The sequence below is a fragment of the Microcoleus sp. CAWBG27 genome, from assembly GCF_020883145.1.
GTDB lineage: Bacteria > Cyanobacteriota > Cyanobacteriia > Cyanobacteriales > Microcoleaceae > Microcoleus.
Map to the genome: position 1 here is coordinate 1 of NZ_JAHREU010000012.1, position 42,342 is coordinate 42,342.

Sequence of the window (42,342 nt, forward strand, 5' to 3'; positions counted from 1 at the left end):
TTGTTGTGTGAGAATGGACGCACGATTTGGCATAATGGAAACAGATATTTTGGTTTGTAAGGCAATTATCTATGTATATCTTGCCTTACAGATTTTTTTTGGCCACTTTTTCAGTGCCATTTGACTAAAGTCCTTACTACAAACTAATGTTATTCTATTCCCTCAGGCGTTAGTGTATTCTAACAGATATTGTCAGGCTAAAATTATGATTGATGTTGGTTCATTAGTTCGATCGCCCAAAAACGATATGGGAATCGGAAAAGTTGTCGAGGTATCCCACCCAGACGCCATAGTTGAATATTTTTGCTCAGTAAAAAACCGCATCCGCAAAACTGTACCCCTCGGTTTGCTACAAGAAGCCCGACTTCAGCGTCAAACCCGCTGCTACCTCTGGAGCACAAGTCACGAAAGGTGGATAATTGGTCGAGTTTATGACTGGGATGAAGATAAATTAGAGTACGAAATTGACCTCCCCGACAGCCAAAGTTTGCAAGCTGTCGAAGCCGAGCTTTACGTTCGCTGCAATATCCCGATCGCCGATCCGATCGACATTTTAGCAGTCAAAGGCCAAGAAACCCCGTATTTTCACGATCGCCGTTTGGCTTTTGTGCAATCTGCGATCGAACAGCGCGCCGTCAGTCGCGGCATGACGGGCTTAATTTCTGCCAACATAGACCTGTACCCGCACCAAGTTGAAGTCGTGCGGCGCGTCCTAGAAGACCCAATCGTGCGCTATTTGTTGGCAGATGAAGCAGGACTGGGGAAAACAGTAGAAGCGGGAACAATTCTCCGCCAATTCTTGCTAGACGATGCTAACGGGCGCGCTGTGGTAATCGTTCCCAAATACCTGCTCGAACAGTGGCGGCAAGAGTTAGAAAATAAATTCTATTTGTCTCATTTTGCCGATCGAGTGCAGCTTGTTTCTTTGAGCGAAATCAATCAAATTAGCCGCAATGCTAACCTAGATTTTTTGATTGTTGATGAAGCGCAAGAACTCGCAGCCATGGCTAATTCGAGCGATCGCAATCAACAACAATCCTTTGAACTCTGCCAGAAACTAGCTCACAAAAGCAAAAATTTATTGTTATTATCTGCAACGCCAGTCATCGGCCGCGAGCAAGATTTTCTCACGATGCTGCACTTGCTAGACCCCACAACCTACCGTGTTGACGATTTAGAAAGTTTCAAATCACAGGTGCAGAACCGTCAAGAAATCGGTCAAACTTTACTCGATTTCCGAGAGACAACACAGCCTGCTGTTTTGCAAACAAAACTTGCTCAACTTCGCACTCTTTTTGCTAAAGATGATTATCTGATCGGATTGGCAAAGGAATTAGAAAAATGCTTAAAAACCAAAGAAGCCGAAGAAAAATCTCGCCTGATCCGAACAATTCGCGCCCACGTTAGAGACACCTACCGCCTGCACCGCCGCATTCTCCGCAACCGCCGGGATGCGGTGGAAGATGTGATTTTCGATCGCGATACTGTACCTAAAGCTGAGTACGATCTCAATGACGAACAGTGGTCTGAAATTCAAACTGTACTCGATAAATGGCGCGCTGCGGCTCCCAAATCTAGCGAATATCAGAGAATTTTTCTGCTGTTTTTCCGCGCTTCCGGTACTTGGTTGAATGTTTTGGAACGGGTTGTCAAAGCTCGCTTGCAGAAAAAATCCAGTCCCGAGCTCGATCGCGAATTCGGACAAAGCGACACCGCAATTTTGACCAAAACAGCGCCGTTTCCCGAAGAAAGGGAACTGCTAGAAACCTTGCTCAACACCGTGTCAAAGGTCGAGGAAGGGTTCGATCGACTGGGTTTGTTACGAATCGCTATTTTGCGATTTTTGGCAGTTGCATTGAAGGTTCCGCGCGAATATCACAGCAATCCTCGCGATTTGCTATCCAGAATTCAACAGCAAATTAAACGGCCGATTCCGGGCGAACGTTTCCCGAAAATTGCGATCTTCACCAGTTTTACGACGACTTGTCAAGAGATTGCGGAAAATTTAGCTAAAATCTTTGGTAAAAAGGCGATCGCCAGCCATGACATGACCAAATCAGCGGATGATGTGGAGGCGAATCTCCATCGGTTTAAGACTGAACCGCATTGTTTTGTCTTGGTGTGCGATCGATCGGCAGAAACAGGCGTCAACCTGCAATTTATAGATTGGTTAGTCCACTTCGATTTACCGTGGTTTCCCAACCAGCTAGAACAAAGACTCAGCAGAGTCGATCGCATTGGTAGCAAAATGGGAGTGCAATTTTGTTTGTTTGCAGGCCCGGATATGCCCGATAGCCCCCACGAAGCTTGGTTTCAAGTCTTAAAAAACGGGTTTGACATCTTCAACAAATCTATTTCCAGCCTTCAGTTTTATGCCGAAACCAAACTGATTGCACTGGAAGAAAAGTTGTTTACTGAAGGAGCGAAGGGCTTATCAAGCGAAATAGAATCGATTAAAACTGAAATCGAACAAGAGAAAATCAAAATCGACGAACAATACGCCCTCGATGAAATTGATATTCTTGATGACAGCGCATCTCAGTATTTTGAAGCCCTCGATAACTGCGACGCACGCCATAAAGAAATGCAGCGGGCGGCGGAAGGTTGGTTGTGTCAAGCCCTCCACTTCAAACAAATCGAACATTCCAGTATATCCGGGTTGGTGCGCTATCAACCTACTCAAAAAACCTTAATTCCCTCCAAGGATTTGACAACTCGATTAGTTCCCTATTGTCAGCAGTACGGTAGCTACAATCGGCGCATTGCTTATCAAAATACCGATGTCGTTCTTTATCGAACTGGCGAGGGATTAATTGATGCACTGGGCGCTTATGTTCGCTGGGACGATCGGGGTCAAGCTTTTGCGATGTGGCGTCACGATGAAAGTTGGGATGCTGCGGAAGGAAAGGAATGGTTTGGCTTTCAGTTTAATTATTCAATTCAGACTGATGTGCAGCCTGCTGCTCAAGTTTTGCAAGCACAAAATATCGAGAATTACAACTTAAAAGCTTTGCAACGGCGCGCTGATGCTCTGTTTTTACCAATTTTTGAAACTGTGTATGTAGATGCTCGCAGCGAACAAATGTCTCTGGTAGAAGATGCGGAAGTTTTGGTAATTTTGCAGCGGGGTTATAAGGGGAAAGGCGGCCCGAATCGGGATTACAATTTGTCTAAAAATCGCACGTCGCTGATTGACAATTTTGTAGATTCCCTGGATTGGGATGATTTTTGTCAGAAGGGGCGGGTGGTATCGGAGGAATTGTTGCGCGGACGTGAGGCTTTTGTCGAAATGTGCAATAATTCTGCTACCAGTGCTGCAATTCAACTCGAAAATCGGGTGAATCAATTGCAATTACGTTTGAATCGACTTTCTAAATCGGAACAGCTTTTAGAATCGGTTTTGGCTGATGAAATTAGTACCGAAAGTTTGTTGAGTCAAGCGGTTTTAGCCGGAATTCGCCAACCGCACCTGACTCTTGAGTCGGTGGGATTTATTGTGATTTCTGGGCGTGTTCCTGTGAAATCGGAGGATGAGGGATAATTTGTTTTGGTGAAGTGCGTAGGCCGGGGCCGGGGCGTAGCCATCGCTCTTTTTGAGGGCGATTCCCTACCCTTCACCGAACCCTTGCGGGAAGATAGCTTCGCTTCACGCTCTTTTTTGAACCGATTCACCACGGGCTTTTGGGCCCGTGCCACGATGGATGCTGATGGATGAAAGGGATTTCGGTATGATTGTGAACTGCTTCGGATGTTGATCGATTACACTATGGTATGTTGAATTTTTATTGCAATAACTTATTTTAGGGGTGTAAATATGGCTGATTTACCATCAAGAACTACTGAAATTATAAATCAATTAAAACAGCAGGCTTTAGATATTGTTAATGAAGCTTCTGCCTTGGAATTAACCATTTTTGAACTATTTGGAGAGACCGAGGCAACGATTGCGGCACTAGATGAAATGAAAAGTGCAGCCGATGATGCTGAATCTTCCTACTCTCAACTATCTACTATCCAGCTTCAAATTGCCCAAGCTCAACCTGTTGCCTCTGGTGATATGCTACAATTACTAGAACGAGCTATAGCACGAACCCAAGCAAGGATTCCGGCACTGGAGCGTAGTATTGAAGAAGTTAAGATGGAATACAACTTGCCATGAATAAACAACCGCGCATCCCCGATCCAGAAACATCTAAACGTTTGCTAGCTAACCTCCGCCGAACTCGTATGGAGGTTCAAGAAGTCAATTTAGAATTAGGAGAAATTAATACGCTACTGGCAGAACAGCTTCGCCTGCAAAGATTGAATCGAGTCAGGCGATCGCTCAATAGCTCTACAGCAGAATTGTAAATTTATTAGCCAAAGCCACAAAAAGTTTAAGGAACGCGAGCGATATTTTTTGAACCGATCTATCGCACAGGCTTTTGGGCCCGTGCCACGATGGATGCGGATGGATGAACGGGATCTGGCACTTACGGGCTAAACCTCCTCAAAAATTGCTCCCCGCTGCTGTAAATTCAGCTTGACATCTTCCGCAAGTCCCGAGTTATTCCCAAACCTGGCCGACTTGACATTCGCACCGCTGAAATTAGCATTTGTTAAGTTAACTTCGAGCAGATTTGCGCGGCTCAAATCGGCACCGCTGAGGTTTGCTAAAGCCAGACTGGCGCGGTACAAATCTGCACCGCTCAAATCGGCATTTCCGAGGAAAGCGCCGCTCAAATCTGCACCGCCGAATTTGGTGTTTTGCAGGTTGGCGTCGCTGAAATCGGCATCGTTTAAGTTTGCACCCCGGAAATTTGCCGCCGGGAGATTTGCACTACTAAAATCCACTGCACTTAAACTCGTCCCGCGCAAGCTACCGCCCGCGAAATCCAGTGCGGGATTGAGATTGGCGATTGTTGCCAGTTCTACAAAATCATCGGTTTCAGCAGCTATAATGCGATCGACCATTTCCTGCAATTCATCTTCAGCCTGCGCGATAATTTCCACCTCAGGCTGTTCCACCGCAGGCAAATTGTAGGACAATAGCGCCCAACTGAGAGCCGGTTGGAGCTTATTTACTAAATATACAGTCAGAATTCTTTCTAAAACCGAATGTTGATTTGGCGTAATATCGTGCGGCCACAAACCCTCCGCATCTGTGAGATAAATATCTTCTTTTACAACTTCAAAAGCCGCTGCAATCCGCAATGGTTTGGCGGGAAATTCTCCCAGTTTAACACTTTTTAGCAAACCTTTTAATACTGGTTTGCCCCGTTTTAATGAAAAAATCCAAGCGGGTTTTGTATCGTCGCCGATTGTGGAAACATGACAAAACGTGCAGTCAGTTTCCTGGATTTTTTCCGCCTTCTCGTTATCTCGGACTTCCGGCTGACTTTCGGTTGACAAAACCTCTGTGCTGCTGTCGATAGGCGACAGCTCAAAATCACCGACTAACTGACGCGATGCTACCGGAATTTCGCAGTTTTCCAGATTTAGTTTGAGCGTTCCGCCTTGCAGACCAAATTTAACGCGGCCGCCCAGCAGCGGTTCCCAATGCTCGTTAAAATTGAGGCTCAAGTGAATGTCAAGCTGCTGGGTTTGGTCTGCAACTGATGGCACTGGAATTGCTTCTAGTTGCATCCACAAGCAATCTGGGTATTTGTTGTGAGACTCTAGCGATCGCATATCGGTAGAAGTGCTGGCTCTGCCAGACTGTGATGGAGATTTTGACGAGTGCTTTATTTTATTTTATCACTATTAAGCAAAACTATTTAGCAAAATTTTATCTTTGATGATTTTGATAATTTATAGCTTTTGTCAAAAAAATGAGGTATAATTGACTGCTCGTATAACCAAAGATAAGAGGGCTGAAGCCCAACAACGTACCTAATTTTTCTGACCCGCGATCGCTTTAGCTTAATCGGTTGGTAGTATTTGGTTTTTTACCCAATTCCGAAATGCTTGAACTAATTCTAAATAATCCATTGTTTCCGCCTGTTGCAAAAACCCGACAATTTCTAAAATATGTACAGTGGGAAATGCTAAACTGCGATCGCACAAAACGTATGCTCTGTTTTCTAATATATTGATAATCAAGCGTTCGCCGTTATAAATCCAAACTTCCGGCACGCCGACATCAGCATAAACTTGCAAGCTATTTTCCGAACAACTCGTGAGATCGAGTTCCACTACTAAATCCGGGGGCGGACTTTGATTCGTGTCAATTCTTTTTATTCCTTTAATTGCAGAGAAATTCTGGATGTAAAAACATTCATTGGGTTCTGCACTGCTGAGCTCTGGACGCTTAAAAGTTGTGGAACCGACGGCTGCAATGTTCAGTCCGAATTCTTCAGCTAGGGTTTCCACAAATCTGGCGATTATTGTTTTGTAAAATTGGTGTTCTGGTGAAGGTTCCAAAATCTCTAGATTGCCACCATTGTATTTCAGCCGAAGCGGCCGGTCAATGTATTCGGCAAGCAAGGTTTCGTAGGTTTGCCAACTGATGCCAGATAACTGGATATTTTGGGCTGGCGAGGTGAGATTTTCAGCGGTCATAGCGGTATTTTGCTGAGTAGTTAGATCGCACTTTTGGATTATACCATCAATCCGGGCGATGGCTGCGCCCCGGCTTATGCCTACATACTCCTCACCTTCACTCATCGATCTGTGCGGGAAATACCGCAGATAAATCGAGAGACAAATCTGGGAAACCTGGAATTACCACAAACTCATTCGGCAAAACCACTCGTTTGACTCGATAATCGAAACCACCTCTTTGTTTTTGATAAGGTTCGCTGTGCATTTCCAGTTGAATATCTACCAAATTCAATATCCAATAATCACAAATTCCCGATTCAGCATAGAGAGATAATTTGGTTTCCCTGTCGTATTTCAAAGTAGAATCGGAAACTTCAATAACCAACAAAATATCAGCAGATTGAGGGTGAGGAGATAAAGAATTGTCAGAACGGCGGGCAATAACTAGATCGGGTTCTGGTTCGCTCTCATCACACAAAATAATTGGTTCCTGTACGCGCAGGCGAGCACGTCTTGCCAGTAAAATGATTAACTCCTCAACTAAAAGAGTATTGCAAATAGAGTGAAGCCTACCTTTAGCAGCCATTTTGATAATTTCTCCGCGAATCAATTCAAATCGGTTATCGGACTCAAAAAAACCAAGTTCTGCCAAACGGTGATATTCGGCGATCGAGAATCGTTTTGCTGTTACGGCAGTCATATCTTTTATTCCCCTCTACAATTACCAACATTCCCATTTTACTCGAAAATCCCGCCCCGCGCCGTCAACTCAACTTTGACCGCTTCTGAAATCCCCAAACAACCAACAAACCTGGCATTCTCCACCACCACATTTTTTAAATCAGCGCGACTCAAATCTGCACCGTTTAAATTGGCTCCGCTCAAATCAACACCGCTCAAATCAGCATTTTTGAAATCAGTGTTTGTCAAATTCGCATTAACTAAAATTGCATTCGGTAAATAAGCACTGCTCAAATTAGCCCCAGTTAAATTTGCACCGGTTAAATTTGCCCTCGGCAACTTGGTTCGCAAATCTGCACCGCTCAAATTGGCGCTGCTGAGTTCAGCATCCCGCAAATTAGCATTGCACAAAGTAGCATCAATTAAAATAGCAGAACTCAGCAAAGCACCGCTGAGATCCGCCAAGGTCAAATCTGCACCTTGGAGGTTGGTTTCGCGCAAATCTGCACCGTTTAAATCAGCGTAGTTCAAGTCAAAATTCCTTAAATCAGCTCCGGCAAAATCTTCGATGGGATTCAAACCAACTGTTTCTGCAAGTTGGACAAAATCCTGATGTTTATCGGTTAAAAATAGTTCCCGCACGATCGCCAATTGCTGCTGTCGGTACTCGTCGGCTTTCTCGTAATCGGCTAAATATTTGTAAGCCAGCTTCAAACTCTTGAGAGCACTGCGCTCAACGCGATCGTCCTTCTGGGCGCGCGCGATCGACAATTGCTGCTGATAACAGTCGATCGCACCGGGCAAATTTCCATTAGCATCGCAAGCCAGGGCCAAATTGCCCAAAGCTTCCAACTCTCCGCGAAAATCGTCAGTCTCTCGCGCGATCGCCAAACGCTGCTGCTGGTAATCCATAGCACCCGCAAAATCCTCAAGGGCACAGCAAGCATTGCCCAGATTTCCCAAAGCATTTGCCTCGCCCCGGCGATCGCCAATTTCCCGCGCTAACACCAAATGCTGCTGATAACAGTCGATCGCGCGATCGTAATTCAACAGCGCCTCGTAAGCCACGCCCATATTACCCAATGCCGCACCCGATCGGCGCTTATCGTCCATTGAGCGGTACAGCGTCAGGGCTTCCTGCCAAGAATCCAGCGCCGCCTCAAATTGGTGCGCCTGATATTGCAAAATCCCTTGCTTGATTAGCTCGCTAGCTTCTTCGCTCATACTATGCAAATTACTTAATAACTCAAATTGATAGTAATCGACTTCCAGCGGTAATTGCTAATGGGTAATTGCTAATTGCTAATGGGTAATTGCTAATCGGCAATCGGCAATCAGTAATCAGTATGACCAACTCTCGCCATTCTCCCCCTCTCCCATTCTCCCCCTCTCCCCCTCTCCCATTCTCCCCATTCAGACAAAAAAAAGGAGAGTCACCTCAGTAACTCTCCCGACCATCAGGGTGCATCTTGTTAACATGATATAACATCTTGAGAATGAGGGGCGAAGCCCAGTTTGTCAGGCTTTGATGAAAAAGTATAGCTGGCGCAACGATTTAAACCTTGCGGGCTGAAGATTGGCAGTTGCTTCAGGTATCTTCCTTCGTGACAAGCGTCCTCCCGGTTCCACAATTCGGGATTCTTCCAAGCAGAAACCGCTCATCAGTATTTTCACGTCCGTGTCCCACAAAAAAAAGACAAAAAAAAGAGAGAGCTACGGAAGTAACTCTCCTTGCCATCAGGGTGCATCTACATAACAGACTATAACACATTAGGCATGAGGGGTGACACCATCTTATGTAAAATTTTAATGAAGAAGTATAGCTAGCCCAAGCGCCTCAAACCTTTACAGCTTGAGATTGCCAGCTTCTTATTGTCTATTTCTGACTGTCTTTAGCATTTTCCTGGTGCGATTATTCGGTATTGGTGCAGCCAGAATCTTGCGATCCGTATTTTTACGACCGTAGTCACAAAAAAAAGACAAAAAAAGAGAGAGCTACGAAAGTAACTCTCTTTGCCATCAGGGTGCATCTACATAACACAATATAACACGACAGGACTGAGGGGTGATACCCCAAATGTGAAGATATTGTCAAGAAATGTATACTTAATTGTAAAGTTACCATGAAGCGGGAAGAACGGGATCAGGAAAAACCGATTGCCCGCCACTCTATCGGCTACACATCATGATTTAAACCTTCCAGAAACCGCTCATCCGTATTTTCACGTCCGTGTCCCACAAAAAAAAGACAAAAAAAGAGAGAGCTACGAAAGTAACTCTCTTTGCCATCAGGGTGCATCTACATAACACAATATAACACGACAGGACTGAGGGGTGATACCCCCAAATGTGAAGATATTGTCAAGAAATGTATACTTAATTGTAAAGTTACCATGAAGCGGGAAGGACGGGATCAGGAAAAACCGATCGCCCGCCACTCTATCCGCTACACGACACCCTTAATGGCTGCTTAGGCTGGGCTGTTAAGCTTGGCTGCCAGCAACTCATTGGTCAATTTGGGATCGGCCCGGCCGCCTGTCTCTTTCATCACCTTGCCGACGAAAAAGCCCAGCAGCTTAGTTTTGCCAGCCCGGTACTGTTCGAGCTCCTTGGGATTGGCGGCCAACACGGCATCGATCGCGCGATCGATCGCCCCTGTATCAGAAATTTGAATCAAACCCTTGCTTTCAACCAACTTCTGAGGCGAACCGCCGTTTGCTAGTAACTCCGGCAAAATATCCTTAGCGATTTTGCCGCTGATCGTGCCAGCATCAATTAGCCCCAGCAATTCGGCCAAATCCTGCGGTTGGAAAGGAATTTCTGCGATCGCCAGTTTTTCATTTTTCAGATAAGCAGTGATATCGCCCATCACCCAATTCGCAGCTTGTTTGGCCACAGCACCGGCGGCGATCGACTTTTCAAAATACTCAGCCACCGCTTTGTCGTCAGTCAAAACCCGCGCGTCGTAGGGAGAAAGACCTACTTGAGTTTCGTAGCGGTATCGTTTTTCTGCTGGCAATTCCGGCAGTTGAGCTTTCCAATCGTGCAATTGATCTGCCGAAACCTCGATCGGAGGCAAATCCGGTTCCGGGAAATAGCGGTAATCGCTCGCACCTTCCTTAATCCGCATACTGAAAGTACACTGCTTGTTTTCGTCCCAAAGCCGCGTTTCTTGGATGATGGTTTCGCCATTTTCGATCGCTTGAATTTGCCGATCGATCTCGTAATCGATCGCCCGTTCGATCGCATTAAAAGAGTTCATATTTTTAATTTCCACCTTCGTGCCGAACTCTTTTCTGCCAACGGGGCGCACCGAAATATTCACGTCGCACCGCAGGGAACCTTCCTGCATATTCCCGTCGCCGACACCGATATAACGCACGATCCGGCGCAATTCTTGACCGTACTCGGCAGCTTCCGCGCCCGTTCGCAAATCCGGTTCCGAAACAATTTCGATTAAAGGCACGCCGGCGCGGTTGTAATCTACCATTGAATAAGTAGAACCGCTGAGGCGATCGCTACCGCCGTGAACCAATTTGCCTGCATCTTCCTCCATGTGCAAGCGAGTGATGCCGATTTTTTTTCTATTAGAATTGCCCGTCTCGTCCACCAGTTCAATTTCTAGCCAACCGTTAGTAGCGATCGGCAAATCGAACTGAGAAATTTGATAATTTTTGGGCAAATCGGGATAGAAATATTGCTTGCGGTCAAACTTACTGTAAGGTGCGATTTCGCAGTTAAGAGCTAGCCCTGCTTTTACTGCATACTCCAGCACTTTTTGATTTAATACTGGCAACACTCCAGGCATTCCCATACAAATGGGGTCAATGTTAGTATTTGGAGCATTGCCAAATTCGGTAGAAGAACTGGAGAAAATTTTAGTATTCGTACTCAATTGACAGTGAGTTTCGAGACCGATAACAGCTTCGTACTGAGTTTGGTTTTTTATCGAAGAGGGTGAAGCAGCAGTCATAAGCTATCTATAAAGACTGAATAAGTTTAAGATTATATTTTAGCTGTTTATTGACGAAACCGACTTGAGATTATTTGTCGGGTGGGTACGGTTTGTACTTCACACCGGCAGAGTTCGCAAACAAGATCGATCGACCATTTGGGCCACTGGTGGCTAATAATGCACTTCCCGGGGTTAGTTTTCGCCCGCCGGACTCGTCTTGCTGGCGATCGGCACACCCAATGCTCTACTACGGATGCGCGATCGGCTCGCGCACAGCTCTGCCTCAGTATTATTTCGATCGCCTAAAACCACAATCCTGTGCAAAAATATACAGAGCAGAGTGCGCCCGTACTTGGGTGAAGAGAGTTTTGGGGCGATCGATCGCAAGTGCCGATCTGCACGCTAAACCTATACCTGCCGTCTTTAATAGCACCGCCGCCACTCAAAATCGGCGCCACGCACAAATTAAAAATGAAAAGTGTATAATTTAAACAATAAACTACACATTTTAAATTTTTAAATTTTAATTTAAAAGTCTCAACGTAACACTTGCTTAACTGTCAAAAATATGGCTGAAATTCCAGTGGAAAGTGCCTCACTATTTCAGAACAGAATCACTGAGCTAGAGCAGGCGGAATCAGCCCTCGAACTCGCTTGGAACGAACTCGAAAAACAAACAGCAGAAACCATTGCTCAGATAGCCAAAGCCGGCGTAGCAAATGCACAGGAAATCAGCGAGCGCTTTGTCGCAGCCAAGGAACTCCGCCAGCAACTTCAAACCAAAATAAAACAAGCCAACTCGCAGCGGGAATTTCACCTAGAAAACTCGCCAATGGCAGTTATAGAGTGGGATAGCGAACTGCGGGCAGTGCGGTGGTCGCCAATGGCCGAACAAATATTTGGCTGGAGTGCACCAGAAATAATCGGCCAATACTGGCACGAATGCTCAATAATTTATCCAGAAGACTTCGAGCAAGTCAGCGCTGCGGCAAATCAAATGTTTTACAGCAGAGAACCCCGCAACGTTTGCCGCAAACGCAACTCTACCAAAGATGGCTCGGTAATTTACTGCGAGTGGTACAATTCTGCACTGCTCGATGCAGAAGGAAAATTAGTTTCAATTCTGTCTTTTGCCAGAGACATCACCGAACAGCACCGCACTCAAGAACAACTTCGCCAGCGCCAACAGGCCTTCAGCGCCCTAGCGGAAAATGCTACCGATATCATAGCGCGGTTCGATCGAAAATTCCGCCACATTTACATCAACCACGCAGTAGAATCAGCAACCGGAAAACCCCCCGCAGAATTTATTGGCAAAAGCAACATAGAATTAGGAATGTCCCCCCACATTTGCAACCTGTGGGACGAAGCGTGTGTCAAAGTTTGTCGCACCGGCAAACAAGAAACCATCGAATTTGACTTTCCCACTCCCGATGGGACAAAATACTATCAAAGTCTAGTAATTCCCGAATTTGCTGAGGACAATTCAGTAGAAACAGTTTTAAGCATCACCCGGGACATCACAGAAATCAAACAAGTCGAAGCTCAGTTGCGTCAAAGCGAAGCTAGGTTTAGGCGCGTAGTTGACTCTAATATTATCGGCATATTTTTTTGGGAAATTAACGGTCAGATTACCGACGCAAATCAGGCTTTTTTAAACCTAGTAAAATACACAAGACACGATTTGCTTGAAAAAAAAATTAGCTGGCTAAAAATGACACCGCCAAAGTACCGCAGCCTAGACGAACAAAAACTTGCAGAAATGACAGTTACCACCACAGCTATTCCCTATGAAAAAGAATACATCTGCTCGGACGGCAGCCGCGTTCCGGTGCTGCTAGGCGCTGCATTTTTAGAAGGAAGCCAGGAAGTTGGGGTGAGTTTTGTGCTGGATTTGACACAGCGCAAACAAGCTGAATTAGATCTGCAAAAACAGCAACAACTTTTAGAAAGCATTGTTACAACCCTCCCGAACTTTCTGTACATTTACGACACAGAAGCACAGGAAAATATCTATGCCAATGCAGCCGTCACAGCCATCCTGGGCTACACTCCCCAAGAAATGCAAGAGTTGGGTACAGAAGCTATTTCTACCTTAGTTCACCCCGAGGATCTGCACAAGTTAAGTGCAAGTATGCAGTTGCTGACAAACAGCACCAACCCTCACGCTACAAGTGACACTGACTACAGAATCAAACACAAAAATGGGGAATGGCGCTGGGTGCACGATCGATCGACAATTTTCAAAAGAACCCCAGGGGGACAAATTCAGCAAATTATCGGTTCGATACTCGACATCAGCGATGCCGTGGTGGCAGCTACGCAACGCAAACAAGCCGAAGAATCCTTAAAAGAGCAAAACGAAGTGCTGCAAACAATCTTCGACAACGTGCCAGTCATGCTATCATTCTTGGGACATAGCGGTGAAATAGAGTGGGTAAACCGCTACTGGGAAAAAGTGCTGGGCTGGAGTTTTGCAGAACTCAAAAACTACGATATCTTTGCCGAATGCTACCCGCAGGCAGAATACCGCCAATACGTTTTGGATGAAATCCAAGCAGCAACTGAGAACTGGAAAGACTTCAAAACAACAGTTAGAGACGGGCGAATAATTGACACTACTTGGGCAAATATTCGTCTCTCCGACGGCCGACACATCGGCATCGGTCAAGATATCAGCGATCGCAAACGAGCCGAAGCAGAACTCAAACAGCTCTACGAAACTTTAGAAGCTCAAGTCGCCCAGCGTACCGCCGAACTTGAGACTTTTTTTGATGCTTTACCCGATCGCATTTTTGTTGTAGAAAGCGAAGAGATGCGTCAGGTTTTTGTCAATAAATCTTTGGCAAAAATGGCAGGGTTCAACAGCCGAAAAGAAATGCAAGGAAAAACCGTGTCTGAGTGTTTTTCCCCTGAAGTTGCCACAAAATTTGTGCGTGAAAACTTGCTGGTATTTGAATCAGGTGAAACTCTACACTTGCAAGAAAAATTTGTATTGTCCGGCGATACTGTTTACTTCGACACTTTTAAAATTCCTCTCAGGAATCTCGATGGCGAGGTTTATGCTTTAATTGGCACTTCTCGCGATATTACTGAGTTGGTTGAGACAAAACAAGCTTTGTCGCAACGCACTGAGCAATTAGAGGCTGCCAATCAAGAATTAGAATCTTTTTGCTATTCTGTTTCCCACGATCTCCGCGCTCCTTTACGCCATATTTCAGGTTTTGTTAATGCTTTGAAACAACGCTTAGAATCAACTGAAATCTTGAACGATCCTAAAATCGTTCACTACCTGGAAGTGATTGATGACAGCAGCCAAAAAATGAGTTTGTTGATTGACGGTTTACTCGCTCTTTCGCGGGTGGGCCGCACCGAGTTAGTGCAAATTCCGATCGATCTCACCCGCCTGGTGCAAACTGCGATTAAATTGACTAAACCCCGAACAGCCGGAGATCTGGGCCCAACTCCCGACAGCGTTGAATTTGCCGTCGGAGATTTGCCGACGGTGATGGGAGATCCCACCTTGCTGCAACAGGTGTTCAGCAACTTGATTAGCAACGCCGTCAAGTTCAGCCGCGGACGCACTCCGGCTACAATAGTTATTGATTCCTTACCTGATGGAACAATTTTTGTCAAGGATAACGGCGTGGGTTTTCCGATGGAATATGCCGATCGACTTTTTGGAGCCTTTGTGAGGCTGCATTCCCAGAGAGAATTTGAAGGTACGGGGATCGGTTTGGCGATCGTCCAGCGGATTATTCACCGCCACGGCGGGACGATTTGGGGCATGAGCCCACCTAGTCAAGGAGCCACGTTTTACTTTAAACTAGGGCAAACAATCTCAAACAGTAATCTAGATTCTTAAATTATCCTCTTTGTCAGGTAAATTAGGTGATCCTGGGCATTGGCCTGCACAGGGCATTGGTGCTTCCTTTTCTTCCTCCGAACTCCTAAGCGCGTAGCTCCCTTCAAAAGAAAACCGCCATAGTAGTTTTGAATTCAGAATTTAAAACTATTATACAGTTTAATAACTCACAGTCCGTGCGACTACCCCTCGCTTACAAGTTCTAAATAATGTTTCAAGAATATAGCTATTTATGCTAAAAATCCCGAGTTAAAATCAAGGAAACTAAATCTAAAAGTGACATTTATCAAAACACGAACAACAAATTTAATACTCCACAATACCGTATGTTAGATAGAACTCAAACAAACTATTTACTAAAAATAGTATCAGAATCAACGTTAAAATTGTTGATAGTCGAAGACATGGCAGAAGATCTGGAATTAATAGTGCTCGCGTTAGAAGCGGGGGGAGTAAATTTTAACTACGATACTGCCGAAACAGCAACAGAGTGCAGACAACTGCTCCACGATTGCAAGTACGACGCTGTGCTGTCAGATTACCGCCTCCCTGGGTTTAACGGTTTAGAAGTGTTGAAATTAATGCAGGAATTAGGGCAAGAAATACCATTTATTTTAGTAACGGGAAGTTTGGGAGAAGAAGCGGCAGTTGAGTGCATCAAAGCCGGCATGAACGATTTTGTATTAAAAGGGCGGCTGTTTAGGCTGCCAACAGTATTAGAACGATCGCTCCAAGAATACAAAATGCGCCGCCAGCAACAATTCGCGATCGCCCAAATTCAGCGGCAAGCGACTCGTGAGGCGATCGTCAACCGCATCATCCAAGCCATGCGCGAAACCCTGGTACTCGACGAAGTGCTGCAAACTACCGCAGATCAACTGCACGAATCTCTCGAAATCAGCGGCTGCGCGATCTTGCAGCCAGATGCTGAAGGCAGAATTATAGTTCGCTATATCAGCAAAGCGGCAGAGAAACAAGGACTCATCGGAATAAATTGCGTATTTGCCCAACACTACCAAACCTCCCTCGCGTCAGGAGAAGCCGTCGTCATCGAAGAGTTATCGGGCCTGTGCCCGTCCCTGCAAGCATCAGCAGAGTTTGTAGGGTTTCGCACCGTCACGATCGCACCGCTGCTTTACCATCAGTCATTTTTGGGAGGAATTAGTATCTATCAGTGCGATCGCGATCGCTATTGGAGCGCCGAAGAACTGTCGCTACTAAAAGCGATCGCAGATCAATGTGCGATCGCGATCCACCAAGCCGAACTCTACCAACAAGCCCAAACCGAACTCGCAGAGCGCAAACGCGCTGAAGCCGAAGTCCGCGGCATCCAGCAACAGCTAGCCACAATGGCAGCCAACATTCCCGGTTCAGTCTACCGCGCCGTGCTGCATCCAGACGGCACAACCTCCATGCCCTACATTAGTCCGGGGGTGCGCGAACTTACTGGGATCGGGCCAGAAGAAGCAATGGCGTACCCTGAACTGTTGACCAAAATCATCCATCCCGATGACAAAAGTTCCTTTGACAGCAGCGTAGCAGCATCGAGTGCCAGTCTGTTGCCCTGCGATCGCCAGTACCGGATCCTGTTGAATTCAGGCCAAGTCAAGTGGGTGCAAGACAGCGCCAGATTTTCCAAAAACAAAAACGGGGACATCATTATAGACGGAGTAGTCCTCGATATCAGCGATCGGAAACAGGCAGAATCAGCCCTCAGACAAAGCGAACAGCGATTTCGATCGCTGATTGAAAACGCCACAGACATCACGATCATTCTCGACGCCGAGGGCATATTTCGCTACATCAGCCCTTCCGTCAAGCGAATTTTAGGCTACGCGCCCCACCAGGCGATCGGGCGCAGCGCCCTAGGGACTGTTCATCCCGACGACTGCGCGGCGATCGCCCAAACCCTCCACAAAGCCATTGAAAACCCCAAAACAAGCCAGTGTCCCCTGGAGTATAGAGTGCTCCACCGCAACGGTTCCTGGTGTTATGTAGAAGCTGTAGCCACCAATTTACTCCACGATCCGGCAGTCAAGGGCATCGTGATCAACTGCCACGACATCACTCAGCGCAAACTCGCCGAAGCGCAATTGCTGCACGACGCTTTTCACGATGCCCTTACCGGATTGCCCAACCGATCGCTATTTACCGATCGGCTGGAACACTCTTTGATGCTGGCAAAACGGCGCAAAGACTATATGTTTGCAGTGCTATTTCTCGATTTAGATCGATTTAAAGTAGTCAACGATTCCCTCGGCCATGCGATCGGCGATCAACTGCTAGTGGCGATCGCGCAGCGTCTCACAGCTTGTCTCAGAGTCGGAGATACAGTGGCCCGCCTCGGAGGAGACGAATTTGTGCTGTTGCTAGAAGACATCGACGGCGTAAATGAAGCTACCAACATAGTCAATCGATTGCAAAAGACAATCACCTCCCCCATCATGCTAGACGGACACGAAGTCTTTATCACCGCCAGCATCGGCATTGCATTGAGCTCCGGCGAATACGAGGAACCGACAAGCCTGCTGCGCGATGCTGACACGGCCATGTACCGCGCCAAAGAACTCGGCAGAGCCCGACACGAAGTTTTCAATAGTTCCATGCACGCCCACGCTTTGAAGCTGTTGCAGCTAGAAAATGACCTGCGACGGGCGATCGAATCAATTAGAGACCCCGCTAGAGAAGAAGACTCTGTGCAATCAGCCCGATCGGGCTTACCTCCCTTATCCCTAACACCCCAGTTTATCATTCACTACCAGCCGATTATGTCGATCGCCAATAACATAATTATCGGTTTTGAGGCCCTGGTGCGGTGGCAGCATCCAGAACGAGGCTTAGTTTCGCCCAACGAATTTATTCCCATAGCCGAAGAAACAGGAGTGATCGTACCGCTGGGCCGCTGGGTACTCCGCACAGCTTGCCAGCAAATCCGCCAGTGGCAGCAGCTATTTCAAAGCAACCCGCCCTTAAGCGTCAGCGTCAACCTGTCAGTCAAACAGTTTTCTCAGCCAGATTTAATCGAATATATCGATCGAGTTCTCGAAGAAAGTCACCTCGACGGCAACAGTTTAAAGCTAGAAATTACCGAAAGCGTACTCATAGAAAATTCCGAATCAGTCACAGCCATGCTGGTGCAGCTTAGAGCCCGAAACATACACCTGTGCATCGACGACTTCGGCACCGGCTATTCATCACTCTCCTACCTGCACCGCTTCCCCACCAATACCTTAAAAATAGACCGATCCTTTGTCAGCAGGATGGGAGGCGACTTCGACCTCGCCAAAGGAGGCATCGACCCTACTGAAATTGTGCGATCGATCGTGACTTTATCCCACAATTTAGGAATGGATGTAGTAGCAGAAGGAGTCGAAGAAGCCTCCCAACTATCGATACTCAAAGGATTAAAATGCGAGTTCGCCCAAGGATTCTTTTTCTCAAAGCCAGTAGACTCTCAAACAGCAGCAGTCTTAATCCAGCAGCAAGCACAAAATTAGAATTTAGTAAGATTTATACCATGTCTGCTTGATTACCATAAAAAACCGTTTGTAGTGCGGACTTCAGTCCGCTCGCTCCGTTTGTAGTGCCGACTTCAGTCCGCTCGCTCTTGTCTGTAAAAAAAACACAGCACTTTGTGCGTCTCATTTCAGATTGACACTCCCGAGTCATTCATACACGAGGATTCTTGTTTCAGCGAATTGACTTGCCGATCGAGAATTACTTCTAAATCAGTAGCGGTCAATTCTCCACAAGCGTTATGGGTATTACCCCAAGTTCCGGTATGCCCTACCGTACTCAATCCTCTCCTGAGGATATTTCTAGCTGCATTATCGTCGCGGTCTAAAACACACCCACACCTACAAACATGAGTTCGTGTTGATAGACTTTTCTTGACAATCGTTCCGCAACTAGAGCATTCTTGGCTTGTTCCGTTTGGTGGAACGGCAATCGTTATTCTTCCGAACACCTTGCCGAAATATTCCAACCAAACTCGGAACACATACCAAGAAACATCGTTAATACATTTCGCCAAACAGTGATTCTTCACCATATTCTTGATTCTCAAATCCTCGTAGGCTACACAGTCGTTTGACTGGATTACGCATCTTGCTAATTTAATCGCAAAATCTTTACGTTGCCTACTTATCTTGAGATGGCACTTACCCAGAATCCCTCTAGCTTTCATCCGATTCTTCGACCCTTTGACTCGTTTTGATACTTGTCTTTGGGCTTTCTTTAACCTACGCTCTCCCTTCCCCAGAAATCGTGGATTTTCGACGGCAACGCCACTAGAATCAGTGTAGAACTCTTTCAGTCCGACATCTAATCCAATAGTATTCCCAGTAATTTCACTCACTTCTGAGCGGTCAACTTGAATACAAAATTGAGCGTAATACCCGTCTGCACGTTTAACCAATCTGACTCGTTTAATTTGAGTCAACGAGTAAAAATGCAAATCGCGCGTTCCTTTTAGTTTCAGTTTTCCAATTCCTTTCTTATCAGTGAAAGTGATAGACTTTCTGTCTGATGCTAGTTTCCATCCCGATGTCTTGTATTCAACGGAACGGTTGTCTTTTTGGAACTCGGGAAAACCTTTTTTACCGGGAGTCTTCTTTTTGCAGTTATCGTAAAACCGTGAGATCGCAGACCAGGCTCTTTCTGCACTGGACTGTCTAGCCATGCTATTTAATTCGTCGCAAAACGGAAACTCTTTCGCTAAGACAGCACTATATTTATTGAGGTCAAACTTGTTGACTTTTTCGTTATCCATCCAAAAGCGAATTGCTTTGTTACGGATGAATTGTACAGTCTTTATTGCTGCATCGACAGCATTAAATTGTTCTAGTTTACCGTAAGTTTTGAACTCAAAAATTAGCATGACTTCGACCTCATCACGATTTTCTTATGCTACCAGTGGTAGACTAATATTGTTGCTTGTGTTGCAAATCTTTACAAGGAACCACGCTTTAACCGTAGGCTTGAAGAGAAAGCCGTCCTTCTAGAACGGGGTTTTAAACCCGTTTTCTTGATAAAATCTTAAAATATTTTAAAGCTGTCCCTAACTACAGGCGTCATCCAAATCATTATGGCTATTGGCTACCTCGCCCTCGTTCTCCACGCCCACCTGCCCTTTGTCCGCCACCCCGAAAGCGACTACGTTTTAGAAGAAGAATGGCTGTTTGAGGCGATCGCCGAAACCTACATTCCCCTGCTGCAAGTCTTTGAAGGACTAAAACGCGACGGCATCGACTTTAAAATTACCATGAGCATGACACCGCCCTTGGTAGCCATGCTGCGCGACCCCTTGCTGCAAGACCGTTTCGACGACCACTTAGCAAAACTCGAAGAACTAGCCGAACTCGAAATTGAACACAACAGCGACAACGGTCACGTTCGGTACTTAGCCGAACATTACACCGCCCACTTCTCCCAAGTTCGGAATTATTGGGAAAAGTTCGATCGAGATTTAGTCAAAGCCTTCAAACAATTTCAAGACAGCAACAACCTTGAAATCATGACCTGCGGGGCCACCCACGGCTACCTACCGCTGATGAAAATGTACCCCGAAGCAGTTTGGGCGCAAATACAAGTAGCCTGCGAAAGCTACGAACAAAACTTCGGCCGCCGCCCAAAAGGCATTTGGCTGCCCGAATGCGCCTACTACGAAGGCTTAGAGAGGATGTTAGCCGACGCAGGCCTCCGCTACTTCCTCACAGACGGTCACGGCATCCTTTACGCCCGCCCGCGTCCCCGCTACGGTAGCTACGCCCCAATTTTCACCGAATGCGGAGTAGCAGCATTCGGTCGGGATCACGAATCATCCCAGCAAGTTTGGTCATCCGAAGTCGGCTATCCGGGCGCCGCCGAATACCGCGAATTTTACAAAGACTTAGGTTGGGAAGCCGAATACGACTACATCAAACCCTACATCATGCCCAACGGCCAGCGCAAAAACACCGGGATTAAATATCACAAAATCACCGGTCGCGGATTGGGTTTAGGCGACAAACAGTTATACGATCCGTATTGGGCGCGGGAAAAAGCAGCCGAACACGCCAGCAACTTTGCCTTCAATCGCGAACGCCAAGTCGAGCACCTCAACGGCATCATGCAGCGTCCTCCGATTATCGTTTCACCTTACGACGCCGAACTTTTCGGTCACTGGTGGTACGAAGGGCCTTGGTTCTTAGACTACCTGTTCCGCAAGAGTTGGTACGACCAAAATACCTACGACATGACGCACCTAGCCGATTATTTGCGGGGAAATCCCACTCAACAAGTATGCCGTCCGTCCCAGTCTAGCTGGGGTTTCCGGGGTTTCCACGAATATTGGCTCAACGATACCAATGCTTGGATTTACCCGCACTTGCACAAAGCCGCGGAACGGATGATTGAATTGGGAAATATGGAAGCAGAGGATGAGTTGCAGTTGCGGGCTTTGAACCAAGCTGCGCGGGAAGTGTTGTTAGCTCAATCGTCTGACTGGGCGTTTATCATGCGTACAGGGACGATGGTTCCCTATGCGGTGCGGCGGACGCGATCGCACTTAATGCGTTTCCACAAGCTGTACGATGAAGTCAAAGAAGGCAAAGTCGATTCCGGCTGGTTGGAGAAGGTTCAGGAGATCGACAACATCTTCCCCGAAATCAATTATCGCGTTTATCGATCGCTTTAAGCCAACTTCGAGCTAATTTCCCGCATAAAAAAACCCGCCAGCGCGGGTTTTTTTTATCAGAGAAATGGGTCTAAAACCCCGTCTTTCTAGGACGGCTTTTTGAGATGTATCATAAAATCACAAAGGTCACGCTACCCACTGTCCGTCAATGGAGACATAAACCCTAACACCAAAGTTTGCGATGCTTCGCAACGGGGACGAAAAATCGGTAGACCGGGAAAAGAGAACGGGGAAATGGCGAACATCCCTAGAATCAAAACAGTACAAAAGAATTCCTATTTGGAATTCGACACATAAAACCGCGCTCGCTAGCGGGGGTTAGTCTGGGGAGCGAACACAAGACAATAAAACTCCTTGGTATATAATATTTTTGATATTTTTTTGATAGCCTCACTTTTTCAGCCTAAAATATGTAAGTATTTTTTACTTAGTCATACAAAGGTGGCAATATACTATATTCTGTAGTGCTATTGAAGTGGGGGAATGTGGGTTTAAATGAGTCTGGTAGAATGTTCTTCAACAGTTGACAGTTGACAGTTGACTGTTTGAGAGCAACCTCTACCTAGAAGGAAGAGGATTGGAGTAATGAATAGTCTGATTTTAATTTCTCCCGATCGGGATTGGGGCTTTCAACCAATTCTTTCTGGTAAGCTGACTGGGTGACAACCCCGTTAAAACCTATAACTAACAATGGTTAGACAGATTCACAATACAAAAAGATGGTAAGTATTATCAAAAAATCCCTGTCTAAAAAAGTTGCCTCATATTACCAAATCTCTTTCCAAAGAGGTACTCATAGTTATCACCAGCATCTGGCATTCAAGAGTATTGTTGTTATAGTGGCAGATATCATGTAAACGATGCTGGGGAAATATTAGCAAGTATAAAAAATAATTACCTTTGCCTTCTGCCTCCCCAAAAATATAATTTTGTTTGGGTGCAGCGGCTTGTGCAAGAAAATATATCGCTCCGGGGCGAAGCATGACCGCAGTGAATATGAGATTATAACTAATAACTTATATGCGGTCATGCTATAGCCATATTCAAAAACCAGATGCACCCTTTTGTTCTCTAATTATACCGCGAATTTAGGAATACCAATTTGCTTACTTGTTCAGACGAAAAGAACATCAGGTTTGAGCGAACCAACTATACAATAAACAATCCTAATTTTTTATTGGTATTTAGAGGGTGGCAAAACTTGCGATCGCTTTTGGTAGTAGCAATAAAATGAAAATCATGTGGAAATTACGGATTCTAATCAGACCCCAAGTACGTTAAGATAGTTTGTATGACAAACATAGTCAAGCAAAAAACTCCCAAAAAGCTCTCAAAAAAAGCTCTCAGATATTGTGTATAAAAGCACACTTTTAGCTTGACTGTGGTATATTATAACATAATTCACTCACTAGATTTAATTTAACTAAATACTTATGAGTATTAAGATTAACTACCAATTAATAGAAAAAATTAACGAAGGTTTGAATACAGTAGTTTATCGGGCTCAGAGGAAGCAAGATCGACAAGCTGTAATCATCAAAATTTTGAGAGCAGAATATCCTAATCTCGAAGAGATTATGCAATTGAGACATGAATACGAACTCTCTAGAAATCTCAATTTAGAAGGTGTTGTCAAGCCCTACAGATTAGAAAATCATCGCAATGGTCTGGCATTGATATTAGAAGATTCAAAAGGAGAAGCACTCAAAAACTTTTTGAGCAATCACAAGCTTAAACTAAAAGATTTTTTATCAATCGCTATTCAGTTAGCAGATACTCTGGGTAAGCTGCATGACAAGCAAATTATTCATAAAGATATTAAACCAACAAATATCATCATCCATCCTGCCACCCTCCAAGTAAAAATTACTGACTTTAGTATTGCTACGCGATTGTCTAGATCGACCCAAACACTCAGCCATCCCAATTTACTAGAAGGCACAATTGCCTATATGTCACCAGAGCAAACTGGGCGGATGAATCGCTCAATTGACTACCGCACAGACTTCTACTCTTTAGGTATCACATTCTATGAAATGATGTGCGGTGAACTGCCATTTAAAGCTACAGATCCAATGGAATTAGTTCACTGCCATATCGCTAAACAGCCTGTATCGCCCTGGAAAATTATATGTGCAAAAGAGCAAAATAGGAAAGTAAAAATTAGCAGCGATTACTCCAAATCTCAAATTCAAAATGGCGAGATTCTCAAAGCAATTTCTGACATTGTAATGAAATTAATAGCCAAGACTGCTGAAGATAGATATCAAAGTGGTTATGGTCTCAAGGCGGATCTAGAACAATGTCTAAATCAATTGCAGCAAAATGGAAAAGATTGTAACTTTATTCCGGGCAAGTGTGATAAATCAGGTCATTTTCTGATCCCCCAAAAACTCTACGGACGAGAAACACAAGTAGCCAATCTAATGGATGCTTTTGATAGAGTTAGCGCTGGAACAGCCGAGATGATGCTAGTTTCCGGTTACTCAGGAATAGGTAAATCATGCTTAGTTTATGAAATCCACAAACCCATTGTCAGAGCAAGGGGTTATTTTATCGCTGGTAAGTTCGATCAATTTAAACGCAATATTCCCTATGGAGCCTTGATTCAAGCGTTTGAAGAACTAATTCGACAATTGTTAACAGAAAGTTCTGAAAAAATAAATTTTTGGAAACAGGAGATTTTAAATAATTTAGGTCAAAATACTAGAGTCATAATTGACGTTATTCCCGAATTACAATTAATTGTTGGCGAGCAACCCGAAGTTACTCAACTAGGGGCAAGCGAATCACAAAACCGTTTCAATCATGTTTTTCAACAATTCATTCATGTTTTTACCCAAAAAGCACATCCCCTAGTATTATTTTTAGATGATTTGCAGTGGGCAGATTCTGCTTCTTTGAAATTGATTCATGTGCTGCTAACTGACCGAGATAGCAAATATTTATTGGTGATTGGAGCATATCGAAATAACGAAGTCAGCCCAGCTCATCCTTTAATGCAGACCTTAGATAGTATTTATTCATCTGGATCGATCGTCAATAATATCATCCTTCAACCGTTGACATTTAATACCGTCAGTCAATTAGTTGCTGATACTTTGGGTGAAAGCTTCTTATCAGCAGCATCTTCTCTGACTTGCTTGTTCGCTCAACAAGAACAACTTGAGGAAGAAAGTTTACTTGTAGGAAACGATGGATATGAAACACAAAGATGGCAATTACTAGCTGAGCTAGTTTTCAATAAAACTCAAGGAAATCCCTTTTTCTTAACTCAGCTACTCACTACCCTTTACGCAGAAAAGCTGTTGACATTCGACTTCAGCATTGGCAGATGGCAGTGGGATATGGGACAGATTCAAACTGTAGGAATCGCCGATTATAATGTCGTTGAACTCATCGCCAGAAACATTGAAAAACTACCTTCAGATACCCAGAAAGTTTTAAAGTTAGCAGCTTGTATTGGGAACCGATTTGATTTGGATGTTTTGGCAATAGTCAATGAAAAATCTATATCAGAAACGGCATCTGCTTTATGGGAGGGGCTTCAGACTGGTCTAATTTTGCCTTTGGGAGAAAGTGCTTGCAAAATACCGTTACTGTGCCAGGGTAATGAGTCCTTGGTAGTAGCCAATACTCAAGGAACCCAATTACAAATTAATAATTACAAAGTTTCCTACAGATTTTTGCATGACCGAGTGCAGCAAGCGGCGTATTCTCTGATTCCTGCTGAGCAGCAAAAAGCTACGCACCTGAAAATTGGTCAACTCTTGTTACAGAATATGAATCCAGACATCCTAGAAGACAATATCTTTGATATTGTTAACCAGCTAAATGTCGGAGTGGAATTCCTTACCGAGCAAGAAGAAAAATATAACCTGGCTCACTTAAATTTAATAGCTGGTCGGAAAGCCAAAGCAGCGTCAGCTTATGAAGCTGCTGTCACACAACTAAGAGTAGGGTTAAAACTCTTAGCAGAAAACAGTTGGCAGACCAACTACAATATGACACTATCACTCTATGTAGAAGCCGTAGAAGCGGAATATCTTAATACCAATTACGAAAGGTCAGCAACCCTGGCTGAAGTTGTTTTGCAAAAAGCAAATACTCTGCTCGAAAGAGTGAGGGTATACGAGCTCCAAATCCAGTTTTATATGGCTCAAAATCAGATGTTAAAAGCCATTGATACGGGTCTGCAAGTATTGGATATGCTGGGTGTTTCCTTGTCAAATGAAGTGGGCGACGGGGGTTTTGTTTTTGAGTTACCAAAGCTCAGTGACTTAGAAAATATCCCAGAAATGACAGACCCCTACAAAATAGCGGCTTTAAGGATAATGACATCCCTTGTTTCTCCTGCTGTTGCTGCTAATCCCGAAATTTTGCCCCTGCTTATAGTGAGCTTGGTTAAAATCTGCCTGGAACACGGCAACTCCCCTCTTAGTGCTGTTGCGTATGTTTCTTATAGTGTAATACTGTGTTCGGCAATCGGGGATATAGATGCTGGATATCATGCAGGCAACTTGGCTTTAAAGTTGTTGGATAAATTTAATGCAAACTCGCTTATATGTAAAGTACATCAAATATTTTATGGTTTGGTTATACATTGGAAAGCGCATGGTAAAGAAGCGTTGTTACCCTTACTCTCTGGGCTACAAAGTGGACTGGAAACTGGAGATATAGAATATGCTGGTTATTGTATTACTGTTTATTGCGCGAGCATATTTTTGACGGGGGAGCGATTAGACATTGTAGATCAGAAGCAAAGACAATATCTTGATTTGGCAATCAAGCTAAAACAAGACTATTCAATCTACTACATCAAAATATTCCACCAAATGACGCTAAATCTTGAAGATAGAAGTGGAGAAAAATGTCAGTTGATTGGCGAAAGTTTTAATGAAACACAAATGCTGCCTGTTTTTATTGAAACTAACAATCGAACTTTGCTATATGTTTCCTATCTTGCCAAAACAATTCTTTCTTATCTATTTAAAGAACCTAAGAATGCTCTTGCCAGCGCCAGTTTAGGCGCAGAACACGCAGGTAACGTCATGGGTATGGTAGTTTCTGCTCCTCATAACTTCTATTATTCCCTTGCTCTACTCGCTGTTTATCCTCAAGTTTCTCAGGCCGAACAACAACAATATATGAGCTTGGTAGAAGCTAATCAACAACAAATGCAGAAATGGGCATTCCATGCCCCCTTTAACTTCCAGCATAAGTACGAACTTGTGGAGGCCGAAAAAGCAAGGATTCAAGGGCAAATTGTAGAATCAATGGACTATTATGACCGAGCTATAACGGGAGCTAAAGAACAAGGATACATTCAGGAAGAAGCACTAGCTTCAGAACTAGCGGCAGAGTTTTATTTATCCCTGGGCAGAGACAAGTTTGCTCAAATTTATCTGACACAGGCTTACTATGGATATATTCGTTGGGGAGCCAATGCCAAAGTTAAAGATTTAGAGTCTAGATATCCTTTGGTATTTTCCGAGATTCTAAAGCGAGAATCCATAAGCCTAGAGATTAATAAGACAACAACATCGGTCGCAGGAGGAAATTCGGCGGTATTGGATTTGTCTACTGTCAACAAAGCATCTCTAGCTTTGGCTGAGGAAATAGTGCTGGATAAGTTGCTGAATAAGTTACTTAAAATTGTGATGGAAAATGCCGGAGCTACAAGTAGCTGCCTGATTCTAGAAAAAGATGGAAAGCTTTTGATAGAAGCTACAGGTGTTGTGGATAGTGATGCGGTTGTATTGTATTCAGACTCACCATTTGAAATAAGTGACAATATTCCTATTTCTATGATTAATTATGTTCGCATTGCCAAAGAAAATATCGCATTAAATGATGCAGCAGTTTCAGGAATATTTATCAACGATCCTTACATCATCAAAACCAAGCCGAAGTCAATCTTGTCTATGCCTCTTATTAATCAAGGCAAACTAATTGGAATTCTTTATTTAGAAAATAATCTGACAGTAGGTGCCTTTACAACGGAGAGGCTGGAATTGCTGAAGATACTTTCTTCACAGATAGCTATCTCCCTTAAAAATGCGATGCTCTATGGTAAATTGGAAGCCGCAACTCAAAAATTGAAAACAGCCAACGAGCAATTAGACGATTACAACCAAAGGCTGGAACAGAAAGTCGAAGCAAGGACGCTGGAGTTACAAGAAACAAATAGACTTTTGAGAGAACAAGCAGTTGAGCTTGAACTTGCTTTACAGGAATTGCAAGCGACACAGACTCAACTAATTCAGACTGAAAAAATGTCAAGTCTGGGGCAATTGGTTGGTGGTATAGCTCACGAAATTAATAACCCGATTAACTTTATCTATGGCAATCTTACCCACTCTAGTGACTATGTCGATCACTTGCTGGGGTTGCTGAATCTTTACCAGCAGCAATTGCCTAATGCAACTCCTGAGATTCAAAACTATGCAGAAGATATTGATATCGAATTCATAATTTCAGATTTTCCTAGATTGATTGATTCGATGCAGGTAGGGGCAGAGCGCATTCGCCAGATTATCTTGTCGCTACGGAATTTCTCGCGCTTGGATGAGGCTCAAATGAAACCAGTAGATATCCATGAAGGGATCGATAGCACTCTGCTGCTGTTACAAAATCAGCTACAAGCCAGCACCTCAAAATTAGGTATTGAAATTGTTAAAGAGTATGGAAAATTGCCTAGGGTAGAGTGTTACCCCGGCTTTTTAAACCAAGTATTTATGAATATACTCAACAATTCGATTGATGCGATAGAAGAGTCATTTGCGGTTTTTCCCACAGTAGCTGCACAGAAAAAAGAATTTGTGACGCATAATAAAGGAAAAATTTGCATTCGCACCAGAGTCGTAAACCGTAATAAAGTGGAGATATCTATTGCCGACAATGGAGCGGGGATGACTGAGGAAGTATGTCGAAAAATTTTCGATCCTTTCTTTACTACGAAACCTGTGGGATCGGGTACTGGTTTGGGGTTAGCTATTAGCTATCAAATTGTGGTGGAAAAACATCAGGGGAGCTTAACTTGTATTTCAGCACGAGGTAAGGGAGCGGAGTTCGTGATTGAGATTCCTATTCAGCAGAAAATTTAATAAGGAGAAGGTGGCAGGTATAAATTTTCTGAAAATTTGATAGTTAAAAATTATTCTACATTTTCGTCTTTCGATTATTGGCAATACCCTTTTTCAAGGGTTTTGGTACATCAGTCATGGATGCAAGTTTCACATTAAATAAAGGTACGTTGTTGCGCTTTAGCGCTCTAGCTTATATATCAATACCGTTTACTGGTATACCGCCCTGGGGGTAAAACCCTATGAAAAATAGATACGGAGATTGCTTCGTTCCTCTCGAAGGATCATCTTAAGTAAACCGTATTGGCTTATATATGAGAGCGCTAAAGCGCAACAACGTACTTAATTTTCGGACATTAGCGCTAAGTGAACCTTATAGAAATATAATAGGTGAGTTTAGGAATAGCAACTAAAATATAACGATGCCAGTGACTAGGTTTATGGGCTTGTATAAAGGGGTTTAACCCCTTATGTATGAAGGCATTTTTGTTAATAATTTAAGCATTTTGGCTGGATCAGCTTAACTCAGCAATAGTTACGAAAACAAAGCAAAAAAAAACTCTGTATACCTCGATATAAGGAAAAATAAAATGTTAGATAATTTCCCGGATAGGTGCATTCACGAACTATTTGAGTTCCAAGTAGAGCGATCGCCTGATGCCATTGCCGTAATTTTTGAAGGGAAGCAGCTAACTTATCAGGACTTAAACTCTCAAGCTAACCAGTTGGCACATTATCTGAAGACTGTGGGTGTTGGGCCAGAGGTATTGGTGGCAGCCTGTGTGGAGCGATCGCTGGAGATGGTTGTAGGTCTATTAGGTATTCTGAAAGCAGGGGGAGCTTATGTACCGCTAGATCCGCATTATCCGGCAAATAGACTGGCATTTATGTTGGAACATTCCCAAACGCCAGTGTTGCTTACACAACAGCATTTAGTCGGGTCTCTTCCCTCACATCAAGCGCGTGTCATCTGTTTGGATGGAAATTTAGAAACTGTCGATCGCTCCAGAGAGGAAAATCCAGACAGTGGGGTGACATCGGATAATTTAGCTTATGTGATTTACACATCCGGCTCTACTGGTCAACCGAAGGGAGTAGCGATCGAACATCGGGGTGCTGTCAACACTCTACTCGATATCAACCAACGCTTTGAAGTGGGAGCGGGCGATCGGGTCTTAGCTCTATCTTCCCTGAGCTTTGACCTATCCGTATATGATATTTTCGGCTTGCTGGTAGCAGGAGGAACGGTTGTAATCCCTCAAGTATCAGCAACGCCAGATCCAGCTCACTGGGTCGATTTGATAGTGCAAGCACAAGTCACTATTTGGAACTCTGCACCGGCATTGATGCAGATGCTGGTAGATTATGCGGCTGTTCATAGCAAAGATTTATCTTCGTCTCTGCGATTAGTCCTTCTCAGCGGCGATTGGATACCTTTGACTTTGCCCGATCGAATCAAAAATTTAGTTTCTACTAGGTGGGTGTCGCAAAGTTTAGATTTAGATATTGAACCTCAGTTGAGTAGGGCGGGCGTCCAGCCCGGCCAGTGCCTTGATTCAAGGTCTCAGCTAGACCAATCTTTAATCCCTGCTGTCATCGGCTTAGGAGGTGCAACGGAGGCTTCCATTTGGTCGATTTTATATCCCATCGACACAATAGACCCCACGTGGAAAAGTATCCCTTACGGTGGGTCAATGACCAACCAGCATTTTTATGTGCTCGACGAAGCGATGGAACCATGTCAAGAGGGAGTAGTCGGGGGGCTTTATATTGGGGGAATTGGTTTAGCCAGGTGCTATTGGCGAGATGAGGAAAAGACTAGCAAACGCTTCATCACTCATCCCCATACAGGCGATCGGCTTTACTGTACGGGCGATTTGGGTAGCTATCTGCCGGATGGCAACATCGAGTTTATAGGCCGCATCGACCACCAAGTGAAAATTCGCGGTTTCCGCATTGAGCTAGGCGAGATTGAAGCGGTGCTGGGACAACACCCCGACGTGCAGGTAGCAGTGGTAGCAGTACAAGAAGATGTCCCCGGACAGAAGCGCTCGATCGCCGCTTATGTTGTTTCCAAGGTCACCGCAGAACGAATACCCTTTAAAAGCGAGTGTTTAGCAGAATTTGATGGCGATCGCTCAGTTAAGCTAGAAACAGAGGATATATCGATCGGTGGGATTTGCGCGATCGGAGTGCCAGATAATTGGTCAAAAGGTAAACGCCTGCACTTGCGCCTCGTGCTACCGGGAGATACCGAAGAGCGATGTTTTGAGGGAACTGTCGCTTGGTGTCAAGGAAATCAGGCAGGAATTGAGTTATCTCTCACAGCGAGTGAAAAAGCTGTGATTCAGCAGAGTATCGACTACCTCCTAGAAACTCAAGGCTTCTTAAAATTTTTGCAACGCACGACAGCGGGCAAGTTGCGTAACTTCCTGAAAGATAAGTTGCCAGACTATATGGTGCCTTCCAGCTTTGTGTTCCTGAAAACCATGCCGCTCACGCCCAACGGCAAAATAGACCGTCAGAAGCTACTAGCGCCTGCCATTAAAATTCCCGAACTAGGACAAGATTATGTCGCACCTCAAACTCCTGTGGAAGATGTGGTGGCAGGAATCTGGGCCGAAGTTCTGGGACTAGAGCGAGTGGGTATTCGCGACAATTTTTTAGAATTGGGAGGTCACTCTCTGCTAGTCACGCAGATTGCAACTCGAATCCGAGACACTTTCCAGGTAGAGTTACCTTTGCGTACCTTGTTTGAGTCTGCCACAGTCGCCGATCTGGCTCGCAATCTGGAAATCGCCACTCAAAAATCTCCAACACCCCAGCCTTCCTCGATTCAACCGATTTCGCGGCATCGGGACTTACCTCTATCCTTCAGCCAGCAACAACTGTGGTTTTTATGTCAACTGGCTCCCGATCTACCTTTTTATAACGAACCGATTACCATTCGCCTACCTGGTCCCGCCAACATTGCTGCTCTGGAGCGCAGCATCAACGAAATCATCAAGCGTCACGAAATTTTGCGATCGACCTTTGCTCTCGTGGATGGGCAGCCAGTGATGGTGATTAAAGATGCCTTTAATTTCACCCTGCCAGTGGTGAATATTGGGGAATTGCCAGAGGCAGAACGGGAGTCTGAAGCATTGCGGCTGGCAACTTTGGAAGCGCAGCAGCCTTTTGACCTTACTGAAGACTCACTGCTGCGGGGTACTCTCATGCGGTTGGGCGAGGCGGATTACAGGTTGTTCCTGACCATACACCACATCGCGATCGATGGTGTTTCTCTGTACAGCTTGTTTATGAAGGAACTGGCGACACTCTACAGCGCCTTTTGTTTGGGCTGGCGATCGCCCCTGCCAGAACTGCCGGTTCAGTTTGCGGACTTTGCCTATTGGCAACGGCAATGGCTACAGGGAGAGGTGCTGGAAAACCAACTGAGATACTGGAAACAGCAACTAGCGAATCTGCCAACACTGCAACTGCCAACAGATCGATCGCGATCGCCAGTGCAAACCTTCCGGGGTACGAGGCAATGTCTGGCCCTACCTCTGAGTCTAACCGAGAGGCTCAAAGATCTGAGTCGCAGGGAAGGTGTCACTCTGTTTATGACGTTGATGGCAGCGTTCCAAACTTTACTCTACCGTTACACGGGACAGACCGATATTCCTGTGGGCACAGTCGCTAACCTCCGCAACCGACAAGAGTTAGAAGGGATGATTGGTTACTTCCTCAACACCTTGGTAGTGCGTACTGACCTTTCTGGCAACCCCACCTTTAAAGAGCTGCTTGCAAGGGTGCGGGAGGTAACAATAGGGGCTTATACCCATCAAGAATTGCCCTTCCAAAAGCTGGTGGAAGAAATACAGCCTGAACGCAATCTGAGCTATAATCCTCTATTCCAAGTCGTGTTTGTCCTCGAACCCCCACTTGCTGAAATGGATGGATGGAGGATTAGCCAGCTAGATATCGATACTGGCACAGCAAAGTTCGATCTAAACTTAGAACTAGATGAAAGACCTTCAGGCATCATTGGTCGCATTGAGTACAACACAGATTTGTTTAATGCTGACACGATCGATCGGATGGTTGGACATTTCCAAACCCTGCTGGAAGGAATCGTCTCTAATCCAGAGCAAAAAATCTCAGAATTACCCCTTTTAACTGAGTGGGAACGGCAGCAGTTAGTAGCGTGGAATAATACCGCAACCGATTACCCTCAAAATGCGTGCATACACCAGTTGTTTGAAGAGCAGGTAGAGCGATCGCCCGATGCTATTGCCCTAGTATTTGAAGACCAACAACTTACCTATAAAGAGCTGAACCAACGAGCAAACCAGTTAGCGCATTATCTGGGCAAATTAGGTGTCACCGCTGAAGTAATGGTGGGGATTTGTGTAGAGCGTTCCTTGGAGATGGTAGTGGGACTGCTGGGCATTCTCAAAGCTGGCGGGGCTTATGTACCACTAGATCCAGCTTATCCGCCAGAGCGTTTGGCCTTGATGTTAGAAGATGCCCAAGTACCAGTGCTGTTGACTCAGAGGCGGTTAGTTGAATCTCTTCCCAAACACCAAGCGCGAGTTGTCTGTCTGGACACAGATTGGGAAATTATTGAGCGACAGAGTGAGGAAAATCCTGAATTCAGCTTAACCTCTGAGAACCTGGCTTATGTGATTTACACTTCCGGGTCTACAGGGAAGCCAAAAGGCGTACTTGTCGGGCATCGAGGACTATGCAACCTGGCTATAGCACAGATTCAGATATTCGACGTACAACCGAACAGCAGAGTTCTCCAATTTGCTTCCTTGAGCTTTGATGTTGCAACTTCCGATTGGGTGATTACCTTGTGTTCGGGGGCAACTCTCTGTATCGCAATCAATAATGCTCTTTTGGCAGGTTCTGATTTGATTGAGGTATTGCGCGATCGAGCTATTACCCACATTGAATTACCAGTAGCAGTCTTGGGAGTTGTTCCTTTTGAAGAGCTTTCTACATTGCAAACAATTATTGTTGGGGGAGAAACTGTTTCCGTCGATGTTGTGGCTAAGTGGGCACCGGGTCGTCGATTCTTTAACGCTTATGGGCCGACCGAATCCACCGTTTGTGCAACGATCGCCGAATGTACCGATAGTCAAGAGCCGCCGTCCATCGGTCGCCCGATCGCCAATACGCAAGTTTATCTGTTGGATGCCCATTTGCAGCTTGTGCCGATCGGCATTCCCGGAGAAATCTATATTGGCGGTGCAGGTTTAGCGCGGGGCTACCTCAACCGACCTGAACTAACTGCGGAACGCTTTATTCCCAACCCCTTTAGCAACGAACCGGGTTCTCGCCTCTATAAAACAGGCGACTTAGCTCGCTACTTACCCGATGGCAATATCGAATTTCTAGGCCGCATCGATCACCAAGTAAAAATTCGGGGCTTCCGCATCGAATTAGGAGAAATTGAGGCGGTATTAAGCCAACACCCAGATGTGCAGGAGTCTCTAGTTATCAGCCGCTCCGATGTCTCCGGCAACCAGCGCTTAGTCGCTTATATTATTTCCAACCTCGGACTAGAACACACAGATATCGGCAGTTGGCGCAACTTTTTGAAGCAAAAACTGCCCGACTATATGGTGCCTTCTAGCTTTGTATTTTTGCCTAATTTCCCACTTACACCCAATGGCAAAGTAGACCGTAAGGCACTGCCTGAACCTGAGGCTATTAACCCAGAGTTGTCAGCAACTTATGTGGCTCCTAAAACTGAGATAGAACAAACTATCGCTACTGTTTGGCAACAGCTATTACACTTGGAAAAAGTAGGTGTAGATGATAATTTCTTCGATTTAGGAGGTCATTCATTATTGATGGCTCAGGCTCACAGCCAACTGCGCGAAGTGGTGGACAGAGATGTGTCAATCGTTGAAATGTTTAAATATCCAACCATCAGCTCTTTGGCTAAATATTTAAGTGAGGAGGCTGCGGAACAATCCTCTGTTGGGTCAAGTCAAGAGCGGATCAAAAAACAAAAAGATGCCATGAACAGCCAAAAGCAAAAACAAGCGCTAAAGGGAAAGAATAAAAATCGATAACTCTAAATTTTCCAAATGAGGTACGTAGTTGCGCTCTTAGGTACGTAGTTGCGCTTCAGCGCTCCGGAAGGAGGCTCAAGCCCAACAACATACCATCCCGAAAGAGGGCTCAAGCCCAACAACATACCATCCTCAAAGAGGGCTCGCATCCCAACAACATACCTAAGAGGGCTCGCATCCCAACAACATACCGATTCAATTGTCCAAAGTATTGTTACCAGGAAAGAATCAAAATGGATAACTCTGAAAAAACCACCCAATCTTCTCTAGAAGGTATCGCGATCGTCGGCATGGCGGGTCGCTTTCCTGGCGCGAAAAATGTTGATGAATTTTGGGAAAACCTGCGTGATGGTGTGGAATCTATTTCTTTCTTCTCGGAACAAGAACTAGAATCTTTCGGGATTGAGCCATCAGTCGTGCACGATCCTCGCTATGTAAAAGCCAGAGCGGTACTAGCAGATATTGAGTTGTTTGATGCTTCATTCTTTGGGTTGAATCCTAGGGAAGCTGAAATCACAGATCCACAGCACCGCTTTTTCTTGGAGTCGGCTTGGGAGGCTCTAGAAAATGCGGGCTACAACTCCGAAACTTACGAAGGTTCGATTGGGGTATACGCAGGCGCAGGGAGTTTCAATACTTATTTTTTGAATAACCTTTATCCTAATCGTCAGCTTAGAGAATCGGTTGGAGATTTCCAACTTACGATCGCCAATGAGAAAGATTTTCTGTCAACTCGCGTTTCTTATAAATTAAACTTGAAGGGGCCGAGTGTTACTGTCCAAACAGCCTGTTCGACTTCATTAGTTGCGATCGGCATGGCTTGCCAAAGTTTGCTAAATTACCAATGCGATATGGCTTTGGCTGGTGGCGTGTCTATAGGTGTCAATCAAAAGACAGGCTATTTTTATAAAGAGGGCATGATTCTTTCTCCAGACGGGCACTGTAGAGCTTTTGATGCTAGTGCACAGGGAACTGTTAGCGGTAGCGGTGTGGGAATTGTGGTTTTGAAAAGATTAGAGGAGGCGATCGCAGATGGAGATTACATTCATGCGGTAATCAAAGGTTGCGCTATTAATAATGATGGTGCTGTGAAAGCTGGCTACACAGCTCCTAGTATAGACGGTCAGGCGCAGGCGATCGCAGATGCCTTAGCACTAGCCGAGATTCCCCCTGAAACCGTCACCTATATAGAAGCTCACGGCACCGGAACACCCCTGGGCGATCCGATCGAAATCGCTGCGCTGACGCAAGCTTTCTCTGTGGAAACTAAGAAAAAAGGCTTTTGTGCGATCGGTTCGGCAAAAACCAATATCGGACATTTAGATACTGCGGCTGGTGTCGCTGGCTTAATCAAAACTGTCCAGGCTCTCAAACACCAGCTAATACCCCCTAGCTTGCATTTTGAACAGCCAAATCCTCAGATTGATTTTGCCAACAGTCCTTTTTATGTCAATACCCAACTTTCCGAATGGAAAGCAGGTAAATCACCCCGTCGTGCTGGAGTTAGTTCTTTTGGCATTGGTGGAACAAATGCTCATGTAGTTCTTGAAGAAGCGCCTCTTGTAGAAGCATCAGGAGAATCTCGCCCATCGCAACTGTTAGTTTTGTCGGCAAAAACTAGCTCGGCACTTGATAGTGCTACTGCCAACTTAAGCAAGTATTTGAAACAAAACACCGATGTAAATTTGGCTGATGTGGCTTACACGCTGCAAGTCTGTCGAAAGGCTTTTAACCATCGGCGCATAGTGGTTTGCAATGACAGTCAAGATGGTTTAACAGCCCTTGAGAATCTCGATTCAAAACGAGTTTTTACCAACTTCCAAGAGTCCAAAAATCCACCTGTCGTATTTATGTTTTCAGGACAGGGTTCCCAGTACATCAATATGAGCTTGGAGGTTTATCAAGTTGAACCAACATTTCGCGAACAGATGGATCTATGTTCGGAAATACTGAAACCTTACTTGGGCCTTGACTTGCGCCACGTACTTTATCCAAGCGCAGCAGAAGCAGAAGCAGCTACCAACCAACTAACACAGACTGCGATCGCACAACCTGCACTATTTGCGATCGAATATGCTTTAGCTAAATTGTGGATGTCTTGGGGAGTGCATCCTCAAGCAATTATTGGTCATAGCATTGGCGAATATGTAGCAGCTTGTTTGGCTGGCGTGTTCTCCTTGGAAGAGGGCTTATCCTTGGTAGCTGCACGAGGTAAATTGATGCAACAACTGCCTGCTGGTTCCATGCTTGCAGTGCCACTTACAGAACAGCAAGTCAAACCCTTACTCGGCAATAAGCTGGATCTAGCTGCGATCAATGGAGCATCTCTAAGCGTGATTTCAGGTGCCATCGATGCCGTAGATGAATTGGAACAAAAACTAAAAGAAAAAGGTGTAGAGTGTCGCAGGTTGCACACATCCCATGCCTTTCATTCACAAATGATGGAGCCAATTTTAGAGCCATTTACCGAAGAGGTGAAAAAAGTCAAGCTCAAATCACCAAAAATTCCCTACATATCCAATGTTACTGGGAATTGGATTACAGCAGGGGAGGCAACAAGCCCCAGTTATTATGCTCAACACCTGCGTCAAACAGTAAGGTTTGCAGAGGGTTTACAACAGCTATTAAACCAGCCCAATCAAATATTGCTAGAAGTGGGCCCCGGACGGACATTGAACGCGCTAGCAAAACAACACCAAAATAAGCCATCTCAACAGATTATACTTTCTTCATTGCGCCATCCGCAAGACCAAAACTCAGATGTAGCTTTCTTACTTACTACATTGGGTCAACTCTGGTTAGGAGGAGTACAAATAGATTGGTCTCAATTTTATGCTGATGAGCAGCGTTATCGTCTCCCATTGCCAACCTATCCGTTTGAGCGCCAACGTTACTGGATTGAACCACCAGGAATCGAGCAACCGATTCAAATTGGATCTTTACCCGATGACAATTCCCCAAATGTAGATTCAGCACAACTCCATTCTCGACCGAATCTACAAAATACTTATAGTGTTCCTAGAGATGAAATTGAGCAAACTATTGCTACGATATGGCAAGAATTTCTGGGGATTGAGCAAGTGGGAATTGATGATGACTTTTTTGATTTAGGAGGGGATTCATTATTAGCAGTTCAACTAATAACTAAGTTAAACGAAAAACTGCAAAAAAACTTGTCTCCCCACAGCCTGTTACAATCATCAACTATTGCAGCTTTGGCTGAATTAATTAAAGATGATTCCGGGTTGTCTGCGAGTGATGATCGGCAATCCCAGTCAGCTTCTGAGTCCTTATTAGTGGAGATTCGGCGGGGGAGTTTGAAACAACCTTTGTTTTTAGTGCATCCGGTAGGCGGACACGTTTACATTTATCGGGATTTGGCACGTTATCTCGGTTCAGAGCGGCCTATTGTGGGAATACAAGCACCTGCTTCGGTTGATGAAACAGATGCCTGTACTACAGTTGAGGAAATGGCAACTCGCTATATCGAAGCGCTGCGGATTCGCCAACCTGAAGGGCCCTATTTCCTAGGAGGTTCTTCCTTTGGTGGCACGGTTGCTTTTGAGATGGCGCAACAACTGAATGCGATCGGTCAAAAAGTAGCATTGCTAACTCTGATAGATACTCCTGGCCCCGGTCAAATGCCTGTTTTAGCGACAGAAGATGATACAGCAATTCTGGTTTATATACTAGGTGTTGGTTTCGATCTGTCTCTTTCTTTGGATGTCCTCCAACAGCTTGAGCAAGATGAGCAACTTCTCTACTTTTTGGAGCAAGTAAAGATTGCTAATAGGGTAGTTCCTCCCGATTTTGGATTGCCTGAGATTCGTCAGTTTCTGCATCTGTTTAAAGTACACGGTGAAGCTATGCGAAATTATATCCCTCAAGCTTATCCGGGTCGAATTATCTTTTTTCGTGCTAGCGAACAAAATGAAGTTAATCCTAAGAATCCTGAATTGCCATGGATTGAGGTGGCTGGGGGAGGGATAGAGGTTCGAGAGGTACCGGGAAATCATATTACTATGAATTACCCTCCTCATGTTCAGGTTATGGCTGAGCAACTTAGAGGATATATTGATTAGGTACTGATTAGGTACGTTTTAGGTACGTTGTTGGGCTTTAGCCCTCTTTCGGAGCTCTGAAGCGCAACTACGAGCCTTTCGGAGCGCTGAAGCGCAACTACATACCTTTCGGAGCGCTGAAGCGCAACTACATACCTTTCGGAGCGCTGAAGCGCAACTACGTACCTTTCGGAGCGCTGAAGCGCAACTACGTACCTTTCGGAGCGCTGAAGCGCAACTACGTACCTTTCGGAGCGCTGAAGCGCAACTACGTACCTTTCGGAGCGCTGAAGCGCAACTACATACCTTTCGGAGCGCTGAAGCGCAACTACTTACCTTTATGTATGAATATCGTAAATTAACTTTAGAACAACGGGTGCAAATTGTTAATGAAAGGTTGGCTAAGGGATATCCTGCTCATTCTCCACCTCATCCAGTGCGAGATTTTGAATTTTATCATCTTACAGTTAGTTGTTTTGAGCATAAATCTCGGATTAATACTCAGGAACGCCGTCACCAACTTTTAGATTCAATTTTTGAGAAGTTTATTTCCGATGGTATCGAAATTAATGCTTGGGTAGTTTTACCAAATCATTATCATCTCTTAGTCCATCATGTTAATATGCGACAATTAAGTGTGCTATTTCGTTCGATTCACGGCCCGTTGGCTCGACAATGGAATCTTGAGGATCGTGTTACAGGTAAAGTGTGGTGTTCATTTAGCGATCGCGCTATTCGTTCCGAAGGGCATTATTATACAACTATTAATTATATCAATTACAATCCTGTCAAACATGGCTGGGCAAAATCTCCTTATGATTGGTCAGCAAGTAGCGTACATTGGTATTTAGAGTATCAAGGAAGAGAGTGGCTAAGAAGTGCATGGACAGAATATCCGGTAAGAGATTATGGAAAAGGATGGGATGATTAAGGTAGGTAGTTAAAGGTATGTAGTTGCGCTTCAGCGCTCTTAGGGTACGTAGTTGCGCTTCAGCGCTCTTAGGTACGTAGTTGCGCTTCAGCGCTCTTAGGTACGTAGTTGCGCTTCAGCGCTCTTAGGGCTAAAGCCCAACAACATACCAATTAACTCTTAGGGCTGAAGCCCAACAACATACCAAAGAGCTCTTGGGGCTGAAGCCCAACAACATACCAAATACTTATAATTGGAGAAATCATGGTTTTATATACAGAAAATACCCAAGCTGAAAACGAAAAATCATCGTCAGTGCTACTAGAAATGATGTATGGATTTAAAAAAACCCAGGCTCTTTTTGTAGCGGCTAAACTTGAAATAGCAGATATTCTGAGTGATGGTTCTAAGACTGCTGATGAACTTGCGGAAGCTGCTGGTGTAAATTCTCAGGGTATTTATCACCTGATGCGTATGCTGGTAAGTGTTGGTGTGTTTTCTATGGAAGATAATGATAAGTTTTGCTTGAATGCTTTGGGCAAGCATCTCTTGACTGGTACTTCTGATTCTTTGCGAGGTACGGTGCTGGCAATGGGTGATGAATTATATCAGGGATGGGGTAATTTATTGCACAGTATAAAGACGGGAGAAACGGCTTTTGAACATAGTTTTAAGATGAGTTTTTATAGCTATTTGATGCAGAATTCTGAGGCGGCTATAAATTTCAATGAGTGGATGAAGGAGACAACAAGGGAGTGGCTGCTTCCGGTGCTTGAAGCTTATGATTTTTCAGGGTTTAAGACGCTTGTGGATGTTGGAGGGGGTATTGGAACTCTCACGGCTGTTATTCTAAATGCTAATCCCCAAATGCAAGCTATTTTGTTCGATCGCGAAGATGTGATTGTGGATGCACCTCAGGTTTTGCACGCGGCTGGAGTTGCAGATAGGTGTCAAGTCGTTGGAGGCAGCTTTTTTGAGGCGGTGCCGGGTGGTGGGGATCTTTACTTACTCTCTCGTGTGCTCCTCAATTGGGATGATGAGCGTGCTATTACAATTCTTAAAAGTTGCTATGAAGCTATGACAGCTAACGATCGCCTGCTGATTGTTGATTTTATGCTGCCTTCAGGCAAAATGTCGCCTTTTATTGGTATGGGTAGCCTAACTTTGTTTGTGATAGGCGGTACTTTTATGCGGAGGGAAGATGAATTTTATCATTTGCTTTCCTCTGCTGGCTTTAAAGTGACTGATACGATCGCCACAAAAGGGCCTGCAAGTGCGATCGAGGCTTCAACAGTTGACAGTTGACAGTTGACAGTTGACAGTTGAAAAGCGACCTCTACCTAAAAGGAAGAGGATTGGAGTAATGAATAGTCTGATTTTAATTTCTCCCTCAAAGGGTTGCGGCTTTCAACCAATTCTTTCTGGTAATACTCAATCCTAGTTAGCTGCTCCTTTTATGATTGGGCGGTTGAGACCGCTTTCATACAAATAAAATGGGTAGTTGATGGGAGATGATTTGAGTGCGGGCTTCCTTCAGTCTTGTTGGGTAGAAAACTGGCGGGCGCCGATCGCAGAAAAGGCGATCGCAGCCACCAACAAAACAGGTATGCTGTACCAAGGAAACTTGCCGATATCGTAGGCAGCAGCCCTCAATCCAATGCTGGCATAAGTCAGCGGTAACAGATAAACTATGCCTTTCAGGGCTACTGGTAGCGACGCGGGGTCGAAAAATGTCGCACCTAAAAAAGACATCGGAGTTATCAGAAAATTGTTGTACAATCCGACTGATTCGAGAGATTTTACGTTTAAACCCACTATCACTCCCAGGCCCGCAAATACAGCAGAGTTGAGAATTATCACTAACAAAAATAGCGGATGCAAAAATACTAGCTTTTGAGTAAACACAACTGCTACTAAAATCACGGAAACCGAAGTTAGCAGTCCCCGCAGTATTCCGGCTAGCATTTTGCCTGCGTGCAAAGCTAGGGGGTGTACCGGCAGCAGTAGCAATTCCTCAAATGTTTTACTAAAAAGGCGTTCGCCACAAATAGAAAATACTGCGCCTGTAAAACTTACTGTCATCGATGAAAGTGCAACCATTCCCGGCAGCATGAATTCTAGATAATTGCCACCAATTGCCGGTTTAGGCATGGAACTGCCCAATCCGAAACCAAAAGCTAGAATGTAAATTAATGGGGATGTTAAACCAGCAGCGGCAATTGGCAGGATTCGGACTCGCAAATCTAGCCATTCTCCCCAAAACACGGTCATTGTGTCTGTTAGTAGAGTTTTAATTGAGGTTTGTTTCATGGTTGGGCGAGTTAAACAGTTGACAGTTGACAGTTGACCTGTGACAGCGAAGTGATAAGAACGGAGATTTAAACTCCGTTCTTATCACAATCTGCCGACCTGAGTAAGGGCTTCAAACCCCGGCTATTCGGTGATTTGCAGAATTGATATCGAGTCCTGTCAATTAACGGGAATAAATATTATATCATGTGCGATCGAATGAGCGT

The 42,342-nt window shown here is 44.9% G+C and carries 19 protein-coding genes; 12 read left to right on the forward strand and 7 right to left on the reverse strand.

The features are described 5' to 3' along the window. The first annotated feature begins 205 nt into the window (after positions 1-205). The 3 genes from dpdE to QZ938_RS09365 all read left to right on the forward strand — a co-directional run bounded on the left by dpdE (position 206) and on the right by QZ938_RS09365 (position 4,350). Entirely contained in the window at positions 206-3,541 is a 3,336-nt protein-coding gene (dpdE, locus tag QZ938_RS09355; RefSeq protein WP_293350890.1) for a protein DpdE, read from the forward strand. 273 nt (positions 3,542-3,814) lie between these two features. After that, entirely contained in the window at positions 3,815-4,159 is a 345-nt protein-coding gene (locus tag QZ938_RS09360) for a hypothetical protein (RefSeq protein WP_293179874.1), read from the forward strand. Further along, positions 4,156-4,350 carry a hypothetical protein gene (locus tag QZ938_RS09365; protein WP_293179877.1) on the forward strand — a complete coding sequence of 65 codons (195 nt, stop codon included), beginning with the start codon at positions 4,156-4,158 and terminating at the stop codon, positions 4,348-4,350. Before QZ938_RS09360 ends, QZ938_RS09365 begins: the two co-directional genes overlap by 4 nt. Before the next feature lie 129 nt (positions 4,351-4,479). On the opposite strand, the gene QZ938_RS09370 is transcribed toward QZ938_RS09365, so the two are convergent. From QZ938_RS09370 to gatB, 5 genes are all read right to left on the reverse strand, one after another. Further along, positions 4,480-5,625 carry a pentapeptide repeat-containing protein gene (locus tag QZ938_RS09370; RefSeq protein WP_293350896.1) on the reverse strand — a complete coding sequence of 382 codons (1,146 nt, stop codon included), beginning with the start codon at positions 5,623-5,625 and terminating at the stop codon, positions 4,480-4,482. A 276-nt stretch (positions 5,626-5,901) separates the two neighbouring features. Further along, a complete protein-coding gene (locus QZ938_RS09375; protein WP_293350899.1) occupies positions 5,902-6,645 on the reverse strand; it encodes a Uma2 family endonuclease in 744 nt (247 codons plus the stop codon). Further along, the gene (locus QZ938_RS09380) at positions 6,638-7,222 is read right to left on the reverse strand and encodes a Uma2 family endonuclease (RefSeq protein WP_293350902.1); all 585 of its coding nucleotides are present in this window, start codon (positions 7,220-7,222) and stop codon (positions 6,638-6,640) included. Before QZ938_RS09380 ends, QZ938_RS09375 begins: the two co-directional genes overlap by 8 nt. Positions 7,223-7,260: 38 nt before the next feature. Beyond that, positions 7,261-8,427: a pentapeptide repeat-containing protein gene (locus tag QZ938_RS09385; protein ID WP_293350905.1), complete on the reverse strand. Its 1,167-nt coding sequence runs from the start codon at positions 8,425-8,427 to the stop codon at positions 7,261-7,263. Between the two features lie 1,246 nt (positions 8,428-9,673). Next, a complete protein-coding gene (gene gatB / locus QZ938_RS09390) occupies positions 9,674-11,176 on the reverse strand; it encodes an Asp-tRNA(Asn)/Glu-tRNA(Gln) amidotransferase subunit GatB (RefSeq protein ID WP_293350908.1) in 1,503 nt (500 codons plus the stop codon). A gap of 92 nt (positions 11,177-11,268) precedes the next feature. Between gatB and QZ938_RS09395 the strand changes: the two genes are divergently transcribed. The 3 genes from QZ938_RS09395 (at position 11,269) to QZ938_RS09405 (ending at position 18,520) form a co-directional block, all read left to right on the forward strand. Then, positions 11,269-11,649: a hypothetical protein gene (locus QZ938_RS09395; protein ID WP_293350911.1), complete on the forward strand. Its 381-nt coding sequence runs from the start codon at positions 11,269-11,271 to the stop codon at positions 11,647-11,649. Between the two features lie 77 nt (positions 11,650-11,726). Further along, on the forward strand, positions 11,727-15,023 hold the full coding sequence (locus QZ938_RS09400) for a PAS domain S-box protein (RefSeq protein ID WP_293350914.1): 3,297 nt from the start codon (positions 11,727-11,729) through the stop codon (positions 15,021-15,023). Positions 15,024-15,349: 326 nt separating this feature from the next. After that, positions 15,350-18,520 (forward strand): EAL domain-containing protein, encoded by a 3,171-nt coding sequence (locus QZ938_RS09405; protein ID WP_293350917.1) that lies wholly within the window; start codon positions 15,350-15,352, stop codon positions 18,518-18,520. Positions 18,521-18,669: 149 nt separating this feature from the next. Here the strand turns inward: QZ938_RS09405 and QZ938_RS09410 are convergent, their stop codons facing one another. Beyond that, positions 18,670-19,902: a transposase gene (locus QZ938_RS09410; RefSeq protein ID WP_293350920.1), complete on the reverse strand. Its 1,233-nt coding sequence runs from the start codon at positions 19,900-19,902 to the stop codon at positions 18,670-18,672. A gap of 207 nt (positions 19,903-20,109) precedes the next feature. Between QZ938_RS09410 and QZ938_RS09415 the strand changes: the two genes are divergently transcribed. The 6 genes from QZ938_RS09415 (at position 20,110) to QZ938_RS09440 (ending at position 41,131) form a co-directional block, all read left to right on the forward strand. Continuing rightward, entirely contained in the window at positions 20,110-21,699 is a 1,590-nt protein-coding gene (locus tag QZ938_RS09415) for a glycoside hydrolase family 57 protein (RefSeq protein ID WP_293151969.1), read from the forward strand. Between the two features lie 1,433 nt (positions 21,700-23,132). Continuing rightward, positions 23,133-28,805 carry an ATP-binding sensor histidine kinase gene (locus QZ938_RS09420; protein ID WP_293350923.1) on the forward strand — a complete coding sequence of 1,891 codons (5,673 nt, stop codon included), beginning with the start codon at positions 23,133-23,135 and terminating at the stop codon, positions 28,803-28,805. A 569-nt stretch (positions 28,806-29,374) separates the two neighbouring features. After that, complete coding sequence (locus QZ938_RS09425; RefSeq protein WP_293350926.1) at positions 29,375-34,855, forward strand: non-ribosomal peptide synthetase; 5,481 nt, start codon at positions 29,375-29,377, stop codon at positions 34,853-34,855. A gap of 233 nt (positions 34,856-35,088) precedes the next feature. Next, positions 35,089-38,937: a beta-ketoacyl synthase N-terminal-like domain-containing protein gene (locus QZ938_RS09430; protein WP_293350931.1), complete on the forward strand. Its 3,849-nt coding sequence runs from the start codon at positions 35,089-35,091 to the stop codon at positions 38,935-38,937. Between the two features lie 319 nt (positions 38,938-39,256). Beyond that, a complete protein-coding gene (locus QZ938_RS09435; protein WP_293350940.1) occupies positions 39,257-39,847 on the forward strand; it encodes a transposase in 591 nt (196 codons plus the stop codon). A 243-nt stretch (positions 39,848-40,090) separates the two neighbouring features. Next, complete coding sequence (locus QZ938_RS09440; protein ID WP_293350943.1) at positions 40,091-41,131, forward strand: methyltransferase; 1,041 nt, start codon at positions 40,091-40,093, stop codon at positions 41,129-41,131. A gap of 228 nt (positions 41,132-41,359) precedes the next feature. Here the strand turns inward: QZ938_RS09440 and QZ938_RS09445 are convergent, their stop codons facing one another. Then, positions 41,360-42,136 (reverse strand): ABC transporter permease, encoded by a 777-nt coding sequence (locus QZ938_RS09445; protein WP_293350946.1) that lies wholly within the window; start codon positions 42,134-42,136, stop codon positions 41,360-41,362. Positions 42,137-42,342: the final 206 nt, after the last annotated feature.

Coding starts and splice junctions, on each gene's coding strand:
- dpdE (WP_293350890.1), top strand. CDS start 206: ATGATTGATGTTGGTTCATTAGTTCGATCGCCCAAAAACGATATGGGA.
- QZ938_RS09360 (WP_293179874.1), top strand. CDS start 3,815: ATGGCTGATTTACCATCAAGAACTACTGAAATTATAAATCAATTAAAA.
- QZ938_RS09365 (WP_293179877.1), top strand. CDS start 4,156: ATGAATAAACAACCGCGCATCCCCGATCCAGAAACATCTAAACGTTTG.
- QZ938_RS09370 (WP_293350896.1), bottom strand. CDS start 5,625: ATGCAACTAGAAGCAATTCCAGTGCCATCAGTTGCAGACCAAACCCAG.
- QZ938_RS09375 (WP_293350899.1), bottom strand. CDS start 6,645: ATGAGTGAAGGTGAGGAGTATGTAGGCATAAGCCGGGGCGCAGCCATC.
- QZ938_RS09380 (WP_293350902.1), bottom strand. CDS start 7,222: ATGACTGCCGTAACAGCAAAACGATTCTCGATCGCCGAATATCACCGT.
- QZ938_RS09385 (WP_293350905.1), bottom strand. CDS start 8,427: ATGAGCGAAGAAGCTAGCGAGCTAATCAAGCAAGGGATTTTGCAATAT.
- gatB (WP_293350908.1), bottom strand. CDS start 11,176: ATGACTGCTGCTTCACCCTCTTCGATAAAAAACCAAACTCAGTACGAA.
- QZ938_RS09400 (WP_293350914.1), top strand. CDS start 11,727: ATGGCTGAAATTCCAGTGGAAAGTGCCTCACTATTTCAGAACAGAATC.
- QZ938_RS09405 (WP_293350917.1), top strand. CDS start 15,350: ATGTTAGATAGAACTCAAACAAACTATTTACTAAAAATAGTATCAGAA.
- QZ938_RS09410 (WP_293350920.1), bottom strand. CDS start 19,902: ATGCTAATTTTTGAGTTCAAAACTTACGGTAAACTAGAACAATTTAAT.
- QZ938_RS09415 (WP_293151969.1), top strand. CDS start 20,110: ATGGCTATTGGCTACCTCGCCCTCGTTCTCCACGCCCACCTGCCCTTT.
- QZ938_RS09420 (WP_293350923.1), top strand. CDS start 23,133: ATGAGTATTAAGATTAACTACCAATTAATAGAAAAAATTAACGAAGGT.
- QZ938_RS09425 (WP_293350926.1), top strand. CDS start 29,375: ATGTTAGATAATTTCCCGGATAGGTGCATTCACGAACTATTTGAGTTC.
- QZ938_RS09430 (WP_293350931.1), top strand. CDS start 35,089: ATGGATAACTCTGAAAAAACCACCCAATCTTCTCTAGAAGGTATCGCG.
- QZ938_RS09435 (WP_293350940.1), top strand. CDS start 39,257: ATGTATGAATATCGTAAATTAACTTTAGAACAACGGGTGCAAATTGTT.
- QZ938_RS09440 (WP_293350943.1), top strand. CDS start 40,091: ATGGTTTTATATACAGAAAATACCCAAGCTGAAAACGAAAAATCATCG.
- QZ938_RS09445 (WP_293350946.1), bottom strand. CDS start 42,136: ATGAAACAAACCTCAATTAAAACTCTACTAACAGACACAATGACCGTG.